General features: G+C 66.5%; 52 protein-coding genes. 27 read left to right on the forward strand and 25 right to left on the reverse strand.

Going from position 1 to position 51049, the window contains the following annotated elements; all coding sequences use genetic code 11:
• Nucleotides 1-134 precede the first annotated feature (134 nt).
• Both AB0E63_RS36760 and AB0E63_RS36765 read left to right on the forward strand, forming a co-directional pair.
• Entirely contained in the window at nucleotides 135-1511 is a 1377-nt protein-coding gene (locus tag AB0E63_RS36760) for an amidase (protein ID WP_360376490.1), read from the forward strand.
• Nucleotides 1512-1523: 12 nt separating this feature from the next.
• Nucleotides 1524-2423: a hypothetical protein gene (locus tag AB0E63_RS36765; protein WP_360376492.1), complete on the forward strand. Its 900-nt coding sequence runs from the start codon at nucleotides 1524-1526 to the stop codon at nucleotides 2421-2423.
• A gap of 20 nt (nucleotides 2424-2443) precedes the next feature.
• Here the strand turns inward: AB0E63_RS36765 and AB0E63_RS36770 are convergent, their stop codons facing one another.
• The 3 genes from AB0E63_RS36770 to AB0E63_RS36780 form a co-directional block, all read right to left on the reverse strand.
• Nucleotides 2444-3220, reverse strand: a complete 777-nt coding sequence (locus AB0E63_RS36770) for a L,D-transpeptidase (RefSeq protein WP_360376495.1) — start codon at nucleotides 3218-3220, stop codon at nucleotides 2444-2446.
• Nucleotides 3221-3293: 73 nt separating this feature from the next.
• The gene (locus AB0E63_RS36775; protein ID WP_360376499.1) at nucleotides 3294-3866 is read right to left on the reverse strand and encodes a GNAT family protein; all 573 of its coding nucleotides are present in this window, start codon (nucleotides 3864-3866) and stop codon (nucleotides 3294-3296) included.
• 52 nt (nucleotides 3867-3918) lie between these two features.
• Complete coding sequence (locus AB0E63_RS36780; RefSeq protein WP_360376502.1) at nucleotides 3919-4335, reverse strand: hypothetical protein; 417 nt, start codon at nucleotides 4333-4335, stop codon at nucleotides 3919-3921.
• Nucleotides 4336-4435: 100 nt separating this feature from the next.
• On the opposite strand from AB0E63_RS36780, the gene AB0E63_RS36785 reads away from it, so the two are divergent.
• Complete coding sequence (locus AB0E63_RS36785) at nucleotides 4436-5341, forward strand: LysR family transcriptional regulator (RefSeq protein ID WP_360376505.1); 906 nt, start codon at nucleotides 4436-4438, stop codon at nucleotides 5339-5341.
• A gap of 56 nt (nucleotides 5342-5397) precedes the next feature.
• Here AB0E63_RS36785 and AB0E63_RS36790 read toward each other — a convergent pair whose 3' ends face one another.
• Entirely contained in the window at nucleotides 5398-6393 is a 996-nt protein-coding gene (locus AB0E63_RS36790) for an aldo/keto reductase (RefSeq protein WP_360376507.1), read from the reverse strand.
• 61 nt (nucleotides 6394-6454) lie between these two features.
• Between AB0E63_RS36790 and AB0E63_RS36795 the strand changes: the two genes are divergently transcribed.
• The gene (locus AB0E63_RS36795; RefSeq protein ID WP_360376510.1) at nucleotides 6455-7321 is read left to right on the forward strand and encodes a LysR substrate-binding domain-containing protein; all 867 of its coding nucleotides are present in this window, start codon (nucleotides 6455-6457) and stop codon (nucleotides 7319-7321) included.
• A 72-nt stretch (nucleotides 7322-7393) separates the two neighbouring features.
• Here AB0E63_RS36795 and AB0E63_RS36800 read toward each other — a convergent pair whose 3' ends face one another.
• Both AB0E63_RS36800 and AB0E63_RS36805 read right to left on the reverse strand, forming a co-directional pair.
• A complete protein-coding gene (locus AB0E63_RS36800; protein ID WP_360376513.1) occupies nucleotides 7394-7897 on the reverse strand; it encodes a hypothetical protein in 504 nt (167 codons plus the stop codon).
• Nucleotides 7898-7907: 10 nt separating this feature from the next.
• The gene (locus tag AB0E63_RS36805) at nucleotides 7908-8366 is read right to left on the reverse strand and encodes a hypothetical protein (protein WP_360376515.1); all 459 of its coding nucleotides are present in this window, start codon (nucleotides 8364-8366) and stop codon (nucleotides 7908-7910) included.
• Nucleotides 8367-8524: 158 nt separating this feature from the next.
• Between AB0E63_RS36805 and AB0E63_RS36810 the strand changes: the two genes are divergently transcribed.
• Entirely contained in the window at nucleotides 8525-10519 is a 1995-nt protein-coding gene (locus tag AB0E63_RS36810; protein ID WP_360376518.1) for a sensor histidine kinase, read from the forward strand.
• Complete coding sequence (locus AB0E63_RS36815; RefSeq protein ID WP_360376520.1) at nucleotides 10516-11163, forward strand: response regulator transcription factor; 648 nt, start codon at nucleotides 10516-10518, stop codon at nucleotides 11161-11163. Before AB0E63_RS36810 ends, AB0E63_RS36815 begins: the two co-directional genes overlap by 4 nt.
• Before the next feature lie 70 nt (nucleotides 11164-11233).
• Here the strand turns inward: AB0E63_RS36815 and AB0E63_RS36820 are convergent, their stop codons facing one another.
• From AB0E63_RS36820 to AB0E63_RS36850, 7 genes are read right to left on the reverse strand one after another with little or no spacing between them, the layout of a single operon-like run.
• A complete protein-coding gene (locus AB0E63_RS36820; RefSeq protein WP_360376522.1) occupies nucleotides 11234-12208 on the reverse strand; it encodes an aldo/keto reductase in 975 nt (324 codons plus the stop codon).
• A 58-nt stretch (nucleotides 12209-12266) separates the two neighbouring features.
• Nucleotides 12267-13232, reverse strand: coding sequence for a BadF/BadG/BcrA/BcrD ATPase family protein (locus AB0E63_RS36825; RefSeq protein ID WP_360376524.1), 966 nt, complete (start codon nucleotides 13230-13232; stop codon nucleotides 12267-12269).
• Complete coding sequence (locus tag AB0E63_RS36830; protein WP_360376527.1) at nucleotides 13229-14530, reverse strand: glycoside hydrolase; 1302 nt, start codon at nucleotides 14528-14530, stop codon at nucleotides 13229-13231. The genes AB0E63_RS36825 and AB0E63_RS36830 overlap by 4 nt, the downstream gene beginning before the upstream one ends.
• A 3-nt stretch (nucleotides 14531-14533) precedes the next feature.
• Nucleotides 14534-15307 carry a hypothetical protein gene (locus AB0E63_RS36835; protein ID WP_360376530.1) on the reverse strand — a complete coding sequence of 258 codons (774 nt, stop codon included), beginning with the start codon at nucleotides 15305-15307 and terminating at the stop codon, nucleotides 14534-14536.
• 1 nt (nucleotide 15308) lies between these two features.
• Nucleotides 15309-16121 (reverse strand): carbohydrate ABC transporter permease, encoded by an 813-nt coding sequence (locus AB0E63_RS36840; protein ID WP_360376533.1) that lies wholly within the window; start codon nucleotides 16119-16121, stop codon nucleotides 15309-15311.
• Entirely contained in the window at nucleotides 16118-17050 is a 933-nt protein-coding gene (locus tag AB0E63_RS36845; protein WP_360376535.1) for a sugar ABC transporter permease, read from the reverse strand. The genes AB0E63_RS36840 and AB0E63_RS36845 overlap by 4 nt, the downstream gene beginning before the upstream one ends.
• Complete coding sequence (locus AB0E63_RS36850) at nucleotides 17047-18390, reverse strand: extracellular solute-binding protein (RefSeq protein WP_360376538.1); 1344 nt, start codon at nucleotides 18388-18390, stop codon at nucleotides 17047-17049. Before AB0E63_RS36850 ends, AB0E63_RS36845 begins: the two co-directional genes overlap by 4 nt.
• A 123-nt stretch (nucleotides 18391-18513) precedes the next feature.
• On the opposite strand from AB0E63_RS36850, the gene AB0E63_RS36855 reads away from it, so the two are divergent.
• Nucleotides 18514-19227: a GntR family transcriptional regulator gene (locus AB0E63_RS36855; RefSeq protein ID WP_360376541.1), complete on the forward strand. Its 714-nt coding sequence runs from the start codon at nucleotides 18514-18516 to the stop codon at nucleotides 19225-19227.
• A 54-nt stretch (nucleotides 19228-19281) separates the two neighbouring features.
• Here the strand turns inward: AB0E63_RS36855 and AB0E63_RS36860 are convergent, their stop codons facing one another.
• Nucleotides 19282-20361, reverse strand: a complete 1080-nt coding sequence (locus AB0E63_RS36860) for a hypothetical protein (RefSeq protein ID WP_360376544.1) — start codon at nucleotides 20359-20361, stop codon at nucleotides 19282-19284.
• A gap of 482 nt (nucleotides 20362-20843) precedes the next feature.
• Between AB0E63_RS36860 and AB0E63_RS36865 the strand changes: the two genes are divergently transcribed.
• Nucleotides 20844-22088 (forward strand): DNA cytosine methyltransferase, encoded by a 1245-nt coding sequence (locus tag AB0E63_RS36865; RefSeq protein WP_360376547.1) that lies wholly within the window; start codon nucleotides 20844-20846, stop codon nucleotides 22086-22088.
• Here AB0E63_RS36865 and AB0E63_RS36870 read toward each other — a convergent pair.
• Complete coding sequence (locus AB0E63_RS36870) at nucleotides 22085-22501, reverse strand: very short patch repair endonuclease (RefSeq protein WP_360376549.1); 417 nt, start codon at nucleotides 22499-22501, stop codon at nucleotides 22085-22087. The two genes, AB0E63_RS36865 and AB0E63_RS36870, sit on opposite strands and share 4 nt — an antisense overlap.
• A gap of 93 nt (nucleotides 22502-22594) precedes the next feature.
• Nucleotides 22595-23575 (reverse strand): NaeI family type II restriction endonuclease, encoded by a 981-nt coding sequence (locus AB0E63_RS36875; RefSeq protein WP_360376552.1) that lies wholly within the window; start codon nucleotides 23573-23575, stop codon nucleotides 22595-22597.
• A gap of 329 nt (nucleotides 23576-23904) precedes the next feature.
• On the opposite strand from AB0E63_RS36875, the gene AB0E63_RS36880 reads away from it, so the two are divergent.
• Both AB0E63_RS36880 and AB0E63_RS36885 read left to right on the forward strand, forming a co-directional pair.
• Nucleotides 23905-25347, forward strand: coding sequence for a PIN-like domain-containing protein (locus AB0E63_RS36880; protein WP_360376555.1), 1443 nt, complete (start codon nucleotides 23905-23907; stop codon nucleotides 25345-25347).
• A 55-nt stretch (nucleotides 25348-25402) separates the two neighbouring features.
• Complete coding sequence (locus AB0E63_RS36885; protein WP_360376558.1) at nucleotides 25403-26008, forward strand: hypothetical protein; 606 nt, start codon at nucleotides 25403-25405, stop codon at nucleotides 26006-26008.
• A gap of 6 nt (nucleotides 26009-26014) precedes the next feature.
• On the opposite strand, the gene AB0E63_RS36890 is transcribed toward AB0E63_RS36885, so the two are convergent.
• Nucleotides 26015-26641, reverse strand: a complete 627-nt coding sequence (locus tag AB0E63_RS36890) for a hypothetical protein (RefSeq protein ID WP_360376561.1) — start codon at nucleotides 26639-26641, stop codon at nucleotides 26015-26017.
• 277 nt (nucleotides 26642-26918) lie between these two features.
• On the opposite strand from AB0E63_RS36890, the gene AB0E63_RS36895 reads away from it, so the two are divergent.
• Nucleotides 26919-27938 carry a YafY family protein gene (locus AB0E63_RS36895; RefSeq protein WP_360376564.1) on the forward strand — a complete coding sequence of 340 codons (1020 nt, stop codon included), beginning with the start codon at nucleotides 26919-26921 and terminating at the stop codon, nucleotides 27936-27938.
• On the opposite strand, the gene AB0E63_RS36900 is transcribed toward AB0E63_RS36895, so the two are convergent.
• The 3 genes from AB0E63_RS36900 to AB0E63_RS36910 are packed head-to-tail and all read right to left on the reverse strand — an operon-like array spanning nucleotide 27935 to nucleotide 29163.
• Nucleotides 27935-28531, reverse strand: coding sequence for a hypothetical protein (locus tag AB0E63_RS36900; RefSeq protein ID WP_360376568.1), 597 nt, complete (start codon nucleotides 28529-28531; stop codon nucleotides 27935-27937). The genes AB0E63_RS36895 and AB0E63_RS36900 overlap by 4 nt on opposite strands.
• Nucleotides 28528-28887, reverse strand: a complete 360-nt coding sequence (locus tag AB0E63_RS36905; RefSeq protein ID WP_360376570.1) for a hypothetical protein — start codon at nucleotides 28885-28887, stop codon at nucleotides 28528-28530. The genes AB0E63_RS36900 and AB0E63_RS36905 overlap by 4 nt, the downstream gene beginning before the upstream one ends.
• 51 nt (nucleotides 28888-28938) lie before the next feature.
• Nucleotides 28939-29163: a hypothetical protein gene (locus tag AB0E63_RS36910; protein WP_360376627.1), complete on the reverse strand. Its 225-nt coding sequence runs from the start codon at nucleotides 29161-29163 to the stop codon at nucleotides 28939-28941.
• 105 nt (nucleotides 29164-29268) lie between these two features.
• On the opposite strand from AB0E63_RS36910, the gene AB0E63_RS36915 reads away from it, so the two are divergent.
• From AB0E63_RS36915 to AB0E63_RS36925, 3 genes are all read left to right on the forward strand, one after another.
• Nucleotides 29269-29643 (forward strand): hypothetical protein, encoded by a 375-nt coding sequence (locus AB0E63_RS36915; protein ID WP_360376624.1) that lies wholly within the window; start codon nucleotides 29269-29271, stop codon nucleotides 29641-29643.
• A gap of 512 nt (nucleotides 29644-30155) precedes the next feature.
• On the forward strand, nucleotides 30156-30512 hold the full coding sequence (locus AB0E63_RS36920; protein WP_360376573.1) for a hypothetical protein: 357 nt from the start codon (nucleotides 30156-30158) through the stop codon (nucleotides 30510-30512).
• 3 nt (nucleotides 30513-30515) lie between these two features.
• Entirely contained in the window at nucleotides 30516-33326 is a 2811-nt protein-coding gene (locus AB0E63_RS36925; RefSeq protein WP_360376576.1) for a caspase family protein, read from the forward strand.
• A 40-nt stretch (nucleotides 33327-33366) separates the two neighbouring features.
• Here the strand turns inward: AB0E63_RS36925 and AB0E63_RS36930 are convergent, their stop codons facing one another.
• On the reverse strand, nucleotides 33367-34497 hold the full coding sequence (locus AB0E63_RS36930; protein WP_360376578.1) for an epoxide hydrolase family protein: 1131 nt from the start codon (nucleotides 34495-34497) through the stop codon (nucleotides 33367-33369).
• Between the two features lie 54 nt (nucleotides 34498-34551).
• Here AB0E63_RS36930 and AB0E63_RS36935 point away from each other — a divergent pair, with 54 nt between their 5' ends.
• Entirely contained in the window at nucleotides 34552-35547 is a 996-nt protein-coding gene (locus AB0E63_RS36935) for a WYL domain-containing protein (protein ID WP_360376581.1), read from the forward strand.
• Here the strand turns inward: AB0E63_RS36935 and AB0E63_RS36940 are convergent.
• Both AB0E63_RS36940 and AB0E63_RS36945 read right to left on the reverse strand, forming a co-directional pair.
• Entirely contained in the window at nucleotides 35544-36188 is a 645-nt protein-coding gene (locus AB0E63_RS36940) for a response regulator transcription factor (protein ID WP_360376583.1), read from the reverse strand. The genes AB0E63_RS36935 and AB0E63_RS36940 overlap by 4 nt on opposite strands.
• Nucleotides 36185-38221, reverse strand: a complete 2037-nt coding sequence (locus AB0E63_RS36945) for a histidine kinase (protein WP_360376586.1) — start codon at nucleotides 38219-38221, stop codon at nucleotides 36185-36187. The genes AB0E63_RS36940 and AB0E63_RS36945 overlap by 4 nt, the downstream gene beginning before the upstream one ends.
• A gap of 168 nt (nucleotides 38222-38389) precedes the next feature.
• Between AB0E63_RS36945 and AB0E63_RS36950 the strand changes: the two genes are divergently transcribed.
• The 4 genes from AB0E63_RS36950 (at nucleotide 38390) to AB0E63_RS36965 (ending at nucleotide 40990) form a co-directional block, all read left to right on the forward strand.
• Entirely contained in the window at nucleotides 38390-38734 is a 345-nt protein-coding gene (locus AB0E63_RS36950) for a hypothetical protein (protein ID WP_360376589.1), read from the forward strand.
• Entirely contained in the window at nucleotides 38731-39417 is a 687-nt protein-coding gene (locus AB0E63_RS36955; RefSeq protein ID WP_360376591.1) for a hypothetical protein, read from the forward strand. The genes AB0E63_RS36950 and AB0E63_RS36955 overlap by 4 nt, the downstream gene beginning before the upstream one ends.
• A gap of 77 nt (nucleotides 39418-39494) precedes the next feature.
• Nucleotides 39495-40334, forward strand: coding sequence for a methyltransferase domain-containing protein (locus AB0E63_RS36960; RefSeq protein ID WP_360376594.1), 840 nt, complete (start codon nucleotides 39495-39497; stop codon nucleotides 40332-40334).
• A gap of 68 nt (nucleotides 40335-40402) precedes the next feature.
• Nucleotides 40403-40990 carry an NAD(P)H-dependent oxidoreductase gene (locus tag AB0E63_RS36965; protein ID WP_360376596.1) on the forward strand — a complete coding sequence of 196 codons (588 nt, stop codon included), beginning with the start codon at nucleotides 40403-40405 and terminating at the stop codon, nucleotides 40988-40990.
• Here AB0E63_RS36965 and AB0E63_RS36970 read toward each other — a convergent pair.
• Nucleotides 40971-42035 (reverse strand): alpha/beta fold hydrolase, encoded by a 1065-nt coding sequence (locus AB0E63_RS36970; RefSeq protein WP_360376598.1) that lies wholly within the window; start codon nucleotides 42033-42035, stop codon nucleotides 40971-40973. The two genes, AB0E63_RS36965 and AB0E63_RS36970, sit on opposite strands and share 20 nt — an antisense overlap.
• Before the next feature lie 252 nt (nucleotides 42036-42287).
• On the opposite strand from AB0E63_RS36970, the gene AB0E63_RS36975 reads away from it, so the two are divergent.
• Together AB0E63_RS36975 and AB0E63_RS36980 are read left to right on the forward strand one after the other, a co-directional pair.
• A complete protein-coding gene (locus AB0E63_RS36975) occupies nucleotides 42288-42974 on the forward strand; it encodes a hypothetical protein (protein ID WP_360376601.1) in 687 nt (228 codons plus the stop codon).
• A gap of 27 nt (nucleotides 42975-43001) precedes the next feature.
• The gene (locus AB0E63_RS36980; protein ID WP_360376604.1) at nucleotides 43002-43361 is read left to right on the forward strand and encodes a hypothetical protein; all 360 of its coding nucleotides are present in this window, start codon (nucleotides 43002-43004) and stop codon (nucleotides 43359-43361) included.
• Here AB0E63_RS36980 and AB0E63_RS36985 read toward each other — a convergent pair.
• The gene (locus AB0E63_RS36985; RefSeq protein ID WP_360376606.1) at nucleotides 43358-44272 is read right to left on the reverse strand and encodes a DMT family transporter; all 915 of its coding nucleotides are present in this window, start codon (nucleotides 44270-44272) and stop codon (nucleotides 43358-43360) included. The genes AB0E63_RS36980 and AB0E63_RS36985 overlap by 4 nt on opposite strands.
• A 78-nt stretch (nucleotides 44273-44350) precedes the next feature.
• On the opposite strand from AB0E63_RS36985, the gene AB0E63_RS36990 reads away from it, so the two are divergent.
• The 6 genes from AB0E63_RS36990 to AB0E63_RS37015 all read left to right on the forward strand — a co-directional run bounded on the left by AB0E63_RS36990 (nucleotide 44351) and on the right by AB0E63_RS37015 (nucleotide 50996).
• Nucleotides 44351-45256, forward strand: coding sequence for a LysR family transcriptional regulator (locus tag AB0E63_RS36990; protein ID WP_360376609.1), 906 nt, complete (start codon nucleotides 44351-44353; stop codon nucleotides 45254-45256).
• A 79-nt stretch (nucleotides 45257-45335) separates the two neighbouring features.
• On the forward strand, nucleotides 45336-47420 hold the full coding sequence (locus AB0E63_RS36995; RefSeq protein WP_360376611.1) for an alpha-amylase family protein: 2085 nt from the start codon (nucleotides 45336-45338) through the stop codon (nucleotides 47418-47420).
• Between the two features lie 49 nt (nucleotides 47421-47469).
• Nucleotides 47470-47697, forward strand: a complete 228-nt coding sequence (locus AB0E63_RS37000) for a hypothetical protein (protein WP_360376614.1) — start codon at nucleotides 47470-47472, stop codon at nucleotides 47695-47697.
• Nucleotides 47697-48611 carry a D-2-hydroxyacid dehydrogenase gene (locus AB0E63_RS37005; RefSeq protein ID WP_360376617.1) on the forward strand — a complete coding sequence of 305 codons (915 nt, stop codon included), beginning with the start codon at nucleotides 47697-47699 and terminating at the stop codon, nucleotides 48609-48611. The genes AB0E63_RS37000 and AB0E63_RS37005 overlap by 1 nt, the downstream gene beginning before the upstream one ends.
• A gap of 38 nt (nucleotides 48612-48649) precedes the next feature.
• Nucleotides 48650-49315, forward strand: a complete 666-nt coding sequence (locus AB0E63_RS37010; protein WP_360376620.1) for a GntR family transcriptional regulator — start codon at nucleotides 48650-48652, stop codon at nucleotides 49313-49315.
• Nucleotides 49316-49631: 316 nt separating this feature from the next.
• A complete protein-coding gene (locus AB0E63_RS37015) occupies nucleotides 49632-50996 on the forward strand; it encodes an FAD-binding oxidoreductase (RefSeq protein WP_360376622.1) in 1365 nt (454 codons plus the stop codon).
• Nucleotides 50997-51049 lie beyond the last annotated feature (53 nt).

The raw sequence follows: 51049 nt of genomic DNA on the forward strand, positions 1-51049 counted from the left end.
CGTCGACGGCGGCTGGACCGCGGTCGACGGCCGCTTCGACCCACCCACCTGACGCGCACTTCGATCCAATTGAGATGGCTGCGTCGTCCGCCGAACTGGGACGCCGTTTCGATCTTCGACACTGAGGAGCCTGCATGAGTCTCGCTGATCTGACCGCGACTGACCTGCTGTCTCGCTATCGCGACCGTTCGATTTCACCTGTCGAGGTGATCGAGGACGTGCTCGCGCGGGTCGAGGAGTTGGAGCCACGGATCTGCGCGACGTACGCACTCGACCCGGACGGCGCCCTGGCCGCCGCGCAGGAGTCGGAGCGCCGCTGGCGTGACGGAGTCGCCGGTGCGCTGGACGGCGTACCCGTGACAGTCAAGGAGAACATCGCCACCCGCGGCACCCCGGTCCCGCAAGGCACCGCCGCGACGGTGCTGATCCCGGCCACCGAGGACGCGCCGGCCGCGGCACGACTCCGCGACGCCGGTGCGGTGATCTTCAGTAAGACGACGATGCCGGAGTACGGGATGCTCTCGTCGGGCGTGTCGACCTTCCATCAGCTGACGCGCAACCCGTGGAACCTGTCGAAGACGGCCGGTGGTTCGAGCGCCGGCGCCGCGGCGGCCGCGGCGGCGGGGTACGGACCGATCCACCTCGGCACCGACATCGGCGGCTCGATCCGCCTGCCCGCCGGGTGGTGCGGACTGGTCGGACTCAAGCCCACGCACGGCCGGATCGCCGTCGGTAACCCGTACCCGGGTCGCGCGATCGGCCCGCTCACCCGTACGGCGGCCGACGCGGCGCTGGCGTTGTTGGTCATGTCCGGCTACGACCCGCGCGACCACACGTCGTTCCCGTCGCTGTCTGATGAGTACACGGGGGACATCCGCGTCGAGGATCTCCGCGTCGCGCTCCTGCTGGACGCCGGCGTTGGTCTGCCCGTGGACCCCGAGGTGACCGCGGCGGTCGCGGCGGCGGCCGCCGTACTCGAGAAAGCTGGGGCGATCGTCGAGCCGATCGCTCCGATCATCACACGCGAGATGCTGGATGGATTGGACCGCTTCTGGCGGGTACGGTCCTCGGCGGACATCGCGGCGCTGCCCGAGGAACGCCGTGCGAAGGTGCTCCCGCAGATCCGTTCCTGGGTGTCGACGGCCGTCGAGCTGTCCGGGTTCGACGTCTTCGACGGCTTCAGCCAGATGGGCGCGATGGCATCCGCGGTCACCGCGGTGTTCACGTCGTACGACGTGATCCTGTCGCCGGTCGCGCCGATCACGGCGTTCGCGGCCGAGCTCGCGTATCCGACCGACGACCCGTCGAGACCCTTCGAGCACATCGGGTTCACCGTGCCCTACAACATGTCCGCCCACCCGGCGACCACGGTGAACGTCGGCTGGTCCTCCTCGGGGTTGCCGATCGGCGCGCAGCTCGCCGTACCGCATCATCAGGATCTGACCGCACTTGCCCTGACCGGATATCTCGACAGCCAGCAGACCGAGCGGCGAGACTGGCCTGTGGGGTGAAGACTTGGGCTGATGGACGGCAACGTGTTCGACGAGGTGGCGGTTCGCGCTGACCCACTGCAGCGCGGGCTGATCTCCCACTGCTACCGAATGCTCGGCTCCGTCACCGAAGCAATCCAAGTCGCCGACAGTGCCTCGTCCCACGAGGTCGCGACGCGTGAGTGCCTCCACCGAGGCGGCGCGCGCCTGCTCCCGACCGACCTCGCTCCCGCGAGCGGCGACCCCGAGGGTGAGCTGAGCCGGCGTTCAGAGGTGCTCTGGCTCGAACCGATCCCCGACACGCTCGCCGACGACCACCTGATCGATCTGCAACTGATCGCCGCCCTGCAACGACTCCCCGCTCACGAGCGAGCCGCTGTGATCCTGCACGACGTCGAAGGCTGGCCCGTGCCACGGATCACCGATCTGCTCGGTCAGGTCGACATCCGCCAGGCCAGGTCACACTTCCGCCCGGCGCCAGGTCATCAACTCGACCAGCCGGAGTTGCTCGGCCGGTATGCGCGCGCCTTCGAGGAGTACGACGTACCCGCGATCGTCGAGCTCTTCGGGGACGACGCGATCTGGGAGATGCCGCCGTTCACCTCGTGGTTCCGCGGGGCGCGCAACATCGGCCGGCTCATCTCGACCCACTGCCCGGCGAAGGGTCCCGGCGACCAGATCCTCGTCCCGGTCAAGGCCAACCGCCAACCGGCGTTCGCCGTCTACATGCGAGACCCGACCGACAACATCCACCGAGCCTTCCAGATCCAGGTCCTCACCCTCACCGCCGCCGGAATCATCCACGCCGTCGCGTTCTTCGACCTGAGCCTCTTCCCCACCTTCCAGCTCCCCGACCTCCTGGCCGGCCTCCCCCCAAACCCCTACGACGGCGCCCCCCGCCCCCACATAGAACGCCTCCACCCCCACGACTAGGCGGTGGGCGTTACCCCGGTTCAGTACTCGCCGTAGACCTGGACTTTGGTGCCGATGGGGGTGTCGGCGAAGATTTGGTGGATTTCGGGGCGCATGACGCGGACGCAGCGGTGGCTGGCGGGGTAGGGCTTGATCAGGGAGTTGACCCGGGAGCCGTGCAGGGCGATGCCGGGGCGGTCGCGCAGGAAGTAGAGCGAGTCGTACATGAACGCGTCGTCGTACAGGCTGCTCTCGTGCGCGCCGGCCCACTTGCGCCAGACCTTGCCGGTGCGGTTCGGGGTCTCGTACCCGGGTGCGCCGGTCGAGATCCAGACGATCCGCTTGTAGGTCTTCCCGACGATTTGGTACAGGATCTGGCAGGTCTTGTTCACGTAGATGCCGGGGGAGCGGGTCGGCGTCGGGCGCTTGGTTGCGTTGAGCACCGAGTACGCGTCGGTCAGCGTGAGGCCGCCGCGGCTGACCGGCAGGCCGTTGGTCTCGCGCCACGCGCACAGTGCCTGCTTGGCGCGGACGGTGATGTCGCCGTCGATGTCGCCGACCGGGTACCCGAGCTTGTCGAGTTGCCGCTCCACGCGCAGCGCGTAGTACTGCGGCTTCTGCTTCACCTTGGGCTTCGGCTTGGCCGTCGGGGTCGTGGTCGGCTTCGCGCTCGGCGTACTGACGGAAGCGGAAGGCGTGCTCGAGGTCGTCGTACTCGAGGGGGATGGCGTCGATTCACTCGCGGCCACGTCGGAACACCCCGCGAGTACGAACGCCAGTACGACGGCACCGGCAACGAGACCACGTCGACGAGACACGATTCCCCTCTCCCTCGAGCACTTTTCAGGGTCGCAGAACCTCATCGAGTGAGCCTGCAACGACCCGCCGAGATTAGTGCTCCGAGGGTTCCCCGCAGGCGTGGTGACCCGGTCCCGTCACCGAACCGTTGTCGAGGACAGGCCCCGGGTCGTCCCGCAACCTGCTGTACAGATACCCGTCGCGGTACTTTCCGGCCCGGAACTCACACGCGCGGATCACCCCTTCGAGGGTGAAACCCGCCTTCTCCAACGACTTCTGCTCGGCCACGTTCTCCGGATGCGTCGCGGCCTGGACCCGCTGCACCGGCGTGTGATGGAACAGGTACTCGGTCAGCATCGCCTGCGCGCGCCACCCGATCCCGCGCCCGCGGTACTCCGGCAGGAGTGCGATCCCGATCTCCCAGTACGACGTCCTGCCGTCGAACGACCTGGTCCGCCAACTCACGAGCCCGGCGGTCTCGTCGTCGGCCCGGACCATCAACCGGGAGTCGTCCTTACCCAGGAACCCGTCTTCGGCGAACCGCCGTACCGACGCCTGCGCGTCACGGAACCCACCCCAGTCCAGCCCGATCAACCACGGCTCGACCGCGAACCGCCGGAACAACCCGAGATCCTCTTCCACCGCAGGCCGCAGTTCAACGCGCATGCGGGTCAGATTAGGTGGCTCCAGGACCACCCCGTCGTACTCGGTGCGGCTGTCAGAGGCCGAGGTCGCGCAGGAACTGCGGCTTGTAGGCCTGCATCGCCACGTAGTGCGGGTCCGGGACCTCCATGCCCGCGTTCTTCGCCGCGTCGCTGGCCGCGTCGTGCTCACCCACCGGCACGCTCGGGTCGGTCCACTCCTGCTCGGCCGGATTCCACCGCGTCACCGTGTACTCGGCATCGAGCTTGTCCTTGGCAACGAGTTCCTTGGCGGTCCGCTCGGCCTCCTGCGCATCCGCGAGGGTGTGCGTGTACATCAGCATCCGGTTCCCGTCCCGGGTCACCGTCACGTGGTTCCCGAGCCGCTTCTTGGCATCGTCATCCAGATCCAGTGCCCGCAACCGGTCCCAGAACGACAACCTGTGCTCTTCACTCCCGAGCACAACCTCAACCCGAAACTCCTCATCCGCCATGCCACCACCCTACCGATCCTCACCGCGTACCTCGCCAAGGCAGTGGCCAACATGCGGGATAGGTGAATCGTTTTGCTTCGATCGACTAGAGTTCTTAGTCATGGAGCTGAGGCACTTGGAACACTTCGTGGCGGTGGCCGAGCAGAAGCACTTCACGCGAGCCGCCGAGGCGATGTCGATCTCCCAGTCCGGCCTGTCCGCCTCGATCCGCGCGCTCGAGCGTGAGCTCCGCGCCCCACTGTTCGTCCGCAACACCCGCAGCGTGGAGCTCACCGAGGCAGGGCGGGCGCTCCTGTGCGAAGGACGTCGTACGCTCGCCGCCGCCGAAGCAGCCAAGGACGCGGTCGCCGCGGTCCAGGGTCTGCTGCGCGGTCACCTCACGGTCGGGCTGGAGCAGTGCCTCGGGGTGGTCGACGTACCGGCGTTGCTCGCCAAGTTCCGCTCCGCCTACCCCGGCGTTGAGATCGAGGTCCGCCAGGCCGGCTCCACCCCGATGCTCGACGAGTTGGCGTCCGGCCGGCTCGACGTCGCTTTCGTCGCGACCGCGGGCGACCCGGTCGACGGCCTCGACCTCCGCCCGCTCTCTCGCGAGTCGATGGTGCTCGTCTGCGCCCCCGACCACCGCCTCGCCAACGCGACCGCGGTCACGCTCGACGACCTGGCGGGGGAGTCGTTCGTCGACTTCGACCCGACCTGGGGCGCCCGCGCCATCTCGGACCAGGCCTTCGCCACCGCCGGCGTCGCTCACCCGGTGACGATCGAGGTGAACGACGTACACACGCTCCTGGCCCTGGTCGCCCACAACCTCGGCGTCGCCCTGGTCCCCGAACGCATCGCCGCCAAACGAGGCGACCACGTCACCGTCGGCCTCACCCCCGGCAGCGCCTCCGACTGGCAGGTCTCGGTAGCCGTCCCCACCGGCACCGCCGCCTCCCTAGCCGCCGACGCCCTCATCGGCATGCTCCCCACAACCGCTACGCATACTAGGCCCGATCGGCTTCCCTGACTCGGCCTCGCCGTTAGCCGACGAGTGCCACAGCGATCGTGGCAACGGCGAGCACTTCACCGTGCGTCCTGCAGCAGCGTGGCGCCGACCGGCTTGAGGCGAGCGAGTACGGCGTCGATCCGCGTGAGCGTGTCCGGGTGCAAGGTGACGTCGGCGGCGGCCAGGTTCTCGGCGATGTGCGCCGGCGTACGGCTCCCTGGGATCGGCACCACGGCCGGGTCCTGGTGCAGCAACCAGGCGAGCGCGAGCTGACTCCGGGTGATCCCGAGATCCGCGGCCAGCGCCTGGAGAGCGGCGTACGACGCATTGTTCGCCTTGAGGCTGTCCGAGTCGAACCGTGGTGCGTTGTTCCTGAAGTCGTCCGCGCCGAGATTCCGCACGGTGCCGGTCAGGAAACCCGCGCCGAGCGGGCTCCACGGTACGACGCCGATGCCGAGCACACGCGCCGCCTCGAGCAACTCGGGATCCACCGGCCGCCACATCGACCACTCGGTCTGGACCGCGGCGATCGGATGGACGGCGTGCGCCCGGCGCAGCTCGTCCGGCATCACGTTCGACACTCCGAGATGGCGAACCTTGCCATCGGCAACGAGCTCGCCCATCGCCCCGACGGAGTCCTCGATCGGGACCTGCGGGTCGGGGAAGTGGAGATAGTAGAGATCGATCACGTCGATCCCGAGGGTGCGAAGGCTGCTCTCGGCGTAGCCGCGGATGTACTTCGGCTCGGCGTTCACCAGCAGTTCCTCGAACGCGAAGCCAACCTCGAGCGGATGGGGTTGCGCGCCGTCGGACAGCTTCAGCCCGAACTTGGTCGCGACCGTGATCTGCTCGCGGCGCCCGCGAATCGCCCGGCCGACCAGCCGTTCGTTGTGCGCGTCGTTGCCGTACGCGTCGCTGGTGTCGATGAACGTCCCGCCGGCCTCGATCGCCGCCTGGATCGCCGCGACACCGCGGTCGTCGTCGATCTCGCCGTACATGCCGGGCGAGAGCACCATCGCGCCGAACCCGATCGCCGGTACCTGGAGCCCGCCGAGATTGCGCAGTGTTGTCATGGCTCCACCCTCGGGTCGTGGGTGCTTGCCCGTCCAAGACCTGTTGATATAACCATCGGTTATGGATGCGCACCTGCGGGAACTGCGCTACTTCGTCGCCACGGCCGAGGACCTGACCGTGACGGCCGCGGCCGCACGCCTGTTCGTCTCCCAGCCCGCGCTGTCCAAGCAGCTACGAGCGCTCGAGCGGCGGCTCGGCTTCGAGCTGTTCGAGCGACTGCCGCGCGGCCTGGCCCTCACCGACCAGGGGAGTGCTCTGCTCCCCGTCGTACGAGCGATGCTCGAGACCTGGGACCGCGGGTACGTCGAGGCGCGGGCACTCAGCCACCCTCGGCAGTTGGTCGTCGGCATGCAAACCGCCGTCGGCCGCGACCTCCAACGCCCCGCGGTCCAACGCTTCCGCGAACGCGCCCCCGGCTGGACGGTCGCTCTGAGGCTCGTCGGCTGGGATGACCCAACCGCCGGCCTCGCCGACGCCACCAGCGACGTTGCCTTCGTCTGGCTCCCGGTACCTACCGGGCTGGCAACCCGAGTCCTGATCCGCGAAGACCGCTGGGTGGCCCTGCCCTCAGGACATGCGCTCGCCGACCGCGCCGAGATCCCCTTCGCCTCGCTGCTCGAGGAACCATTTGTCGCCTTGCCGGTCGCAGCGGGCCCACTCCGCGACTTCTGGCTGGCGCTGGACGCCCGCCCCGGCCCGGCGCTGATCGCGGCAGAGGCCACCGCCGCCGACGAGGTCCTGGAACTGGTCAGTGCAGGTGTCGGCGTCGCCCTCATCGCCAAGGGCAACGCCCGCCTCTACGAACGCCCCGGCGTGACCTTCCGACCCGTCCCAGACCTTCCACCCGCCGAACTGGCCATAGCTTGGCGCCGCACCGACCCCCGCGACATCGTCCACCTCTTCGTCGACTGCATCGACCCGGTCTGACGTCGACAGGGCCCGTGCAGAGCGGTTCGGCGTCCGCCGTGATGTCGCGAGGACGCCGAACCAGTGGGTGCTTCAGCCGCAGGAGAAGGTGTCGCGGGATACCACCACGACGCCGTTGGCATTCAGGGTGAGTTTGCCGGCGAGCCGGAGGTCGACGACCGTGCCGTCGGTGCCGCGGAGTGTGCTGCGGAGCCGGTACTGCGCGACTCGCGAGACGTCGCCCTCATCGGTGAGCGCTGTCACCACCCCGTTCACCTTCTCGCGGTATGTACCGGAGTACGTCGGCAGGGTGGCATCGTCCGGGATCAGCTCGACCCGGCCGTCGATGACGCCGTTGACGTGGAACTCCCCGGCCAGTTGTCCGCCCGGTGGCGCCACCAGCCGATACCCGCCCGACCGGACCTCGTGGAAGGTGCCCGGCCAGGAGACACAGGGACCGTCGCCCGCCGCGAAGGGTTCGTAGTTGTCGTAGTCCTCGATGAGGAACGAATGCTCGGCCCCACCCGCGGATGCGGGAGCAGCGGAGACCCCGACTAGGGTCAGAGCGCCCAACGCAATAGCCAGCTTGTGCTTCATCTCCGCCCCCTCAGCCGAGTACGCAGGTGATGGCAGCAGCAACCAGAGCGATCGCGCCGAGGACGAGTGCGGTCATCGTGACAGCCCCGAACGATCCGACCCGGCGCCGATGCTCCAGCGCCAGGACGATGGCGACCGCGCCGAACACGAGCGGCCACCCCGACCAGAAGACGATGTACGTCGCGGCTGCCGAGATGCCGAGGCCGAGCGCGGTCCCGGCGAGCCGGCCGGGCGATCCCGCCCGGGCCCACAGGCCCAGCCACACCGCGATGACGCCGGCAGCAACCACGATCCCGACGTACAGCGCGATCTCCCCGGCCGTTGTGGCCGGTGCATCGTCCGCGTCGGCGTTGAGATTGAAGACCCCGCCGGCTGTCATTGCGAGGCCATAGATCACTGCGCCGGTTGCCGCCGCCCACAGCGGACTGAGCACGTCGAGTCGGTGTGACGCGCTCGTGGTGGTAGTCATGGGAACCCCCTTGGTCTGAGAAATGCTTGCCTCGAGCGCACCACCACTGACCGGCGGGACGGATCTGTCACGGGACGCGGTCGGGCCGGGAGAGTTGCCCGCGTGGACCGGGACCTCTGTCCCAGGACATCTGGCCCGATCGGGCGCACACTTTGGCCATGGGGACGCAGCGTGATGAGGACCTGGTCCGCCGCATCGGCGGCTGGTCGATCGCTGCCCTGACCCTCGCCCTGTTCGGGACGGTCCCCTTCTCACTCTCGGGCGGTGTCATGTCCCGCCCGGAGGTGGTCGCCTCGGGCCCCGAGTTGTGGCTCGGACTGATCGTCGCCTGCTTCGCGATCTCTGGTGCAGCGTTGATCCACCTGCGACCAAGGAACTGGATCGGCTGGATTCTGGTCGCCTCGGGGTTGCTCCAGGTGACGAACGTAGCCGTGGACTCGTACGCCACCCGTGCGCTCACCGACCCTGACCACTCGCTGCCCTTGGGCCTCGCGGCGGTCTGGCTCGCATCGTGGACCTGGATCCCGTCGTTGCTGTTGCCGGTGATCGTGCTGCCACCGCTCTACCCGACCGGACGACCGTCGTCGGCCTTCTGGTCGTGGCACGTGCGGGCGGCGCTCCTCGGTATCGGGCTGATCGTGTTGGCGGCTGCCACTGGTCCAGGTGGAGTCGACGACACCGTGCGCGGGACGCGGCTGCCGTGGGACACGCCGTCCTGGTGGAACTGGGGCCTCGGCTTGTCGGCGGCTGCGCTCCTGATCTGTACGGCGGCCGTCACCGTCGTCGGAACACTTGTCCGCGCAGTCCGAGCCAAGTCACCGGAGCGGCAGCAGTTGCTGTGGCTGCTGAGCGTGATCACGGCGATGCTGGCGACAGTCTTCACCGAGTACGGGGTGGTGTTCGCCATCGCCTACGGCCTGGTCCCGGTCGCGGTGACGATCGGCGTACTGCGCTACCGCCTGCTTGGCATCGAGGTCGCCCTGCGTCGCACGCTGCTCTATGTCCCGCTGACTCTGCTCGTCGCCCTGGTCGTCGGCGGACTCACCACCGTCATTGCCCGCCTGGTACCCGAGGGACCGCTGCCACTCCTCGCCGCGTCGGCCGTGGTGGCAGTACTCGTGATTCCCGTGGCAGCGCGCCTGCGACCCCTCGTCGATCGTCTGGTACTCGGTGATCGCGCCGATCCACTCGCCCTCGTCGACCGAGTCGGCGCCGGGCTCGAGATCGAGCATGATGATCCGGTCGTCTCCATGCTCGAGGCAGTCGCTTCAGCCGCAGGTACGTCGTACGCGGTGGTGCGGGATGTCGACGGCCGACCGGTCGCTGAGGTGGGGTCGTCAGACAGCCCAGGTCTCGACGTTGCGCTGCGGCACAGGGGAGTGCAGCTCGGGACGTTGACCATCGGACCGCGCCGCGGTGCGACGCAGGTGACCGAGCAGGACGCGCGGCTGGTGACAGCCTTGGCGCCGCACTTGGCGGTCGTGATCCGATCCGCGCGCCTCGCCGAGGAACTCGCCCACGAACGGACTCGCGTGACCACCGCAACCCTCGCCGAACGCGATCGCCTGCGCAGGGATCTCCACGACGGCCTCGGGCCGTCACTCGCGGGGATCGCGCTCGGCCTGCACGCCGCAGGCACCGCACATCGGACTGATCCCGACGCCGTACCGGCCCTGCTCGAGCGGACTCGCGCGGAGGCCGAGCTCGCGGTCAGCGAGATCCGCCGGGTACTCGATGGGCTGCGGCCCACCTCGCTCGATCTGCACGGGCTCGAGGGTGCGGTGCGCGACACCGCGTCGTCGCTCGGGATGGGTCAGCCCGGTGGTCCTGCCTTCGATCTCCGGACGGAAGCGCTGCCGCTGCTGCGGCCGCAGGTGGAGGAGGCGGCGTTTCGGATCGTCGCCGAGTCCCTGACGAACGTCGCGCGCCACTCGGCCGCTGACCATTGCACGGTCCGGCTCAACCAGGCGAACGGAGACCTTCGGGTCCGGGTCTTCGACGACGGCTGCGGATTGGGTACGGCGGTTGCCGCCGGGCATGGGCTCGACTCGATGCGACGACGCGCCGCCGACATCGGGGGAGAGGTCTGCGTGGAACTCGCCGAACCGCGGGGGACGCTCGTGACCGCAGTACTGCCGCTGGAGGCGCCATGACGCTTCGCGTGGTCCTGGCCGACGACCACCCGATGTACCGCTACGGGCTGACCGCCGTCCTCGATCAGGCCGACGGCATCGACGTCGTCGCCAGCGTCGGGGACGGCGCCGCGTTGGTCGATGCGGTCCGGGACCTGTCGCCAGACGTCGTACTGACGGATCTGTCCATGCCTGGCCTCGACGGGGTGGTAGCGATCGCGCAGCTACTGGGTCTGCAGCCCGAGCTGCCGATCTTGGTGCTCACGATGCACGAGGACGACGCGCACGTCTTCGCCGCACTGCGCGCGGGGGCCCGCGGTTACCTGGTGAAAGGCGCCGACGGAGCAGAGATCGTCCGCGCGGTGTACTCCGTCGCCTCCGGCGAGGCCGTGTACGGAGGCGCCGTCGCCCGGCGGATCGTCGCCTTCTACTCCGGCCGCCAGGTCGAATCGCCTATCGCGCGCGCCTTCCCGGACCTGACCCCGCGGGAGCGCGAGGTCCTCGAGCTGCTGGCAGCCGGCTGCCGCAACCACGAGATCGCCCGGCGCCTCGGCATGTCCGAGAAAACCGTCCGCAACCACGTCTCCCAGGTACTGACGAAGCTCCAGGTCCCCGACCGCACCGCCGCCGCCCTGAAGGCCCATGAATCCGGCATCGGCGGTTAGGAACAGGCAGCGATCCAGGCAGAGGAGGGCCGTCGTACCCCCCGCGGGTACGACGGCCTCTGTGCTGCTCTTACCAGGCGTAGTCCTCGGGGGAGGTCTTGTAGCCGGGGAAGATCTCGTCGAGGCGGGCGAGGGCCTTGTCGTCGAGCTTGATGTCGACGGCGCGTACGGCGGAGTTCAGCTGCTCCATCGTCCGCGGCCCGACGATCGGCCCGGTGACGGCCGGCTGGTGCAGCAGCCAGGTCAGCGCGAGCTCACCCGGCTCGTGGCCGAGCTCATCGGCGAACGCCTCGTACTGCTCGATCTGCGGACGCAGCTTCTCGAGGGTCTCCTTGGAGCGGCCCTCGAGGCGGCGTACGCCCTCGTTCTCCTTGCGTACGACGCCGCCGAGGAGGCCGCCCTGCAGCGGCGACCACGGGATCACGCCGAGGCCGTACTCCTGCGCTGCCGGCAGAACCTCGCGCTCGACGTCGCGCACCAGCAGGTTGTAGATCGACTGCTCGCTGACCAGGCCGATGTAGTTGCGCCGCGCCGCGGCCTCCTGGGCCTGCGCGATGTGCCATCCGGCGAAGTTGCTCGACCCGGCGTACAGGATCTTGCCCTGCTGGATCGCGACCTCGATCGCCTGCCAGATCTCGTCCCACGGCGTCGCACGGTCCACGTGGTGGAACTGGTACAGGTCGACGTAGTCGGTCTGCAGCCGCTTCAGCGACGCGTCCAGCGCGCGCCGGATGTTCAGCGCCGACAGCTTGCCCTCGTTCGGCCAGCCCTCGCCCATGTCGCCGTAGACCTTGGTGGCGAGCACGGTCTTGTGCCGGTTCGCCGGGTCCTTCGCGAACCATTCGCCGATGATTTCTTCGGTCCGGCCCGGGTAGATGGCCCGCCCGTACCCGTTGGCCGTGTCGAAGAAGTTGATGCCCTTGTCATGCGCCGCGTCCATGATCGCGTGCGCGTCCCCCACCTCGGTGTGGGGCCCGAAGTTCATCGTCCCCAACACGATCCGACTAACCGACAATCCAGTACGCCCAAGATGAGTGAAGTCCATACCTCCACCCTTGCGCGCGGACGCCAACTCTTCCAACAAAAGAATCAGGTCAGTGCCATCACCTGAGCTTCTGAGTCAACCTGTCGCGCATCGCCTCGGTCGGATTGGCCCCACCTTCAGCCAGAGCGTCCAGCAGCGCCCCCACGAGGGCGGGGTCCTGAGTGTGCCGAAGGTCGAGGCCGAGATTCCGACGATCGCACGTACGGCGAAGCGCGGCGAACATCGGCGCGTTCGGCTCCCGGACGAGACCGCCGCCGACCACCACGGAGACCGGATCGGCCAGTCCGCAGGTACGCGCGAGGCTGAGGATGTAGTCGGCGAGGTGCTCCGCCTGCGTGTCGACCAACTCAGCCACCACAGGGTCGTCATCGATGAGCGCCAGTACCGCCGGTGCGTACGCCGCCAGCGCCGCAAAGTTGAACGTGTTGCCCCGCTCGGTCGTGGTCTCGAGCATCTCCTCCGGCGTCGATGCGCCGAGCAGTGGGGGAAGCACGGCCGTAAGTTTCGTGGACTCGGTCAGCCCGAGCTCGGACAGATACACCGCTCGCAGGGCCTGGCTCACCAGGCCGGCGCCGCCGAGCGGGTGCTGCAGCCACCACGACAGCGCCCACTCCTTCACCGGACCGCGGCCGGCCAGCGCGGCCCCGGTGCCCAGCACGACGGAGATGCCTTGCCCATCAAGCCGGCCGCACCGAATCAGGGCGAAGCCGTCGTTCTTGATACTGAAGCGCCTCACATCGAAATGCGGGCTCAGCGCCGTGGTCCAGAACTCCGAGTCGGCCGGCCAGTCGACACCCGCCAACCGGAAGGCGGCATACCTTACGTCGGAATGCGACAGACCCGCGGTCTGCAGCACGTCGCCGACGAGGCTGAGGACGACGTCCTTGGCGGCCTCAGCCCCAGCCGGCGCGTAGATGTCGCCGACCCCGCCGCGGGCGAGGCCGACGAGGTCACCGTCGGCCGTCGTCAAGCCCGCCCAGGTCTTGGTGTTGCCGGCGTCGACGGCAAGGAAGACGTCTCTCACGCAAGCAGTCTTTCCGGCAGGTACGCCGAGTGCGCGGCGGCCATCTCGTCGTACAAGTTCTCGGCGACGGACAAATCTGGCACCAAGGGGTTCGCGATGAGCGCCCGGATGGCGTCCGCCCGGGTGCCCTCCCAAGCTGCCTTCGCCGCCAGCATCTGGTAGTCGGCGAGCTGACGCGTGATGCCCCGAACGGCGAGGGGCAGCGGCTGTTGCGGGTCGATGTGGCAACCCTTCCGGTTCACGGTGCAGTACACCTCGACGACAGTCTCCGCGTCGAAGCCCGGAAGTGCATTGTCAACATTAGGAAGGTTGACCGGCAGACGGGCGCCAGTGTCGTTGTAGTACGCGCTCATCACGTCGATGGCCAGCTCGAGTTCGTGGATCCCGCCGCGCGACCGGGCCGGGTCGAGATGAGGATGGCTGGCCTCGGCCTGTTCGCGGTAATGGTCCCAGTAACCGGGAACGGCGTTCATGATGTCTTCCGAACGGGTTGTCGGCGACGCCTGCTGCGCTCTGAACAGCTCGTTCCGGAAGTAGTAGTAGTTGAAGTAGTCAGACGGGATGGACTGCATGACCACGGCGAGGTGCAGCGCTCGCTTCGAGTTGTCGTCGAGGGTCGGGTCGTTCTTGCGCTCTTCCCAGGCCGCTTCGAGCAACGGCATCACGTCTTGCCCGTCGTACAGGTGCTCGTAGCTCCAGCAGTTGTGGTTCACGCCGGCCATGGTGACCTTGGCTCGATCGGGGTCGAGCCCAGCAGCCTTCAGTACGACGGGTGGGAACACGATCGGCCCCTCGCACATCGAGTAGATGGGGATCGGCGTGTAGTCCGCGACCGCCTGGGAGACGATGTTGACCGGGTTCGTGTAGTTGAAGATCACCGCGTTCGGCGCAACGGCCTGCAGGTCATCGGTGATGCCGCGCATGTCGTTGATGGAACGCAGCGCCATGAAGAAGCCGCCAGGCCCCTGGGTCTCCTGCCCGATGACGCCGTGCTTCAGTGGGATCCGCTCGTCTAGCGCGCGGGCGGCGAAGTTGCCGGGGCGAAAGCTCGTGAGTACGGCGTCGACGTCAGCCAAGCCGGCTCGCTGGTCCGTGGTCGCCGTGACGGTGATGCCGTCCCCGCCCTCCGCAGCGAGTTTCTTCGCGATCTTGAGGACGGTCTCCAGACGGTCCGGGTCCTTGTCGACGAGCACCACCTCCGACCCCGCGAACTCAGGGCCGTGCCACAAGAACGAGGCCATGGTGCCGGCCGCTCTGGAGGATCCTCCGCCGATGTAGGCCATCTTGATGCGAGCCATGTCTTATGAGACTCCTTCTCGTTCTGACGTCTGTGCGGCTTCTTCATCCGCGTAGATGAAGGCGTTGCGGCAGTCGTGGACGATGGTTGCCGGCCACAACGGGTCGTAGCTGTCGGCCTCGCGAATACGGTCGAAGGCGTACGCCTTGTTCGATCCCCACAGCAGCATCACTGCGGAGTGCGAGAGCTCCGCCAATTCCGCTGTACCGATCGTGACGCCGTACGTCGGGACGTCCGCAAGGGACCGTAGATGCGGGAACGTGGACAGGTTGTCTGTCCGTGTTGACTGAGGCAACGTTACGACCCGGGTGGGCGCGTCCCGCGGCGTACCCGGTCCGTTGAGCGCGACGTGGCCGTCGCCTTGACCACTGGCCAGCAGGAAGAGATCGATGCCGCCCAGTTCGACGACCTCCTGCTCGAATGCGCTGGGCTCGTTGGGATCGGGGGCGATCACGCTGTCCGGGCGCAGGCCAAGGGGTGTCACCAGATTCCGTTGGGCCCAACCGATGCAGCTGTGCGGTGTGTGGGGCGACAACAGCGTCCATTGTCCGGCTCGGCCCTCCACGTACTCGTCCATCATCACGACCCGTAGGCCGTCCATGCGTACGCCGCCTTGGTGCGCCAGCCGGGTCAAAGCAGCTGCCACCGGGGTTGCACTCCGACCGGCGGGGAAGCCGACAACGTACCGATCCTTGGTGGCGAGCTGATCCAGAATCTGCCGGGCAATGACTTCGCCGATCTCGGCTGCGGTGGACAGCACGGTGATAGGGGTGGTCACATCACTCCTTGACCGCGCCGGCCATGACGCCGCTGATGAACTCGCGCTGGAAGAACAGATAAAGAGCCACGACCGGCAGCGAGACGATCAGTGAACCGGCTGCCATCAGGTTGACCTGCAGCACGTGCCGTCCCTGGAAGGCGCCCAAGGCAACGGTCGCGGTCTGCTTCTCGGGATCGCCCAGGAAGATCAGGGACAGGAAGAAGTCGTTCCAGGTCCACATGAACGACAGCAGGACCAAGGTAAGAACCGCGGGACGAGCCATCGGAACCAAGATGCGCCACAGCGTGCTCCACACTCCCGCTCCGTCGACGGCTGCGGAGTCCATCACCGATCGGGGGAGCGCTCTGAAGGTTGCCCGCATCCAATAGGTCCCGAAGGGGACTCCCATGCCGAGCTGAATGATGACCAGTCCCAACCAGGAGTTGGTGAGTCCGATGCGCTCGAACTCGTAGTACAGCGGAATGACGATCACCTCGGTGGACACCATCATCCCGAGCAGGATGACCGGGAAGAGGAAGCGCTCCCCGACGACTCCGAGGATGCCGAATGCGTATCCAGAGAGGATTGCGAGCACCGTCTGTCCGGCAACGGCGCTCACGGTGATCACCAAGGACGCGTACATGGAGTGGGCGAGGTTGCCGTCACGCCAGGCCGCTCCGAAGTTGCCCCACGAGATCCTCGAGAGGTCCAAGGCGCCCGAGGTGTTGGGGCTCAGGGAGGTGAGGACGAACCACGCGACGGGGAAGAGTACCCCGACCGTCAGCGCGATCACGATCACGTAGTTCGAAGCGCGCTCGTACCTGGAGATCATCGGTCTTTGTTCTCCATGATCCGCGTGATGGCGACCGCGATACCGAGGCACAGGACGGCCAGGACCACGCCGGTCGCTGACGCCTTGCCGACATCAGGGTTGACGAAGGCCAACTGGTACAGGAGAAGCGCCGGGGTGGTCGTGGCACTCCCGGGGCCGCCCTGGGTCGTGATGTAGACCATGTCGAAGGTCCGCAGCGCGCCGGTGATGGTCAGGGTCAGCGCGATGGCCATCTGGCCGCGCAGGCTGGGGAGCGTGATCAGTCGGAATTCCTGCCACCGCGTCGAACCGTCCAACCGAGCGGCCTCGTACAGCTCGTCCGGGATGGCGAGGATGCCGGCCAGGAACAGCACCATGGTGAAACCGAAGCCACCCCAGACGCCGATCATGCCGAGCGACGGCAAGGCCCAGGTGAAGTCACCGAGCCAGTTGCGAGTCAGGTGGTCCAGGCCGACCCAGCGCAGCGTGCTGTTCAGGGGGCCGTCGGGCGCGTAGATGCGCTTCCAGATGATGGCCACCACAACGCTGGTCAACACCTGCGGCAGGAAGAGGAACCAGCGGTAGATCCCCTCACCACGGATCTTTGCCCTGCTGAGCAAGGCGGCCGAGATCAGTCCGAGGCCGAGCGGGATCAGGCCGAACATCAGGATCAACACGAGGACGTGCCCGAAGGCGGCGTACATCCGCGGGTCCCGTCCGAACTCCAGGTAGTTCTGCAGTCCGACCCAGGACGGCTCGCTGACTCCGTCCCATTTGTAGAAGGAGTAGTTCACCGTCTGGAGCAGCGGCACCAGGACGATTGCGCCGTACAGCAAGAGTGCGGGCGACAGGTAAAGCAGTCCGATCCAGCGCCGCTTCTGCGTCTGCCTCGAGACCGTTCGTGCTCGCGTCTTGGCGCCGACCGCCAGACGAGAGGTCTGAACGGTCATCGTCGTCCGGCCTGGAACTTGTCGTAGTCGGCCTGAACCGCCTTGACCAACGCGTCCGGGGCGGCCCGGCCGGCCAGCAGCAGTTGCACCTGACCACCGAGGGTGTCCAGCATCGAGGGCGTGGACCAGTCGAAGTACGGGACGTAGCCGTTGTCCTTGTCCAGCGCCTGCTGACCGGCGATCTCCGTACCGAACTCGGGGTTGTCCGACGGTGCCTTGACCTCGTTGAGCAGGGGGAGGAGACCGTTCTCGACGACGTACTGCGCGGTCTGCGGGCCGGCGAGGAAGTCGAGGAACGAGGCGGCGACATCGGGGTGCGCGCATTTCGAGCCGAGTGCGACGGCGGTCGATGCGCCCGTACCGACGACCTTCCCGCCAGCGGCCTGGGGGAGCTGCACGTACCCGTACTCCTGCTTCTGGGCGCCCTTGAACGCAAGGGATCCCGTGTACTCGAACCGGAACGCGGACTTCCCCTTGAGGAAGTTGTCGGCGGCATCGGCGTACTGGATGCCCGCGTGGTTGGGCGTGAGCCAGCCCTTGTCCTGGTAGGACTTGAGGCGTTCCGCCGCCTCCGTCAGCCCGATCTCGGCGGCCTTCACCGAGCCCGTCGAGTAGACGAAGTCGTTGATCTTCTTCTGGTCGCCGTACAGGTCCTGCAGGGCGAGAAGGATCGCCGTCGACGAACCCTTGTCCTGCGATCCGTAGCCGATCGGTACGACGCCCGCGGCCTTGGCCTTCTCGCACGCGGCCTCGAAGGAGGCGAGGTCCGTGGGCGGCACTACGTTTAGGCGACCCAGGACTGCCTTGTTGTAGTAGAGGCCGATCAACGACGAGCTGGCGACAGGCGTGGCGAACAGTGATCCAGAGCCCATCTCCTTCCCGTCAGGAGTGAACTGGGTCTGACGGAGGATCGTGCTCGGGAACCTGTCCCAGCCGAACGCCTTCGAGTAGCCGTCCAGGTTGAGGACGAGCCCTGCCTTGGACAGCGTGCCCAGGGACTGCCATCCGTTGTTGACCGTGATGATGTCGGGCGGGTTCTTCTCCTTCAACCGCAGATTGGCCGTCTGGGTCAGCTGACCCCAGTCGACCGATGTGCGCTTGATCGTCACGTTCGGGTACTTCGCCTGGTACGCCTTCGCCGCGTTGGCAACCCACTGGGCCGCGTCACCGGACCACCAATCCAGCATGGACAGCGTCACCGCGCCGGCCTTGGCGACGTCGATCGACTTGGCGGGCGTGGACGGGGCACTGCTGGCCTTGCTGCCCTGCGGCGCGCAACCAGCCACCGTGAACAGGCCGAGCGCGGCCCCCGATTTCAACACCGTCCGCCTGGTGACCATCGTGACTCCTTCACCGTGTCCCGTGATTTGCCGCCACCTTACGACGTCGAAACCAGTTATGCCAGTGCGAACCAGTTTTGAGTTTTACGGTCAGTTGGGCCTGGAACTGGTATAGTGACGGTCGTGACGACAGGGGATTCCGCCATCGAGCGGGTCAAGAAACGGATCCGCGAGGGGATCGTCAGCGGGCGCTACCCGAGCGGAAGCCGGCTGCCGAGCGAACGGCAGTTCGCCCTCGAGACCGGCCTCAGCCGGATGACCGTCCGGGTCGGATTCCAGGCTGCCTCCGACGACGGCCTCATCGTCCCGTCACCCCAACGAGGCTGGTACGTCCGCGACCTCGTACTCCGCGAACCCCCGAGCCGACTCCAGTCCTTCACCGAAATGGCTCACGAACTGGGTTTCCGCCCCAGCTCCGAACTCCTGGACCGCCGCGAACGCCCCGCCACCCTCGACGAGGCCCACCGCCTCCACCTGGCCCCCACAACCCCCGTCGTAGCGATCCGCCGCCTCCGAGGCATGGACGGCCGCCCCGTCACAGTCGAAGACCTGGTCATCCCAGTCGCCATCGCCCCCTGGCTAACCACCGTCGACCTAACTGACGCGTCCCTCTACGAACTCTTCTCAGCCCACGGCCTCGAGTTCTCCTACTCCCGCTACACCGTCCAAGCCCAGAACGCCGACTCCACCCTCGCGACCCTCCTCAACCTCCCCACCGGCGGCGCCATCCTCGTAGCCACCGAAATAGCCTTCACCCAAGACACCACCCCCCTCCTCTCCGGCACCAACCACTACAGAGGCGACGCCTACCAATTCACCGCCGACCTAACCCGCTAACGAGCGGTCAGACTGAGGCAGAACAGCACGCCGATTCCTGCGGCAAACGCTGCGTCAACCGTCGATCAACTCCGTGATCGCTTCAAAGACGGTCTCGGTGGCGTGAGCATCCGAGACCACATCGACCAGGCGGACCGACGGATACTTTCTCCACCCAGCTGCGCGAGCATCAGCGATCTTGTGCTTCAGAGCAGCGATCTCTTCCAGCTTCGTTGCCGCGGCCTCGATCCGATCGGGGACCTTCCGTTCGATGACGTCGCCGAAGTAGAACACCAAATAGGCCTTGCTGGTAGGGCTGTCCGTATTGATGTTCAGCACCCAGGCCGCCGTCGGATGGCCATCGATGTTGTACCAACCGCCGACACCGGGAGTTGCCCCTCGACCCCACGACAGCTTGACTCCGCGTGCGTCGACATCTGCGAGTAGCCGCTCCACCAGCGCGACTTCCTGCGGACTGCAGCGCGCACGCGTCGCCTCGAGGAAGGAATCCTGCGTCCACTGACGCCCGCCTGGATTCTTGGCGCCGATAGCGGCCGTCGTCCTCCCAACCACCCGAGGGACGTAGGCAACCGACGTGCCGCCAACAAACTGACGAAGCTCCACGCCGAGGACCTCAGCCGGATTCATCTGCTCGTTCAAGAACTCGATCACGCGAACCAGTTCCGGAGGCAGCGCATCGGCGACGAAGATCATCCGTATGCGTCCCGCGATCAGGTTGGAGTCGACAGCTTTCCAGAACTCCTCCGGCTCCAACCCCGGCCGAAGCTCAGCCAGCATCGCTTCAACCGCCGTGTTCTCCTGCGCCGCACGCGTCTCAAGCGCCTGTCTGATAAGCGAGAGTGGCCAGTGCTTCACTGCGTTCGCCGCGTAGTCGAGCATCTGACCCACCACCTCTCGGCGTATGCGCGTGTCAGACGATCGCTTCACTTCGACCAGCACAGGAATGCACTCGTGGTCGATGAACAGATGATCAAGGCTGAAGTTCGCTGGCCCTTGTTCCGCGGTCGGCACGCCCATCTCACGGCTGACAAGCAAGAGCCGTGCCTCACCATCGCCCTCGGTCGTCGGCCCCGCGATCACCTCTGGATACTTCGCCAGCGCGCCCTGCAAGAGTTCCTCAGAGTCGTACGGCATCTCCTCAAGCAGCGCGAGCTCGTTCCCAACCCTCAAGAAGATCCCAGTAGCCGCCACTGCCACCCCTCCCCGGTCGAAGATCCAGGCTAGACCTGAGAAGGCTCCAGGGGGAGGTTGAATGACTAGCGGTGGCATCTTGGTCGGCTACGTTCCTCGCCTCAACCGCCATCGTCTGGCGCGTCATGAGTCCAGGCCCTCGGCGTGCTGATGACTGTGGTGAGCCATGTTCAGAAAGTAGTCGAGCCACGGCCGGCGGGCGTCCTGCGACTCAGGATGCGTAGAGGCTAAGCTCCTCGTGTTCGATCCCCTGGCAGAGCGGAAGAAGTCGGCATGAGATGCGCCGAGACGATGCAGCGTAGATCCCAAGGCTTGAGCTGGGACTGTGCCGTCCGGGCGCTTGCCGCAGACCGCTTGATGGATTTGACCGGGCCAGGTGCTCATCTCTACACTCGAACAAATGTTCGAACCACGGGGGAGGTCTCATGACTTCATTGCGGGTAGTGGAGATCTGTGCTGGTGCCGGCGGCCAGGCACTTGGACTTGAGCTCGCTGGATTTGATCATGCCCTGGCGGTTGAGCTGGATCCTAAAGCGGCGGAAACGTTGAAGCTCAATCGGCCGGACTGGGAAGTGCGTGTGGGTGATGTGGCCGACCCAGAGGTCTGGGATCCCACCAAATTCCGCGATATCGATCTGCTGGCAGGTGGCGTTCCCTGCCCTCCCTTCTCAATCGCCGGCAAGCAGCTCGGCGCGAACGATGAGCGGGATCTGTTTGCGTGGGCTGTTGAGCTCTGCGGAATCATGCGTCCGCGGGCTCTCATGCTCGAAAATGTCCGGGGCCTTTCGGCACCGAGGTTCTCGGCATACAGACAGCATGTGCTCGACCGCCTCAATGAACTGGGTTACGTCGCGGACTGGCGTTTACTTCAGGCCTCCGACTTCGATGTTCCTCAGCTGCGCCCCCGCTTCGTGCTGGTGGCACTTAGTAAGGATGATGCGCCGTACTTCAGCTGGCCTGAGGCCACCCCGGTTCAGCGCACCGTCGGTGAAGAGCTTGTGGACCTGATGGCCAGCAACGGTTGGGAACACGCTGAGCACTGGGCAAGCCGTGCCGATCGGATCGCTCCCACCATTGTTGGCGGATCAAAGAAGCATGGCGGTGCCGACCTCGGACCTACTCGTGCCAAGCGTGCGTGGGCGGAGATGGGTGTCGACGGACTCGGCGTCGCAGACGAGCCCCCGCCTGCTGGTACGCCGAAGGGGTACAACCCCAAGTTGACGGTCGAGATGGTTGCACGGCTACAAGGCTGGGACGAGAAGAAGTGGTTGTTTGCCGGCCGAAAGACCTCCAAGTACCGCCAGGTTGGCAATGCATTTCCCCCTCCGGTTGCCAAGGCGATCGGCCGCCAGATCGTCGCTGCGCTGAATCACGAAGGCGAGCCGCGACTGCAGACTGAGACCGCAACTCACAACGAGGTCTACCGAGTCCTGCGGGGAGCGGACGCGCCGCTCACGACTGATCAGATCTACGAGCGAATCAATGGCGCGCTCACTCGTGAGGAGATCAAGATCCAGCTGAAGCATCTGACGCGCGACTTCGACATGCACGAGGGCGAGTCGGCGTCTGGCGAGGCCACCTACAGACTTGGCACTTTCAGGGCATTCATCGGCCAGGACGACCACATCCGCCACGAGTATCTAACCCAGATGCGCTCCAAGGTGAGCTAGTCGCGGTCAGCGTCGAGGGCAGCCGTGACCTTCCGGACCGCGTCAACGAGAAGCTCGTGTTCCCAGATGCGAACCACAGCCCAGCCGTCATCCTGCAGAGCAGCGTCGGCGAGCCTGTCTCTCTCAACGTTGCGCTGAAGCTTTGGCGACCAGTATTGCGAATTGACCGACGGCTGGCGCCCGTGCTCAGGGCAGCAGTGCCAGAAGCAGCCATCGATAAATACCGCGACCTTGCGCGCGGTGAAGACGATGTCCGGCCGGACCCTGCGCGATGAGGTGTAGACACTGAGATCCTTCCGGAAGCGATAGCCACCCCGGTGCAGAGCCGAACGGAGCTCGACCTCAGGCTTCGTGTTCGCCCGCCGGATCGCTTGCATATTTCGCGACCGTCCCGGCGATGTTGGTGTGTCCACGAGGCTTGCCGTCTCCCATCTCCCAGGTGTGTCATCGAGCCCGGTGCTCCGGCGGCAGGTTGGGCATCCGCCGTGGATGCTATGCCTCAGGCTTCATGTGGCGGCAATGTCGGTCGAAGTCCGTCCCCGTCCCTTGCGGACGTCGGGGAGCCTCGGCGCGGGTACCGTCACCTGTTCATCATCACGTGCCAACCGCCAAATCTTCCCGTCTAGTTCGATGGCCCAAGGCATATCCGCGTTAGCGGGAACGACCCTGAAGCTGACTACCTCGCCAGGTGCAGGTACCGGTACGCCTAGGCGCCTGGCCACGGCCCGATGGGCCTCGTAGTCACCGCCAGGGATCAGGTAGCCTTCGCGTCGAAGTGTGGTCCGTGCTCCGTTTCCGTTGTCTCGAAGCCGTGCCATGTAGTCGTCTTGCTGCGCCAACGTTGCGATCGTATTCCGCCCAATCCGGCGCTGCGTAACCAGCCGCATTAGCTCGGTAACTCGTCCCTGCCCTGACATCGGAGCAAGCACCTTCGCAAGAGTGGCCGGGGCGAGGCCAAGAAGTACGTTAGGCGGCAGATCAGCCTCGAAGTGCAGCCAAGAGATTTGCTCTCGGCCCTTCAGACTCAGCTGAGTCTTGCCATCACGATTCACACTTGCCCGGCGGTTGGCGTCGGTAGCCCTAACGACTCCAAGACTCCAAGTCCCTCGCTGATCGTCTGCCCATGCCACTAACAGCAGCTGCCCGAAGCACTCCGGTGGCAGCATCCACCCGCCGAAGCTCTGAGAGAACTTGCAGTCGACGTCGTGCCCGCAGATCGAGTAGTCGAGCGCACGACCTTCGACGGTGTCATCTATGACATCGTCGAACTCCCGCCGCAGGTTAATCTCGAGCAGCGTCCCGTAGTGCGTCTTCTCGGTCTTGAACAGCTGATCCCACCGAAACCGCCCAGTGTGCTGCCCGTCGTACAACTGGTCATACGTCGCCCGGAACACAGCCGCCGCCCGCTTCCCATCCGGATCTGCGGCGAAGAAGGCCTGAACCACTTCGTCGCGCTCAGGATCAGGATCCGGAGCATAGACAGGCATGCCTGGCAGGGGAGCATCAGTCACAAGAGCCGACAATAGTCCGTCCGCGCGGGGCACCGTCCAGCGAGGAGCGTTTGAGCGTGGCCGTTCCCGGTGCGGTGGTGTGTCGAACGGCTATGCAGGAATGCTACAGCTGTTCCGCACGGCCCCTGTGCAGATGACGACCCCAACCGTCAATACTGCACAGGCCGTGCTAAGGACGATCCGACCCGGCGTCGGCCGCGAGTGGGAGCTACGGAGATCTAGCTCGGTCTCACCAACGCGCCCTCAGCGACTTGTCCACGTTCCTCGGATAACCTGGTCTGAGGACTAGCAGCATAGGGTGAGAGATGCCAGAACAGCAGGTCGATGGCGAGCCGGCGCCGCTATTGCGCCACTTTGATGCGTGGATTGAACCAGCCTACGGGACCGATGACGCCGCGAAACAAGAATATTACCCTAGTGCAATCATTGTTCCAGACACAAATGTGCTTTTGGATCTCTACCAATATACGCCAGTCACCCGCCAGCAGCTTCTCGCTGCTCTGCAATCCGTGTCAGATCGGCTGTGGCTCCCTCACCAAGCGGGTCTGGAGTTCGTGCGAGGTCGCGCCGGAGTCATTAAGAGACGGAATGAGGTTCTGTCGCGGGCTCCGCGCGAGGTCAACAGCGCATTCGAATCTGCCTGGAAGCAGATAGATAGCGCCGCGAAGCACATAAAGAACCTGATGGTCAGCTATGCCGGTCCCGACAACCTCGGTGAGATCGATGCGTTAATGAACCGTGAGCTATTTGACCAATTCACCGCGCAATGGAAGACGGCCTTGATAGAGCGTGCCAAGGCTATTAAGGATGAGCACGATATCGGACCCGGCGCGTTTATCGGTGGTGCTGATGAGCTCCTGATTACGATCGCAGAGTTGTTTGGCGACAGGATTGGAGAACCTGTAACGGAAGACGCTTTGCGCCTTCGAGTGGAGCGTGCTACAAAGTTTCGCTATCCGAATAACATCCCGCCCGGCTTCTCTGACCTCGGCAAGGATACTGAACTTCTCGCAGCGGGAGATTTCTTATTGTGGGAAGAGGTTATCGAGTATGCGCAAAACCTTCCTGAGCCAAAAGTGATCTTTGTGTCAGGCGACACAAAGGTTGATTGGTATCAGCAAGCAGGATTTGGGCAGAAGAAGCAGCCGTGGCCTTATCTGATTGACGAGTTCAGGCTCCGGACTGGTGGGCGGATCCTGATTACTGAGACTGCCGAGTTCTATGCTGACATCAAGCAGTACTTAGGCGCCGACATTGCCAGCAGTTCGATAGAGGAAGTTAACCGCCCGGTGGCGGCGCCCGAGCGCGACGATGAAGTGTTCCTGTCCCCGAAAGAGCTTGGCCAGTCGGATCCGCCGAGTGCCCTCGTGGAGGCCGCATACTATTCAGCGCAGCTGTCAAGCAAGGCTGTTAGGCAGGCGATTGAGCGTCCGTCTGATCGGCTGTTCCAATGGTGGCTCATTGGTGTGACGAGAGATCTTGCCAAGCGTGGGACGGAGAGCGGCGAGCCGCTGTTCGACCTTCAGGCATTCCGGCGGGAGGAGGCGACTCCTGGTCCTAGCTGGGTGCCCGCCGACGCCGTGCTGCACCTGGGTGAGTTCCCATATCTCTCGATGTATATAGCTCCTTGGTTCGCGACGATACTCGAGCTGAGCCCACCGGCGGATCGCCAGCGGCTGCTTCGATTAGCCCACGAGCACGGCAGTGCAACTGGGTTTGGTGCACCCGATCGTCCTGTGCTGTCCTGAGTTATGTGAGGGATCGGGACCCTTTATCATTGAGTAATGCGGAGGGAGTGAGGAAGTGGAGTCGCGGAAGACCGCAGATGCGCAACAACCCGAGGATCGCTGGGACCAGTTACGTCCCAGCGCGGTCCTCGCAATCAGGGAGCTAGCGGCATCCCTGGAATCTGGGGGACGGGCGCGGGACGTTCTTGATCTATATGTCTATAGTAAGCGGATAGTCGCCGAGGTGATGGAAGCGCGTCTCGAGATGGAGTTTCCTGAGCCGTGTGTTGAATTCCATCAGATCCGGGATGAACTTGCAGTGGCCATGGCTGACCAATATGGAGACGTCGTGCCACGGCCATATCTAACAGTTCCCTATGGATCAAGGGTGCACGAGAAGTTATTCCAGATCCTTCTACAGCGATTCGATACCGAAGTGCCAGCTGGTCTACTTCGGATCCCGACTCGCGATTCCGTGCATTCTGAACGGCGGCTGCGGGAGTTGCGAGAGCTGGGCCTCGACATCAGTCCAAGTAAATCTTCAGGCGTTGATACGTACAGGCTGCGTTCCCTCAGGCTGGACTTTTCGCTGATCCCGCGAATTGTTTACAATAATGCACAGAAAAAGAAGCATGCTCTAATGCCTAAGGCCAAGCTGAAGAAGGCTCTCGGAACCAGTTAGGTCGTATTAAAGGAATGTGCTCACATCATAGGAGAATAACATCTCAAGAGTCGCTTGCCGCATGATCGGATCCTGTGCTGATGCGACCCGCGACGTCTGGATGCTCGCGGATTGTCGAGATTCCGAATGCTCAGGCTTGCTCACCGAGCCACTGGTCGACCCGCTGCCACATCGACGAGACGACCGCGAACGCTCCTCGCTCACGAAGGCTATGACGGATCTCGTCGAGCTCTGCGTCGGTTCCACCGGGTAGAAGGGCGCGTGCCAGCCGAATATAGTGTTGTGGCGGGCTCCCGATGTGTCACTGTGCATGTCGGAGGCGGCCAAGATACTCAGCGCGAGAACTGGCAACGTTGGTGGCGGTCCTCGCCGCGCTCCCATATTCCATGCCACCTCTGCCCGCATTACATCCGTGAACATCATGGCGCCGTGGCTGACATCGACAAGCTCCCGGACGGCACTGGTCAGCGAGTCAAGTCCATCCTCGCCTTCGCTCGCGATCTGCTGGAGCTCGTCGCGGTCCATGAACAGCACGACTGGCTGGTTCTGTCGACCGCCGAAGAACTCCCGCCCCAGCCGTTCTTGCCAGCGGGCATATCCTGCCGGAAGCGCGACATCAGACATCACAGTCATATCAATACTGACCTACTCATGGCCGACGTCCCCCAAATGCCGTCGAGCGACTACGTCTCTCCCCATCATTCCCCCTGGCCGACACATCGGCGATGGAGTCGCTCGCGTGACATGATCCGACGGTGCCGGTGTCCGATGGTCGCGGCTCGCGGCCTGGTGAGCGCGAGATTTGTAACCCGAGTCGCTCAGGCCAACCGGTCCTACGATCGCGGCGACTTTCAAGGTGAGGGACGGGCGCTCACGGAGGAACCACCGCGATGCTTGCGATGAGGCAGGGATGTTGGAGACGTCGGTTCGGTTGCTTCGGTTGTTGTCGCTGTTGCAGATTCGGCGGGATTGGGGTGGGGGTGAGTTGGCGGAGCGGTTGGGGGTTTCTACGCGGACGTTGCGGACTGATGTTGAGCGGTTGAGGTCGCTTGGGTATCCGGTGGAGGCTCGGTCGGGGGTTGCGGGTGGGTATCGGTTGAGGGCTGGTGGGGAGTTGCCTCCCTTGTTGCTGGATGACGAGGAGGCGGTGGCTGTGGCGGTGGGGTTGCGGACTGCGGCGGCTGGGGGTGTGGCGGGGATTGAGGAGACGTCCGTACGGGCGTTGGTGAAGTTGGAGCAGGTGTTGCCGGGGCGGTTGCGGCAGCGGGTGCGGGCGGTGGCTGGGGCGACGGTTGCGGTGGGTGGGGGTGGGCCTCGGGTTGATGCTGAGGTTTTGACTGCGGTGGCGGGGGCGATTCGGGATCGGGAGCGGTTGCGGTTCGACTATTCGGGCGGGTCGGATGGCGGGGTTTGGGAAGGCGAGCCGCGGGGGGATGAGGGCGCGGCCGGCGAAGCGGAGGTGGTGCCGCCGCGGATGGTGGAGCCGCATCGGTTGGTGGCTTGGGGGCGGCGGTGGTACTTGGTTGCCTGGGACAACGGTCGGGAGGGGTGGCGGACGTTTCGGGTGGATCGGATGAACCTCAGGACGCCCAACGGCGCTCGGTTCACGCCGCGGGAGTTGCCCGAGGAGGATGTGACGGAGTTCGTACGGCGTTCTGTGGGGAAGGCGTCGTGGCACTACCGAGCGCGCATCCGCGTGGAGGCGTCGTCCCTGTACGTCCAGAATCGGATGCCGATTCCGATCGAGCCCGAGGTCGTCGACGACAATACGTGCATCGTTGAGCTCGGGTCTGATGATGCGCATCAGTTGGCTCTTTGGTTGGCGCTGATGGATGCGGACTTCGAAGTACTGGATGCGCCGGAGTTGGCAGCCGCGGTGAAGGCGGTTGGCGATAGATTCCACCGAGCGGCGGCTGGGAAGCCCAACTAGATCTCTCGGCCGGGCGGACGGTCGTCTTTCCGTGAAGCGAGTCGGCCAGGAGACTGTTGCGCGGTGACGGCGCCGCGGGCAGGCGCGACACCAGAAGCTGCGGCCAGGGCTTTGCGGAGGTCGGGTGGGAGGGGTTGGCGGACAGGGGCAATGTCGGACGATGCTCCGAGCGCGTGGAGCGTTTGGCGTCTGACGCCTACTGCGCGACCCAAGCGCTTGGCGGCGACGTCAAAAGGGCGGTTTCCGCCACGATGTTCGAAGCAGACGACCTCACGGTATGGCGGACCGCCGTCCTCGGGCTCGAACTCGCGGTAGAGCAAGCGGTGCGAGGATCCCAGCTCGCGGTTTCCGCGGGACTCGGGGATGACGGGTAGCTTGATCTCCGCGCAGTCACTCAGGTCGTGAGTGGTGAAGCCGAGCCGCTTGCCCTCGAAATGTTCTTCCTCGCCGTTGGCGATAGCGCGAAGGCCTGCCTTCAGGGCGCGTAGCTCGCGGTCCCGCAGGCCGCCGGGTTGTTGGGTCGCGGCGGCCCGCTCGAGTGTACGTAGGTAGTGCAGCACGTCCCGGTGCACAAGGAGGCGGTACTGCGTCATTTGGGCTTGCGGAACTCGGAGTCGTCGATCTCCTCGTCGAGATCCCAGCCGATTTCGGCGGCCACTTCTTCGAGTGGAACCGAGGGCCCTTCTTGGTTCTTGAGGCGGTGGCGGAGGACTGAGTAGCTCGAGTCGAAGCCTTCCTCGTCGGTGGCGGTTTCGACGAGAGCGCGCCAGACCTCGAAGGGTATGACGACGCCCTGAGGCTGGCCGGCGTCGCCGAAGATCAAGGGTTCGGTCGCGCCCGAACGGAACAGATCGAGGAGGTTCGGAAGATTCTTCGACGCTTCCGAGGTCGACAGCACCCAGACCGTCCCTCCGTCAGGGAGTAGGTACTGCGTTTCGTCGGGGTCCATGAGAGGTCCTTCCGGTTGGTCGAGCATCGTCATCAGAATAGGAGCCCGGCGCTACTCAGGAGTGGAGTTATCCACAGGGCCGCCGTCGTAGTCGAGGGCGCGGGCGTCGCGGGCTTGCCAGACCTTGAAGGGGACGATGACGCCTTCTGGTTCGGTGGTGTCGCCGAAGATCAGGGGGTCCAGGTGGCCGAGGCGGAAGCGTTCGAGCATGTGGGGGAGGAGTTCGGTGGCGGTGGGGGTGTTGACTACCCAGATGTGGTCTTCGTCGGACTCCATGGTGGTCCTTCCGGTGGGGCGGGCGTTTTCATCAGAATAGGAGTGGTGGGCTGTTGGGGTGGGGAGTTATCCACAGGGGGCCTTGGGCAACGATGGGAGTTCGGGATGGGTGAAGGGCATTGGGTTGAGGTTCGGGTGGTGCCTGGGGCGGGGGTGGATGCCAAGAGGTGTTTGAAGGCGGTCCAGCAGTTGCGGAGGGAGTTGGCTGAGGAGGGGGTGCCTACTCAGGAGGTGGTGGCGGGACGGCCTGGTGGGTTGAGTCAGGATGATGGGTCTCTGGCGATCGCGGTGGCGTTGGTGGGGGCTGGTGGGGTTGTGCCGACGTTGGTCGCCGTACTGCGGGACTGGATTCAGCGGCGGAAGAGTCCGGGGAAGATCGTGGTGACACTGGGGGAGGACTCGATCGAGATGGAGCGGCCGACGTTTGATGAACGGGCTGAACTGCTCGAGGCGTTTTTGAGCCGGCACCAGGAGAAGTGATCGTTTGAACCGAGGTCAGGCGTTGTCGGGTGGGTGGGCCGGGCGTAGCGTCGGCAGTGGGATTCTGGCGGCGTGCCGGCTGGGGGGCCGGGGTGCACAACGCGCTGGAGCGCGGGGGGAAACGCGCGACCTGCCGTGAGGAGACCGCCTGGTTCGAGGGGCGGACCGGGGATGGGGATCTCTGAGGGGGAAGGTTATGAGGTCTTCGCTGGAGCATCGGCGTGTGGGCCGGTGCAGGATTCGGGTACACCTCGCGCACCGAGCTGTTCGTTGTGGTCATGAGTGCGCGCGGCTGCATCGGACCTGGTGGCAGCAACGCCACAGCGCCTGAGGTCGGCCCGGAGAAGGAAGCTCTGCCCGGACGTCCCTCCAGATGGGTGGAGCCCAAAGGAGCCCGGAGTGCGTTCGCACTCCGGGCTCCCGCATCGCCGGACCGGAGGGGGACGGCTACAGACCGTTGCGGGATCGGTGCCGGACCGGGATCATAGGGCGCGATCCTGGGAGGGATGGTCGTGGGGGTTTGGGTGGACGTCGTACTGCTGGATGACGATCCTGAGCTGGCGGATCGCGGGATCAGGCAGTTGCGGCGAGAGCTGGGGGAGTTCGAGACGCGGGCCGTGATGACGACCGCGCCCGAGGGCAGCAAAGGCGACGCGGCCGCGTTCAACGCCGTTGCGGTCGCGCTCGGTGGAGCCGGCGGGATGGTGCCGCTCCTGATCGCGATCCTGAAGGACTGGCTCGGGCGGCGCGGCCAGGGGCAGCGGGTGAAGCTGACGATCGGTGGGGACTCGATCGAGGTCGATGCGGCGTCGACCGAGGAGAAGCAGCAGTTGGTCGAGGCGTTCCTGCGCAAGCACGAAGTGAGCTGAGTCGTGGGGCGTCGGCGGGCTCTGCTGGTGGCCACCTATGAGTACAACGACACCGGGCTGCGGCGGCTGACGGCGCCGGCGCAGGATGCCGAGGCCCTCGCGGCGGTGCTGGCGGATCCGGCGGTCGCCGGGTTCGACGTGCAGATGTTGATCAACGAGCCGACGCATCGGGTCGGCGAGGCGATCGCGGACTTCTACGCAGCCAGTGAACGCGATGACCTGACACTGCTCTACTTCAGTGGGCACGGCCTGAAGGACGACAACGGCCGGCTCTATCTGGCGATGAAGAACACCAAGCGCGACAGCCTGCGGTTCAGCGCGCTGCCGGCGCATCTGGTCGACGAGGCGGTGTCCGAGAGTTCATCGCGGCAGAAGATCCTCATCCTGGATTGCTGCTACAGCGGGGCGTATGCCGTTCAGCAGTTCGCGAAGGCGGACTCGGCAGTGCACACCGGGGCCGAGCTCGGCGGTCGCGGGCGGACGGTGCTGACGGCAACGGACTCCACTCAATACGCGTTCGAGGGCAGCACGATTCACGGCGACGCGGCGCAGTCGGTCTTCACCAGGCACGTCGTGGAGGGATTGCGCAGTGGTGCCGCCGATCTCGATGCGGATGGTGACATCACTGTCGACGAGCTCTACAGCTACGTGTACGACGCGGTCGTCGCCGAGCAGCCGGGTCAGCGGCCGAAGCAATTCGCCGATGTCGAGGGCCGGACGATCATCGCATCCAACGTGCGGTGGACGCTGCCGGAGCAGATCACCACGGCGTTGGACAGTCCGCTCCCGGCGATCCGCGAGACTGCGCTCCAACCGCTCGGACAGTTGCTTCGGGCAAACAATGAGCTGGTACGGCGGACTGCCCGGGCCCGGTTGGAACGACTTCTCGACGACGACAGTCGAGCGCTCTCAGCCGCGGCGCAGGCCCTCCTCGACGCACCGCCCGCGCCGGCCCAGCAGCTCCCAGTGGCGGCCGACCGTGCTCAGCCGGCGCGGCGTCCTTCCGGCCCGACCTTCGGCGCGGCGGCAAAGGCGACGGCCAGCCGATGGCGCGCGACAGCCAGACGGTGGCGCGCGCGTCTCGACCCACCGCAGATTGTCTGGCAAGTGGTCACGCCAACCTTGGTCGCAGCGGGAGCGGCGATCGCAGCTGCGCTCGTGGGTTTCCAACAGCAACCCTGGTACCTGATCGCGGTCGCAACCGTCCTGTCCTGCGCCGTCGCGGCACAGATCCGATTCCGGTCGTCGGCGGTTGCGTTCACGGCAGGCCTTGCAGCTCCAGCGCTGGCCGGCGCCGCCCTCGTAATCGGTTGGCTTACCCACCAGGTGCCGGGCCTGGGCGGTCTCGGCGCATTGTCGACCGGATTCACCGTAGGAGCGCATGCAGCATGGCTGACGGCCGGCGCTATCGGATGGCTCATGCTGCTGCGAACTGGTGAGCTGAGACGTCCGCCCCAGATGCTCCTCATCGCGCTAGGAGCAGCCGCGGCACTTCTGATCCTCGTGATCCTGACCTACGACTACCACCACAACGCCGGCGTTGCCCGACACCTATCGATTGCCCCACGCTCCGTCTACCCAGCGGCGCTCGGCATCCTGGCTGCCGAACTGGCGATCGCCGGCCCACTATTTGGCTTACGACGACCTGTCCTAGCCGGATGGATACTCGGCGGATTCGCCGTCTGGATCGGCCTCCTGCACAGTCCGAGCGGATTCGTATCCGCACAGCTCGCGCTGATCGCCCTCTTCGTTGTCTGGCTCGTCCTCGGTCTCGTCGTGATGCGGACAGGTCGAGTCCAGCAAGAGACCGTCACCAGGTCGACCCGCCGTTGGGTGATCGCGGCAGCGTTGCTGGCCCCCGCCGTACTCGGCGCCGCGGCAGTCGCCGCGATTCCACCGGCGCTGCAGAGCCCGCTCGTACTCGGGCTGGCGATCAGTCCGAACAGCGAGTTCCTCTACGCCGCGGACTACTCCAACGACCGAGTCGTGAAGATCAGTACGACGACGCGCACTGAGGTCGGCGAATCACTCCGGGTCGGTGACCAACCGACCCGGTTGTTGCTGTCCCCGGACGGCGCGCGGTTGTACGTCGCCAACGGCGGAGCGAACTCGGTCTCGGTGATCGACACTTCAGCATGGCAGGTGGTCGGCGGGCCGATCGCCGTGGCGCCCAAGCCGACCAATCTCGCGCTGAACACCGCCACCCAACGCCTCTACGTGCTCAGCCAGCAGGCGGAGACGATCACCGAGGTCGATACGGCGACGATGAAAACGGTCGGCGGACCGTTGGCCAGCGGACCGACCCCGTCGGACCTCGCCATCAGCGAGAAGGGCGATCGGCTCTTCGTGGCTGGCAGGGATTCCGCCACGGTAGCGGTCATCGACGTCAAGACCCGGCAACCCGCGCGCAGCCCGATCACAGTGGGCGCGGAGCCGAGCGACCTCGCCCCCGGCCCGGACGGATCCCTTTACGTCATCGGCAGTACGACGTACGCCGTCATCAACACGAACGTCGAGCAGTCCCGGCCGACGCCCGTCACGCTGCCGGGTCGATCGCAGGCCGCCGGACTGAGCTCGGACGGCAAACGGCTGTTCGTCCTGGGAACCGCTGACGACGGCGATGCCATCCGGGTCGTCAACCTCGGCAGCCGCGAGGTCGTAGCCACGTTGACGGATGACATGTCGCTGCCGACGAGTCTGGCGGTCAGTGCGGACGGTCAGCGCATCTATGTCAACCGGATCTACCAGTCGAGCATCCTGGTTCTGGATACCGCCGGTCCGAAGATCATCGGCACTATCAGCCTGACAACGTGATGGGCCGGCTCGTCAAGCGAGCCGGCCCAGGGTGGGTGGTTTACAAGTTGCGGAAGAAGGTGCGGATGTCGGTGGTGAGGTCCTCGGGGCGTTCGAGAGAGGCGTAGTGGCCGCCGGTCTTGAAGTTGGACCAGTGGACGATGTTGGTGTTGTCGCGCTCGGCCAGGGGGCGGATCGTCTTGAAGTCGTCGGCGAAGACGGCGACGCCGGTGGGGGCGTGGTTGAGCTGGGGCTCGGTGCCGGCGTGGGCCTCTTCGTAGTGGTAGCGGCCGGCCGCGGCCGACGAGTTGGTGAACCAGTACAGCGAGACCTCGGTCAGGATCTGGTCGCGGGTGACCAGGCTGGTGCCGTTGCCGAAGCTGTTGAAGAGTTCGTTCCAGGCCAGTTGCCCGACCGGTGAGTCGGAGATGCCGACGGCAACGGTCTGCGGGCGGGTGGAGTTGATCGCGTTGTACCCGCCGACCGACTGGAACCACTTCAGGTGCTCCAGCGCCGCGTAGTCCTCGGGCGTGAACTTCTCGAACTCGGCCGGGTCGCCCGACGGGAACGAGAACAGCTGCAGCACGTGCAGCCCGAGGAAGCCCTCAGGATTGAGCAGGCCGAGCTCCCGCGAGACCATCGCGCCCCCGTCGGAGCCGTGCGAGCCGTACGACGTGTAGCCCAGCCGGCGCATCAGGGTGTCGAAGGTCCGAGCGACCCGGGCCATCGTCCAGCCACGGTCGACGAGCGGCGCGCTGAATCCGAAGCCGGGGATCGACGGGACGACGACCGAGAAGGCGTCCTCGGCCGAGCCGCCGTACGCGACCGGATCCGTCAGCGGGCCGATCATGTCGAGGAAGTCGACGAACGACCCCGGGTAGGAGTGGACCAGCAGCAACGGGGTCGCGCCCTCGACCTTGGACGGGACGTGGATGAAGTGCACGGTCTGGCCGTCGATCTCGGTCAGGTAGTGCGGGAACTCGTTCATCCGCGCCTCCTGCGCGCGCCAGTCGAACCCGTCCTGCCAGTGGTCGACCATCTCGCGAAGGTAGTGGTTCGGGGTGCCGTACTCCCAGTCGTCGCCAGGAACGGGCTCGGGAAGCCGCGTCCGCGCAAGGCGGGCGAGCAGATCGTCCAGGTCAGCCTGGGCGATGTCGACGGTGAAGGTCCGGATGCTCTCGTTCGTGTTCATGGCTCTACCGTAGAATCCGTATAGGAACATCAGATTCCTATTTGGGAGACGGATGTGCTGGAAACTTCGTCGCGGTTGCTGTCCCTGCTCGCGCTGCTGCAGACCCGGCCGGCCTGGACCGGCACTGAGCTGGCCGAGCGGCTGGAGGTGACCACGCGGACGGTTCGCAACGACATCGACCGGCTCCGCGAGCTCGGCTACCCGGTGGACGCGACGCGTGGGCCGGCGGGTCATTACCAGCTCGGCGTCGGCGCGAAGCTTCCGCCGCTGCTGCTCGACGACGAGGAAGCGGTGGCGGTCGCGGTGGGGCTGCATACCGGCGCCAGCATCGCCGGGATGGCGGACAGCAGTGCGCGGGCGTTGACGAAGCTGGAGCAGGTCCTGCCGCACCGGCTCCGGCGCCAGGTGAACGCGGTCCACCGCGCGATGGAGAAAGGCCCGGAGATCACGGGATCGAACGTCGAGGCTCCCGAGATCGAACCCGCCGTACTGACCGCGATCGCCGCGTGCATCCGCGACGAGCACCAGCTGCGCTTCGACTATGTGCTGCCGGACGGTGTTTCGATGCGGAGCGCGGGGTCGGGGATCGGCCACGAGCTGCCGGTGCTGGTCGAGCCGTACCGGTTGGTCAGCTGGCAGCGGTACTGGTACTTGGTCGCACGTGACGAAGCCGGCGAGTGGCGTACGTACCGGGTCGACTGGATGTCGTTGCGAATGGCAACAGGTCGTCGCTACCAGCCGCGGCCGATGCCCGGTGACGACTACACCGATTTCGTACTGCGCGATGTTGCGTCGACCGGGTGGAAGGTACATGCCCGGATCACGGTGTTCGCTCCGGCCGAGGAAGTCCTGTCGCGCATCCATGCGGCCGTGGGTGTGGTCGAGTCGGTGGACGACAGTACGAGCGTGCTCGTCACCGGCGGCGAGTCGTTGGAGATCGTTGCCGTCTACATCGGCATGCTCGGCCTCGACTTCCACGTCGACGGACCGCCCGCCCTCCTTGAACATCTGCAGACGATCGGCAACCGCTATCTCCAGGCGATCCGCTAGTCGGCGTCCGAACCGAGGCCGGCGTTGCGGGCTTGGATGATGGCGGCGGAGCGGTCGGCGGTGCCGAGTTTGGTGAAGATGGTGGAGACGTTGTTGGCGACGGTCTTCGAGGCGAGGTTCAGGCGGTCGGCGATGGCGGTGTTGGACAGGCCCGCGGCGAGGAGGTCGAGGATCTCGCGCTCGCGGGTGGTGAGTTCGGGGAACGGTTCGGCGGCGGGTGGGGGTGCGGAGAAGAAGCCGAGCACGCGCCGAGCGACCCCGGGGCCGAAGATGGCCTCACCGGCGGCGACTGCGCGGATTGCTCGGGCGATCTCCTCCTGCTCGGCGCCTTTCACGAGGTAGCCGCGGGCGCCGGCTCGCATCGCGGCGAAGACGGAGTCGTCGTCCTCGAACATTGTCAACACGAGTACGGCGACATCCGGAGCTGACCGTGCGAGTTCGCGTGTTGCCGCGAAGCCGTCGAGGTCGGGCATTTGCAGATCGAGTACGGCGACATCCGGGCGCATCGTGATCACCTCACGAACCGCCTCGCGCCCGGTCGACGCGACACCGACCACCTCGATGCCGTCCAGCGAGGTGAGCAGTGCCGCAAGGCCCGCCCGAACGACGGGATGATCGTCAGCCAGCACTACACGAATCATCTGCGCTCCAAGGGAAAACGCGCTCGGACGACCCCACCGCGCGGGGTCGGACCCGCCTCGAACTTTCCACCCAGCTCGGCGGCGCGCTCCCGCATGGCATGGAGGCCGACGCCCGGTCGCCAGGCTCCGTTCGGCGGGCCGTCGTCGGTCACTTCGATCTCCAGGTCGGCGTCACAGCGCAACGCTAGTACGGCGGATGTCGCGCGGGAGTGCCGTACGACGTTCGTCAGCGCCTCGGTCGCGATGCGATAGGCGGCGACCTCCAATGCGGCGGGCAGGGTCGGGAGCCCGTCTGCCGACACCTCGACCTGGATGGACGCGCCGTCGGCACGGAACGACAGTTGATCCGCGCGTTGACGCAGTGCGCCGATCAGGCCGAGTTCGTCCAGGGCTGGTGGACGCAGATCGTCGACAAGGCGCCGTACGTCGGCGATCGCGGTGCGCGTGTCGGCGCGGAGGGTGGCGAGGAGTTCTCGAGCTCGCTCGGTGTCGGTGGCGACGAGGTTGGCGGCAGCGTCGGCGGTGAACGCGACGCCGGTCAGGGTCGGGCCGAGGCCGTCGTGGAGGTCTCGGCGGAGGCGGCGGCGTTCCTCTTCGCGGGCTGAGACGAGCTTCTCGCGGGACGACTGCAGTTCGGTCGACAGGCGGGTCGCGTGCACGGCGACGGCGAGCGGTACGGCGACCAGCCCGAGCACATCGCGGTCAGCTGAGGACAAGCCGGACTCGCCCGAGCGCAGTCCGACTTCGAGCGATCCGACCACCTGCCCGCCGTACTCCAACTCCAGCCGCACCTCGGTCTGCAGGGGCGTGCCGTCTCGGGTGATCGTCTGATTGTCGACGATCAGGGCGGCGTAGGGGAGGCGGAGGGCGGTGCGGATGGCGGCTATGACGCCGGGGAGGCCGGCGGAGAGTTGTTCGCCTACGCGGGACGCGACGCGGGCGGGGTCGTGGCGGTCGCCGTAGAGGGCTCGGTCGACGAGTTGCTGGAGACGCGGGAGGACCGGCGCGATGATCAGCGCGACGAAGACGGTGACCGCGGCGGAGCGGCCGACCTGGGACGCGATGAGAGAGTCGAGGAGCCCGACGAGGGCCGCATAGGCGCCGATGGCAACCAACGACAGCAGCGCCCAGGTCAGCGCGCGAGAGACGACCAGCCGGATGTCGAGCAGTTGGTAGCGCACGATCGCGACCGCTACCGAGATCGGGATCAGCGGAATCGCCAGCAGGACAAGGATCGGAGTCCCCGCGATGAACGCCCACGGAGTGACGAACAGGAGCGCGATGACGGACGCCAGCAGCAACCACAGGAGTTGCCGCCGGCCCATTTCGTCGGCTCGGCGGTATCTGATCAGCAGGCACGTGATTGCCAGCAGCAACGCGACCAGGTTGCGCAGCTCGGCGGCGGTCCACAGTGGCTGGAGGTCGTCGTACGACGAGATGGCCAGGTAGCCCTGGGGGAGGCCGGGCGAGATCGTGTCGCCACTCCCGACCATCTCGAGGACGAACAGCGGCGCCGTGACGACGATGCCGATCGCCGCCCAACGCCAGCGAGGGCTGAGCAGCCGGCCGGTCGGGAAGAGCAACAGTGCCAGTGGGAGGAAGAGAGCGATCGACCACGGCCAGGACACCAACGCGATGGTGACAATCAGACGTTGGACGGTCGTGGAGGCGCCGGCGTCGGCCATCAGCGGGGCGAGGGTACCGCCGAGGGCCGTGGTCGCGTGACCGATGCCGTCGGCGATGAACAGCCAGCCGATCGGGTTCGCCGGTCGATGCCACGCGATGACCGCGCCGCACAGACCGAATGTCAGGCCCATCAGCCCGTTCGTCACCACGAACCCGTCCACCAGTTCGCGCCAACCCCACCCGACCATCGCGCCGAGCACCAGGGCGGCGACGACCTCGGCGACGGCGAACCCACCAAGCCCGCCGGCGAGCCCGCGACGGCTCGTGACGGGCGTCGCCGCGAGGTCCGCGGCTGAACTCAGCGCGGCGGGTGAGCCCGGGTGCGGGCTGCCGGCAGGTGAGGTCATATCGGCAGTGTGCTCCCGGAAGTGTCCCGGCGTCTCGGGATTGGGTTCCCGCCGAGGCCGGGGAAGTGCCTGAGCGGGTGGGATCTCGCGCCCAGGCGCCATCCTCGGGTGAGCCCCGACGGTGGAGGCATCGAGAAACCTGACTAGGGGGTAGACAAGATGTCTCGGATGAACAGGGCTGGTCTGGTCGTGCTCGGACTGCTGTCAGTGGCGGATCTGTTCGGGCCGCTGCTGACCGACGGGGACCACCCGCCGATGGAGATCGCGATCGGCGGGTCGGTGGTCGGGCTGGTCAGCCTGGTACTCCTCGCCTTCGTCTGGCAGGGAAAGCGGTGGGCACTGGCTCCGCTGATCACGCTGCGGCTCGCGTCGGCGCTGCTCGCCGTACCTGCGTTCTTCGCGTCGGATGTCCCGGCCGCCGCGGTGGCAGCTGCGGGCGTCGGTGTCGCGGCAACGGTGTTCGGTGTCGTGGCGGTGCTCCTGCCGTCGCGTGAGCTGGTAGGTGCGCGATGACTCAGACGATGACGCGTACGACGCGCGCCGACGTACGACCGCTGTCCCGGTGGGTCGCGGCGTTGATCCTGCCGATCGGGCCGGCCGCGATCGCGTTGCTGCGGTACTTCCTGCCCTACGACACGGTTGACGACGTTCCGACAATCGTCAATAAGATTGTCGACAATCTGGATCGCAGTTCCCTGGTGATCTGGCTCGGGTACATCGGGATCCTCACGCTGGTCCCCGGCGCGTACGCCGTCGGCCGGCTGACCCGGCGAGGGGCGCCCTGGCTGACCGCGATCGCGCTGTTCCTCGTCGTACCGGGGTATCTGTCGCTGCCGTGGACGGCGTCGAGTGACCTGTTCACCTGGTCGGCGGGAACGGCGGGGCTGGACCCTGCGTCGATCGCGAAGGCGGTCGACGTGACGCACGGATCGATGAACCTGGCCGGGGCGGTCTTCGTGATCGGGCACGTGGTCGGCACGGTCCTGCTCGGGATCGCGATGTGGCGGTCCCGGATCGTCGCCCGGTGGGCCGCGGTGGCGGTGATGGTGTCGCAGCCGATCCACTTCGTCGCGGCGATCATCATCCCGAATCACACGCTGGACCTGTTCGGTTGGGGTCTGCAGGCAGCCGGGTTCGCCGCGGTGGGGTGGGCGATCCTCCGGATGAGCGACGACGAATGGCAGCCCTTGCCCTAAAGGGTTGTGCCCAGGGAAGGGCCTTCGGGGGTGGGCTCGTCCGGCGCTACTCTCGGCGTACTGGAGGGGGAGATCAGATGGCCGAGACTCAGGTGCCGGACGAGCCCGCGGTCGACCCTAGGCGGGGAAACTTCAGGCTGAAGCACGTCGGCGAGCAGAACATCGAGCGGCAGGCCTTCATCCTCGACGAGATGGCCGCGCGGCCCGCCGTGCGGACGCTCAAGGCGTGGGTGCTCGCCCAGGTCGACCCGGCAGCCGGCGAGACCGCGGTCGACGTCGGCTCGGGCACGGGTGAGGACGTGGTCGCGTTCGCTGAGCTGGTCGGACCGAACGGTCGTGCGGTCGGGGTCGAGCCGAGTCCGGGGCTCCGGGCGGAAGCGGTCCGGCGTTCAAACGGGGTGCGGGCCGAGTACGTCGATGGGCACGCGGAGGAACTGCCGTTCGACGATGAGTCCGTGGACGTGCTGCGGAGTGAGCGGGTCCTGCAACATGTCGACAATCCGACGGTGGTGGTCAGGGAGATGGCGCGCGTACTGCGTCCTGGTGGGCGGATCGCGTTGATCGACACGGACTGGGGTACGGCGATCATCCATCCGGCCGATCCCGACGTACGGCAACGGATGATCGACTACTTCCTCGGTGGGTCCGCGAACCCGTTCTCCGGCCGGCAACTGCGCGGCCTGCTCGCCGACGCGGGCCTCGAGATCACCGGCGAGACGGCCGCCACCTGGATCGAGCCGCAGGAGGGCGCGCGCCAGGGATTCGTGTCGATGATGCACCTGACGTCCGCCGAGGCCGGCGTCATCACGCCGGCCGAGGCCGACGCCTTCGCCCAGGGTCTCGCCGCGGCCGCCGACCGGGGAGCGTTCCATCTGTCCTTGACCATGTACTCCGTCTCGGCACGCAAGCCGGTCTGATGCGCGCAGCCCGCGCCTGTTGTACGCTCATGCAATAGTTGCACGTGCATGAGTAGGGGAGTGGGTTGATGAGCCGGAGCTTTCTGTTCCTGTTGGGGACCACGCGGCCGGGTGGGAACACCGAGGCGCTGGCGCGGCTCGCGGCGGACGAGTTGCCGGACGACGTGCGTCAGACCTGGCTTCGGCTGAGCGACCTCGAGGTCGAGCCGTTCCGGGATGTCCGGCACGACGGCGACGGTGTGTATCCGCTGCCGGGCGGTGATCACCGTATGTTGCTGGAGACAACGCTCGACGCGACCGATCTGGTGATCGCCTCGCCGCTGTACTGGTTCACGGTGTCGGCGAGCGTGAAGGAGTACTTCGATCACTGGTCGGGCTGGATGCGGGTGCCAGGGGTGGATTTCCGGGCGCGGATGGCTGGCAAGACACTGTGGGCTGTGACGGCGCATACGGCCAAGGATTTGGCTGAGGTCGAGCCGATGCTGGGGACGTTGCGGCTGATCGCGGACTACCTCGGAATGCGGTGGGGCGGTGAACTGCTTGCCTACGGCAATCGACCGGGTGAGGTGCTGACACAGGAGGTCGGCGTACGGGCCCGTGGGTTGTTCGCCGAGTCGCGCACGGCTCAACCTGACCTTAAAGGCCGTGTTGCTTGAGGAAGGTGACGGTGCGGGCCATCGAGGTCGGCCAGGCAGGGCCGAAGGCGTGTTCCTCGCCGGGATAGGTGTACATGGTCGCGTTCTTGCCGGCCGCCTTCAGGGCGGCGAGGCTCTCGCGGGACCAGGCGATCGGGCAGGTCGAGTCCGACTCGCCATGATGGATCAGCAGGGGTTCGGTAACGCGGTCGAAGAAGTTCACCGCGGACAGGTTGCGCCAGAACGTCGGGTTGCGTGACGGTTCGCCGTACGCGCGCAGGATCGTGGTCGCGATCGGGCGCTCGTTCCGCACCCAGCGGTTGAAGTTGTCGATGGCGTCCGAGCTCACCGGCGCGAACACTACGGCCGCCTTCACGAGGCCGGGTTGCGCGACGAGCAAGTTGTAGGTGATCCCGCCGCCCATCGACCGGCCGAGCAGTCCGATCCGATCGGGGTCGACGTACTGCGAGGTCCGCAGCGCGAGTACGGCGTTGATCACGTCCTCGGTGTAACCGAGTCGCAGGTCGAGTTCGGAGCGTGGATCGTCGGACGATTGCGCGTGATTGCGGTAGTCGGTGTGCAGTACGACGTACCCGCGTCTGGCGAGGTAGTCCTGCTCGCGCATCAGGCCGCGGCCGTTGGTGTACACGGCGGGGTCGATGTAGCCGTGGTTCAGGACGAGTGCCGGGTGCGGTCCTGGCGTGGTCGGGACGTTCATGATCCCGGAGATTGTCAACGATCCGCTGGTGTACGTGACGTGGTACCGGGTGTAGGCGGCGTTGCGCAGGAGGACCCGGCCGCGGCGGAGGTTGCGGCCGTTGTACTTCTTCGCCATCAGCGCCTGCAGCGACACCGGATGCGGGGCGACGGTCGGAGTCGCCGGGGGAGCGGACGGCGTTCCGGGGGCTGAACTGGCGGACGGCGTGGGGGCGGCGGATGACGCGGCAGGGGTCGAGGAGGTCACGCTCGGAGTGGACGCAGGGGGTGCCGCGTCGTCAGTACTACAGGCGACGGCGGCCGTCATCACGAACGCGACGACTCCCGCCCACGCCATCCGCCGGTCCATACCGTCCAGTCTGCCGTCGTACCCGCCCAACCCGGTCGAAAGTTCCCACAACGATTGCGGCAACGCCCGCTGTGTCCGAGTGGATCCGGTCGGTCATTGTGTCGTACGGAATGCAGGCTTACTGGTGCGTACCGTGAATAGCTCGCGCATTCGTGGTTGGCGTGGCAGCATTTTGGGCCGGACAGATTCTTCAGGCTGGGGGGCCTTGAAATGTCGCGAGCCAAACGAGCCATCCATCGGCGGCGTGGACCGGTGTTGGTAGTCGTGGGCGTGGTCGCCGCGGTGACGGTGGCGGCGAGCGTGGCGATCGCACAGTGGGGATCGGCGGACAAACAGGCGAGTCAGCCGCCGCCGAGCGCGAGCCATGCTGCCCACAGTGCAAGCCATTCCCTGCCGGCAACAACGTCGGCCAGTGTGCCGGCGGCGAACAAGGGTGCGGGCTCATCGGCGGACGCGTGTGCCGCGGAGATCCGGACGACCGAGGCGGTGGTGGCGGCCGCGCGTACTGCCGCTGAGCACTGGCGCGAACACGTTCAGGCACGCACCGATTTGCTGAATGGAAAGAACTCCGAGGCGACCACAAAAGCAATCTGGAAGCGGACCCGACTGGCCGGACCTGGGGATATCGCCGCACTGAATGCCGCTCTGGCCGCACAGGCGAAATCGACGAATGACTGCGCGAAACTGTCGGGCACCGCCGCGGCGGCGTGCACCAAGCGCCTGACGGCCCTCGACGCGGCGGCAACCGCCGACCGCGCGGCCGCCGGCGACTGGGCCAACCACCTCGCGATGATGGCCGCCCACGCAGCCGGCGACTTCGGTGCGGAACACGCCCAGCAGATGTGGGTCGCCGCCTGGACCCACGCCCCGAGGAACCTCAACGCAGCCGCCCGAGCCAACGCAACCCTGGCCGAAGCCCCAACCTGCCAACCCGCCTGACAGGAGCATCAACACCAGGAGACGCGCATGGCCAAAGCTCCGGCCGACAAGGTTGCCCTGTTCGACGCGCTGGTCGGACTGTTCCCCGACGTCGAACGCAAAGGCGCCGGCTTTCCCTACACCTCGGTCAACGGCAACATGTTCTCGATGCTCAACGAGAACGGCACCCTCGCCCTGCGTCTTCCTGAGGTCGAGCGCGCCGCGTTCCTGACCAGGTACGACACGGCCCTCAACGTTGCCCATGGCGTCGTACAGAAGGAGTACGTCGTCGTGCCCGACGCCCTCCTGGTCAACACGGACGAGCTGCGCGAGCACTTCGCGGTGAGCGTCGCGTACGCGCGTTCGCTCAAGCCGAAAGCCACAGCCCGCAAGAAGCGCACAGGCTAGCTGCTGACCAAGGAGTCGGCCTGGCGCGGTGAGAGTGACGCCGACCGGCTTGGCCACTGCACGATTAGTACGGCGGATAGGACCAGGGCGCCACCGAACCATTGGGTTGCGGTGAGGTGCTCGCCGAAGACCGCGGCTGCCGCGACGACCGTCACGACCGGCTCGAGGATAGAGAGGATCGAGGCGACCGACGGGCCGACCCGCGCCATTCCGGCGAAGAACAGCAGGATCGCCGCGACCGTGCTCACGATGGACAGCGCCCCGAGCCACAGCCAGCCCACGGGAGCGAAGTCGAACCCGGTGCCGCTCAAGAGCGGTCCTCCGCCGCCCCGGAGCAGCCCAGTGAGCAGAAACGAGCCGAACGCGCCGGTGCAGACGAGCGCCGCGAGCGCGAGCGGAGGGACGTCAGCGCGATCGCCGGTCAGGATGTAGACCGTGTAGACAATCGCCGCCCCCAGCGCCAGCAGCGCACCGAGCATACCGAAATGACCTGTCGCCGCTCCGCTGAGCACTAGCCCGATTCCGGCCAATGCCAGGCCCAGCGCCCACACCCGTCGCCGCGACGCGCGCTCCCGCCCGAGTAGGACGGCCCCAGCCATCACCAGCACCGGGTACACGTAAAGGATCAGCGCGACGAGTGACGCGTCGATCCGAGCCAGCGCGGAGAAGTAGAGACCGGCCTGCGCCGCGTAGCCGAACACCCCCATTCCCAGCCCCACCAGTACGGCGTGACGCGACAAACCCCGGAATGCACCACGAGCCAGCGCGACGGTCAGCAACACCACCCCGGCCAGTCCGAAGCGGACCAGCAACAGAGCGTCCACAGACACACCTGCGTTGTACGACAGCTTGCCGAACACGGCCATCGCCCCGAAAGCGGCGGCGGAAAGAAGACAGAAGAGGGCGCCCACGACATCGATGGTCAGGGCTGCGGATTGTTCACGTCCATCGCGGCTTCTTGGACAGGATCGTGTAGCTATTCTGAACAGATGCTGGATCTGCACCGCCTCCGCCTGCTGCGCGAAGTCCACGACCGCGGCACGGTCCATGGTGCCGCCCGCGCCCTCGGGTACACCCCCAGCGCCATCTCGCAGCAGCTGTCCGTTCTGGAGCGCGAGGCGGGAACGCCACTGCTCGAGCGGGTCGGCCGCAACGTCCGGCTGACCGCGGCCGGACAAGTCCTGGTGCGGCATGCCTCGACGCTGCTGGAGGGCGTGGAGGCTGCCGAAGCGGAGCTGGCAACGGTCGCGGCCGGCCGAGTGGCCGGCGTGGTCCGGATCGCGTCGTTCCAATCAGCGTTCCTGCGCGTCGTGGCACCAGCAATCCGTACGCTCGCCGCCACGCACCCGGACATCCGGGTAGAAGCCACCGAGACCGAGGTCGAGCAAGCCGTACCGGCACTCCGACTCCAGCAGTTGGACGTGGTCGTCGGCGACGAGTACGACGGCCAGCCCCGAGCCGTACACACGGACCTGCATCGCGAGCCGTTGCTGCGCGAACAGATCCGCGTCGTCCTGCCCACCGACCACCCCGAGGCCGCCGCCGACCGGGTGCCAATGAAACGACTGGCCGACATCGCGTGGGCCTGCTGCCAGCCTGGCACCGGTCACCGCGAGATGCAGGTACGAGTCTGCCGCGAGCTCGGCGGTTTCGAACCCGACCTCCGCTACAGCTCCGACGACTTCCTCATCCTGCTCGAGCTCGTCCGTACGACGGGAGCCGGCGCACTCCTCCCGGACCTGGTTCTCGGCCACGGCGCCCCCGGCGTTGCCGTCCGCCTACCGGCCGAGGGAGCTGTCGGACGCGAGGTCTTCCTGCTCACCCGCCGTACGCAAACCCCGCCGGTCGCCGCGGTCGCCGACGCCCTCCGCGCCGCCGCAGCCGAAAGCCGCTAGAGCCAAAGGCCTGACAGCAGCTCTTGCCAGGCGTGCATTCTTGTCTGACAATTTTGGGACCAACGACTCCGGAGGCGCGATGCACACCGAGCCCGAGCAGCAGGCCCCAGCAGTCGATTCCGATCCGGACTGGCCGTTGGCGGCGACTCGCTGGGCCCAGATCACCTTGGCCGAGGACGATCCCGCGCATTTCGACGCGGACTTCTGGCTCCGGCTGATGCGCGAGAGCAAGTCCAACGCGACCTGCATCAGCGCCGGCGGCTACGTCGCCTACTACCCGACGCAGCTCGAGTACCACTATCGCAGCAAGTACCTCGGCGACACCGACCCGTTCGGTACTCTCGTCGACGGTGCCCGGAGTCTCGGCATGAGCGTGATGGCCCGCGCCGATCCCCACGCGGTCCACGCCGACGCCGCGGCCGCGCATCCCGAGTGGCTCGCCCGTGACCGCGACGGCAATCCGATCGAGCACTGGGCGTACCCGGGGATCTGGCTGACGTGCGCGTTCACGCCGTACCACCGGGAGTTCATCACCGAGGTGATCCGCGAGATCGTCCGCGAGTACGGCGTCGACGCGGTCTTCGCCAATCGGTGGGAGGGGTACTACGGCATCTCGTACAGCGAGGGCGCTCGCAAGTCGTTCCGGGACGAGACCGGTCTCGAGTTGCCCGCGGCCGAGCACGCCGAGGGCTGGCCGGAGTACGTCGCCTGCCGACGCCGGCAGCTCGGTGAACTCGTCGGCATCTGGGACCAGGCGGTCCGCGACCTGCGGCCGCACGCGCGGTTCGTCCCGAACCTGGGAGCGCTCGCCGCACGGGATCTGGCCCGCGACCTGGCCGAACCAATCTCCCCGCTGTTCGTCATCGACAAGCAGGGCCGCTCCGGGACCGAGGCGCCATGGGCGGCGGGCCGCAACGGTAAGCGCAACCGTGGTGTCTTCCCCGATCGGCCGGTGCGGCTGATCACCTCGGTCGGACCCGAGCACAAGTACCGCTGGAAGGACTCGGTCGCGCCCGGCGAAGAGACCAAGACTTGGATCGTCGACGGGTTCGCCCACGGAGCGCTCCCTTGGTTCACCAAGTTCAACGCGAGCGTGCCGGACCACCGCTGGGTGCAGCCGATCGTCGACGCCTTCAATCTGCACGCAACCGTCGAGCCGGTGCTCAGGGACCTGAAGATCACCGCAGAGATCGCTGTCTTGGATCCGACGCGCACCGGACAGCTCCGCGCCGGCGATCACGATCACGACGACGGCTTCTACCACGCGCTCGTCGAGGCACGGGCCCCGTTCGAGTTCGTCTCCGATCAGCTGCTGACGGCCGAGCGGCTGCGCCCGTTCAAGGTGGTCGTCCTCGCCAATGCGGAGCAACTCAGCGACGAGCAGTGCGCGATCCTGCGTGAGTACGTCGCTGGCGGCGGCTCACTCGTGGCGGCGTACCAGAGCTCCTTGTACGACGAACGCGGCGAGGCGCGGGCGGACTTCGGGCTCGGCGACGTGCTGGGCGTGAAGCTGGCCGAACCGAGTCGGGCGATCAAGAACAACTACATCGCGCTGATGGACGAGCATCCGCTGAACGCCGGGTTCGAAGGAACGACCCGGATCATTGGCGGCACCCACATCCTCGGGGTCGAGGCCAACGGAGTGATTCCGTTCCGGTTCATTCCCGACTTCCCGGATCTGCCGATGGAGGAGGTGTATCCGCGGGAGGCGCCGGATCGGCCGGCGGTGATCTGCACCGAGAACGCGAACGGCGGCCGGACCGTCTACTTCCCGTTCAACCTCGGCGCGATCTTCTGGGAAGCGCTCCAATCCGATCACGGCCGGTTGATCGCGAACGCGGTCGGCTGGGCGCTCGGCAAGGCGCCCGAGGTGACCGTCGACGGCGCCGGCCTGGTCGATGTCGCCGTACATCGTGGTGACACCGGAGTGGCCGTTGCCCTGGTCAACCTCACGAACCCGATGGCGATGCGCGGGCCGATCCGCGAGACCCTCCCGCTGCCGCCGCAGACCGTGTCGATCGCCGTACCCGATCGGCCGCTGAAGGTGCGGCTGCTCGTCGCCGGCGTGGACGTCGAGCCGACGGTCGCCGACGGCCGGGCCGAGGTGGTCATCCCGACCGCGGGGCTGCTCGAGGTCGTGCACGTCGACTGGAGCCGCGCATGAGGCTCTGGTGGCACTCGCCTTTCCGGATGTTCCAGACCAACCTGCGCGAGTGTACTTCGCGACGTGGAACGATTTCTTCGTACCGTTGATCTACCTGACCAGGACGCAGGTGTTCACCGTCCCGGTGGCGCTGAACTCCATGGTCGACTCCGAGACCCAGACTGGGGTGGGCATGCTGTTCGCGATGTCGTTGCTGTCACTGGTCCCGATCCTGATCTTCTTCGCTGTCGCCCAGAAGTACCTGATCCGCGGAATCGCCACGACGGGACTGAAATGATGATCGTTGTTGTAGGCAAGGAATCGCCGGCGTACGTCGAGGCTGCCGGTGCCGCCCGGATCCGGTTCGTCGACACGCTCGACGACGCCGCGGACGTGTTCGGGGAGATGGAGGCGGTGATCGGCCGGGTTCCGGCGGCGGTGCTGGCGAAGGCGCCGCGGCTGCGCTGGGTGCACAGCCCGTCGGCCGGGGTCGACGCCGACCTCTCACCCGAGATGCTGGCGTCGCCGGTGGTGCTGACTTCGAGCGCCGGCAATGGCGGGATCTCACTGGCCGAGCACTCGCTGCTGCTGATGCTCATGCTGAACCGTGACGTGCCGCGGTGGATGCGTGCCCAGGCGGATCGTCGCTGGGACCACTTCGTCCACAGCGAGCTGGCCGGACTCACGGTCGGCATCTACGGTCTCGGCAACTCCGGGCTCGATCTCGCGCTCAAGGCCAAGGCGTTCCACATGCGCGTTCTCGGCGTACGACGTCGGCCCGAGCTGCCCTCGCCGTACGTCGATGAGCTGTGCGACCTGGACCGGCTGCTGGCGGAGTCGGACTTCGTCGTGGTCACGGCACCGCGGACGGCTTCGACGGCCGGCGTGTTCGGGCGGGAGGCGTTCGCGCGGATGAAGTCGTCGGCGTACTTCATCTGCATCTCGCGCGGCGGGATCGCGGACGACGACGCGTTGCTCGACGCACTGCGGACCGGGCAGATCGCCGGCGCCGGCCTGGACGCGCACGGGGTCGAGCCGTTGCCGCCGGAGAGCGCGTTCTGGTCGTTGCCCAACGTCATCGTCACGCCACACAACGGCGCGACCAGCACCGGTACGCGGCGCCGTAGCCAGGAGATCGTCGCCGAGAACGTACGCCGCTTCGTGGCCGGGGAAACGCTGCACAACGTCGTTGACAAGAGTGCCGGTTATTAGACCAGTACACTTGCCAGACAGGTCCTGGAGGGGGTGGAGTGGGTACGGATACGCGCCTGGAGCTCGGGCCGTCGTCGCTGACGGACGCCTTGTACGAGTCGGTCCGCAAGCGGATCGTGAACGGCGAGATCCCCCAGGGCGAGAAGCTCACCGAGGTCCGGCTCGCGACCGAGTACAACGTGGCCCGGCCGACCGCGAAGGCGGCGCTGGAGCGGCTCACCGCGCTCGGCCTGTTACGCCGTACGGCCCACAAGACGGCTGTGGTCCCGGTGCTCGACCAGGACGAGATCCGGGACCTGTTCTTCAGCCGCGTCACGATCGAGAAGGCCGCGGTCTCCGCCCTGGCGGTGACCGGTGAGGTGCCGGCCGACGCCGCGCGGGCCCAGGTCGCGATCGAGTACGCGGCCCGCGACCGGTTGTTCGAGGATCAGGTGGAGGCCGACATCGCGTTCCACTCGGCGCTGGTGTCGGCCGTCGGGAGCCGGCGATTGTCGCGGATGCACGAGCTGATCCTGGGTGAGGTGCACCTGACGATGGGCCAGTACAAGGCGCATCGCAAGGCCGATCCGTCGACGGTCGCGTCCGAGCACGCCGCGATCCTCGAGGCGATCCGCGCCGGTGACGCGACCGCCGCGGCCGAGCACCTGGCCTACCACCTCGACCAGGCCCAGAACCGCCTCCTCAGCACCCTGCAGCAGGACTGATCAGACCAGGTCGTGACGCAGCAGGACGGTGCTCGTCGGGGTTCTGCCGGCAGCTTCTGGTCGGTACCGGAATGGCGTCTTCGACATCGGCCGCGGAGATCTCCCGGCGGGTTTTTCAGGGTTGACGAAAGTCGGGTCGCGCGGGAAGGTCGGGGATGAACGGGCGGGGTCTGGGGGAGGTCCGCGTTGCCCGTCGGGGGATCAGACGCTCTCTGGGGTGAGGTTTCGCGCTGCGCTCGACGCTGGCGACCGGTCTGCGCGGCCTGCGTAGTACGTACGCACGCCGCTCTGAGGCAGGAACTGTCGGGGAGAGAACATGGGCACGATCGACGACTTGAGAGAACGCACCAGAGGGCTGATCCTCACCGAAGGTGACGAGGGGTACGACGAGGCGCGCAAGGTCCACAACGCGATGCACGACAAGCGGCCGCGGGTCGTGGTGCGGTGCGAGAACGCCGGCGACGTGATGGCGGCCATCGACTACGCGCGGACGAACGAGCTGGATCTCGCGGTCCGCGGCGGATCGCACAGCGTGCCCGGGTTCGGCACGGTCGACGGCGGTGTCGTCATCGACCTGAGCGGGATGCGGAACGTCCGGGTGAACCCGGTCAGCCGGACCGCGCGGGCCGGCGGCGGCGCGACCTGGGGCGACTTCAACGCGGCCACGCACGCCTTCGGGCTGGCCACGACCGGTGGGATCATTTCGACCACCGGCGTCGGCGGGCTGACGCTCGGCGGCGGGATCGGATACCTGGCCCGCGGGCTCGGGCTGTCCTGCGACAACCTGATCTCGGCCGACGTGGTGACCGCGGACGGGCAGTTCCTGCTCGCGAGCGAGAAGGACAACGAGGATCTGTTCTGGGCGCTCCGCGGGGGCGGCGGCAACTTCGGGGTGGTGACCGCGCTGGAGTTCCGGCTGGCGCCGGTGTCCACGATCTACGGCGGTCCGATGCTGTTCGAGATGTCGGACGCGGCCGCCGTCGTCGCGGGGTTCCGGGACATGATCGGCGATGCGCCCGAGCAGCTTGGCGGGTTCCCGGCGTTCCAGATTGCCCCGCCGCTGCCGTTCATCCCGGAGGACCGGCACGGCGAGGTCTTCGCCTTCATCGTCGGCTGCTGGGCGGGCGATCCAGATCAGGGTGAGAGCCAGATCTCGAAGTTCCGTGAGTTCGCGCCGGTGGTCGCCGAGCACGTCGGGCCGATGCCGTACCCGGCGCTGAACGCTGCCTTCGACGGGCTGGTTCCGCCGGGGCTGCAGCACTACTGGAAGGCGAACTTCGTCACCGAGCTCACCGACGAAGCGATCCGGGCGCACCTGCGGCACGCGCCCGGCCTGCCGGCGGTGAACTCGACCGTGCACATCTACCCGATCGACGGCGCCTGCCACCGGGTGACTCCGGACGGCACCGCGTTCGCCTACCGGGACGCGAACTTCGCCACTGTGATCGCCGGCATGTGGCCGGACCCGGCGCAGAACGAGGCCGGGGTCGAGTGGGTCAAGTCGTACTACGACGACGTCTCACCGCACTCGGAGTCGGGCGGGTACATCAACTTCATGGCCGGCGACGACCAGGGGCGGATCCGCGACAACTACAAGGACAACTACGACCGGCTGGTCGAGGTCAAGCGCAAATACGACCCGGGCAACCTGTTCCACCTGAACCAGAACATCGCGCCCTAGGCAACAAAACGGCCGGCCCGTACGGCGTGCGCCCTACGGGCCGACCGGGGGTG

The organism is Kribbella sp. NPDC026596 (genome assembly GCF_040638415.1).
In the GTDB taxonomy this organism is placed as follows: domain Bacteria; phylum Actinomycetota; class Actinomycetes; order Propionibacteriales; family Kribbellaceae; genus Kribbella.

Excerpts from the sequence above, each read along its gene's own strand:
- AB0E63_RS36895 (WP_360376564.1), top strand. The coding sequence starts at position 26,919 with ATGTTGGAGACGTCGGTTCGGTTGCTTCGGTTGTTGTCGCTGTTGCAG.
- AB0E63_RS36795 (WP_360376510.1), top strand. The coding sequence starts at position 6,455 with ATGGATGCGCACCTGCGGGAACTGCGCTACTTCGTCGCCACGGCCGAG.
- AB0E63_RS36760 (WP_360376490.1), top strand. The coding sequence starts at position 135 with ATGAGTCTCGCTGATCTGACCGCGACTGACCTGCTGTCTCGCTATCGC.
- AB0E63_RS36945 (WP_360376586.1), bottom strand. The coding sequence starts at position 38,221 with ATGACCTCACCTGCCGGCAGCCCGCACCCGGGCTCACCCGCCGCGCTG.
- AB0E63_RS36915 (WP_360376624.1), top strand. The coding sequence starts at position 29,269 with ATGGGTGAAGGGCATTGGGTTGAGGTTCGGGTGGTGCCTGGGGCGGGG.
- AB0E63_RS36930 (WP_360376578.1), bottom strand. The coding sequence starts at position 34,497 with ATGAACACGAACGAGAGCATCCGGACCTTCACCGTCGACATCGCCCAG.
- AB0E63_RS36840 (WP_360376533.1), bottom strand. The coding sequence starts at position 16,121 with ATGATCTCCAGGTACGAGCGCGCTTCGAACTACGTGATCGTGATCGCG.
- AB0E63_RS36965 (WP_360376596.1), top strand. The coding sequence starts at position 40,403 with ATGAGCCGGAGCTTTCTGTTCCTGTTGGGGACCACGCGGCCGGGTGGG.
- AB0E63_RS36980 (WP_360376604.1), top strand. The coding sequence starts at position 43,002 with ATGGCCAAAGCTCCGGCCGACAAGGTTGCCCTGTTCGACGCGCTGGTC.
- AB0E63_RS36955 (WP_360376591.1), top strand. The coding sequence starts at position 38,731 with ATGACTCAGACGATGACGCGTACGACGCGCGCCGACGTACGACCGCTG.
- AB0E63_RS36865 (WP_360376547.1), top strand. The coding sequence starts at position 20,844 with ATGACTTCATTGCGGGTAGTGGAGATCTGTGCTGGTGCCGGCGGCCAG.
- AB0E63_RS36950 (WP_360376589.1), top strand. The coding sequence starts at position 38,390 with ATGAACAGGGCTGGTCTGGTCGTGCTCGGACTGCTGTCAGTGGCGGAT.
- AB0E63_RS36805 (WP_360376515.1), bottom strand. The coding sequence starts at position 8,366 with ATGACTACCACCACGAGCGCGTCACACCGACTCGACGTGCTCAGTCCG.
- AB0E63_RS36765 (WP_360376492.1), top strand. The coding sequence starts at position 1,524 with ATGGACGGCAACGTGTTCGACGAGGTGGCGGTTCGCGCTGACCCACTG.
- AB0E63_RS36875 (WP_360376552.1), bottom strand. The coding sequence starts at position 23,575 with ATGCCTGTCTATGCTCCGGATCCTGATCCTGAGCGCGACGAAGTGGTT.
- AB0E63_RS36800 (WP_360376513.1), bottom strand. The coding sequence starts at position 7,897 with ATGAAGCACAAGCTGGCTATTGCGTTGGGCGCTCTGACCCTAGTCGGG.
- AB0E63_RS36860 (WP_360376544.1), bottom strand. The coding sequence starts at position 20,361 with ATGCCGTACGACTCTGAGGAACTCTTGCAGGGCGCGCTGGCGAAGTAT.
- AB0E63_RS36995 (WP_360376611.1), top strand. The coding sequence starts at position 45,336 with ATGCACACCGAGCCCGAGCAGCAGGCCCCAGCAGTCGATTCCGATCCG.
- AB0E63_RS36785 (WP_360376505.1), top strand. The coding sequence starts at position 4,436 with ATGGAGCTGAGGCACTTGGAACACTTCGTGGCGGTGGCCGAGCAGAAG.
- AB0E63_RS36815 (WP_360376520.1), top strand. The coding sequence starts at position 10,516 with ATGACGCTTCGCGTGGTCCTGGCCGACGACCACCCGATGTACCGCTAC.
- AB0E63_RS36880 (WP_360376555.1), top strand. The coding sequence starts at position 23,905 with ATGCCAGAACAGCAGGTCGATGGCGAGCCGGCGCCGCTATTGCGCCAC.
- AB0E63_RS36830 (WP_360376527.1), bottom strand. The coding sequence starts at position 14,530 with ATGGCTCGCATCAAGATGGCCTACATCGGCGGAGGATCCTCCAGAGCG.
- AB0E63_RS36990 (WP_360376609.1), top strand. The coding sequence starts at position 44,351 with ATGCTGGATCTGCACCGCCTCCGCCTGCTGCGCGAAGTCCACGACCGC.
- AB0E63_RS36890 (WP_360376561.1), bottom strand. The coding sequence starts at position 26,641 with ATGACTGTGATGTCTGATGTCGCGCTTCCGGCAGGATATGCCCGCTGG.
- AB0E63_RS36845 (WP_360376535.1), bottom strand. The coding sequence starts at position 17,050 with ATGACCGTTCAGACCTCTCGTCTGGCGGTCGGCGCCAAGACGCGAGCA.
- AB0E63_RS36780 (WP_360376502.1), bottom strand. The coding sequence starts at position 4,335 with ATGGCGGATGAGGAGTTTCGGGTTGAGGTTGTGCTCGGGAGTGAAGAG.
- AB0E63_RS37015 (WP_360376622.1), top strand. The coding sequence starts at position 49,632 with ATGGGCACGATCGACGACTTGAGAGAACGCACCAGAGGGCTGATCCTC.
- AB0E63_RS36900 (WP_360376568.1), bottom strand. The coding sequence starts at position 28,531 with ATGACGCAGTACCGCCTCCTTGTGCACCGGGACGTGCTGCACTACCTA.
- AB0E63_RS36775 (WP_360376499.1), bottom strand. The coding sequence starts at position 3,866 with ATGCGCGTTGAACTGCGGCCTGCGGTGGAAGAGGATCTCGGGTTGTTC.
- AB0E63_RS36850 (WP_360376538.1), bottom strand. The coding sequence starts at position 18,390 with ATGGTCACCAGGCGGACGGTGTTGAAATCGGGGGCCGCGCTCGGCCTG.
- AB0E63_RS36905 (WP_360376570.1), bottom strand. The coding sequence starts at position 28,887 with ATGGACCCCGACGAAACGCAGTACCTACTCCCTGACGGAGGGACGGTC.
- AB0E63_RS36910 (WP_360376627.1), bottom strand. The coding sequence starts at position 29,163 with ATGGAGTCCGACGAAGACCACATCTGGGTAGTCAACACCCCCACCGCC.
- AB0E63_RS36960 (WP_360376594.1), top strand. The coding sequence starts at position 39,495 with ATGGCCGAGACTCAGGTGCCGGACGAGCCCGCGGTCGACCCTAGGCGG.
- AB0E63_RS36790 (WP_360376507.1), bottom strand. The coding sequence starts at position 6,393 with ATGACAACACTGCGCAATCTCGGCGGGCTCCAGGTACCGGCGATCGGG.
- AB0E63_RS37005 (WP_360376617.1), top strand. The coding sequence starts at position 47,697 with ATGATCGTTGTTGTAGGCAAGGAATCGCCGGCGTACGTCGAGGCTGCC.
- AB0E63_RS36940 (WP_360376583.1), bottom strand. The coding sequence starts at position 36,188 with ATGATTCGTGTAGTGCTGGCTGACGATCATCCCGTCGTTCGGGCGGGC.
- AB0E63_RS36970 (WP_360376598.1), bottom strand. The coding sequence starts at position 42,035 with ATGGACCGGCGGATGGCGTGGGCGGGAGTCGTCGCGTTCGTGATGACG.
- AB0E63_RS36810 (WP_360376518.1), top strand. The coding sequence starts at position 8,525 with ATGGGGACGCAGCGTGATGAGGACCTGGTCCGCCGCATCGGCGGCTGG.
- AB0E63_RS36820 (WP_360376522.1), bottom strand. The coding sequence starts at position 12,208 with ATGGACTTCACTCATCTTGGGCGTACTGGATTGTCGGTTAGTCGGATC.